Origin of the sequence: Variovorax beijingensis (assembly GCF_003951285.1) — a bacterium.
Lineage (GTDB): Bacteria > Pseudomonadota > Gammaproteobacteria > Burkholderiales > Burkholderiaceae_C > Variovorax > Variovorax beijingensis.
Window position 1 is genome coordinate 1 of the sequence record NZ_RXFQ01000009.1, and the last position, 55,023, is coordinate 55,023.

At 66.2% G+C, this 55,023-nt stretch carries 56 protein-coding genes, 1 tRNA gene, 1 pseudogene and 1 riboswitch (1 of these 59 only partly in view); of the genes and pseudogenes, 26 read left to right on the forward strand and 32 right to left on the reverse strand.

Features of this window, described 5'->3' with window-relative positions:
• On the reverse strand, nt 1–1,301 hold a 1,301-nt coding region (locus EJO66_RS16835; RefSeq protein ID WP_125965661.1), incomplete at its 3' end, for an aspartate aminotransferase family protein.
• A gap of 117 nt (nt 1,302–1,418) precedes the next feature.
• A riboswitch (TPP riboswitch) is annotated at nt 1,419–1,526 on the forward strand.
• 76 nt (nt 1,527–1,602) lie between these two features.
• On the opposite strand from EJO66_RS16835, the gene EJO66_RS16840 reads away from it, so the two are divergent.
• Nucleotides 1,603–2,949 (forward strand): purine-cytosine permease family protein, encoded by a 1,347-nt coding sequence (locus EJO66_RS16840; protein ID WP_124957796.1) that lies wholly within the window; start codon nt 1,603–1,605, stop codon nt 2,947–2,949.
• On the opposite strand, the gene thiD is transcribed toward EJO66_RS16840, so the two are convergent.
• Nucleotides 2,897–3,760 (reverse strand): bifunctional hydroxymethylpyrimidine kinase/phosphomethylpyrimidine kinase, encoded by an 864-nt coding sequence (gene thiD, locus EJO66_RS16845; protein WP_124957795.1) that lies wholly within the window; start codon nt 3,758–3,760, stop codon nt 2,897–2,899. The two genes, EJO66_RS16840 and thiD, sit on opposite strands and share 53 nt — an antisense overlap.
• 35 nt (nt 3,761–3,795) lie before the next feature.
• Here thiD and EJO66_RS16850 point away from each other — a divergent pair, with 35 nt between their 5' ends.
• The 6 genes from EJO66_RS16850 (at nt 3,796) to EJO66_RS16875 (ending at nt 9,230) form a co-directional block, all read left to right on the forward strand.
• Nucleotides 3,796–4,899, forward strand: a complete 1,104-nt coding sequence (locus tag EJO66_RS16850; protein WP_223262210.1) for an FAD-dependent oxidoreductase — start codon at nt 3,796–3,798, stop codon at nt 4,897–4,899.
• A complete protein-coding gene (gene thiS, locus EJO66_RS16855) occupies nt 4,896–5,099 on the forward strand; it encodes a sulfur carrier protein ThiS (RefSeq protein WP_012747507.1) in 204 nt (67 codons plus the stop codon). Before EJO66_RS16850 ends, thiS begins: the two co-directional genes overlap by 4 nt.
• Before the next feature lie 34 nt (nt 5,100–5,133).
• Nucleotides 5,134–5,955 carry a thiazole synthase gene (locus EJO66_RS16860; RefSeq protein WP_124957794.1) on the forward strand — a complete coding sequence of 274 codons (822 nt, stop codon included), beginning with the start codon at nt 5,134–5,136 and terminating at the stop codon, nt 5,953–5,955.
• Nucleotides 5,952–6,884, forward strand: coding sequence for a thiamine phosphate synthase (locus tag EJO66_RS16865; protein WP_125965662.1), 933 nt, complete (start codon nt 5,952–5,954; stop codon nt 6,882–6,884). Before EJO66_RS16860 ends, EJO66_RS16865 begins: the two co-directional genes overlap by 4 nt.
• Nucleotides 6,881–9,064, forward strand: a complete 2,184-nt coding sequence (locus EJO66_RS16870; RefSeq protein ID WP_125965663.1) for a TonB-dependent siderophore receptor — start codon at nt 6,881–6,883, stop codon at nt 9,062–9,064. Before EJO66_RS16865 ends, EJO66_RS16870 begins: the two co-directional genes overlap by 4 nt.
• A gap of 90 nt (nt 9,065–9,154) precedes the next feature.
• Nucleotides 9,155–9,230: transfer RNA gene (locus EJO66_RS16875), tRNA-Asn, on the forward strand.
• Between the two features lie 363 nt (nt 9,231–9,593).
• Here EJO66_RS16875 and EJO66_RS33360 read toward each other — a convergent pair.
• Nucleotides 9,594–10,087 (reverse strand): annotated as a pseudogene (locus EJO66_RS33360) (SOS response-associated peptidase family protein); the annotation flags it as partial.
• A 282-nt stretch (nt 10,088–10,369) separates the two neighbouring features.
• Between EJO66_RS33360 and EJO66_RS16885 the strand changes: the two are divergent.
• The 4 genes from EJO66_RS16885 (at nt 10,370) to EJO66_RS16900 (ending at nt 12,887) form a co-directional block, all read left to right on the forward strand.
• On the forward strand, nt 10,370–10,645 hold the full coding sequence (locus EJO66_RS16885; protein WP_124957791.1) for a hypothetical protein: 276 nt from the start codon (nt 10,370–10,372) through the stop codon (nt 10,643–10,645).
• A gap of 1,111 nt (nt 10,646–11,756) precedes the next feature.
• Nucleotides 11,757–12,164, forward strand: coding sequence for a hypothetical protein (locus tag EJO66_RS16890; protein WP_124957790.1), 408 nt, complete (start codon nt 11,757–11,759; stop codon nt 12,162–12,164).
• Between the two features lie 113 nt (nt 12,165–12,277).
• On the forward strand, nt 12,278–12,511 hold the full coding sequence (locus EJO66_RS16895; protein ID WP_125965664.1) for a hypothetical protein: 234 nt from the start codon (nt 12,278–12,280) through the stop codon (nt 12,509–12,511).
• A 166-nt stretch (nt 12,512–12,677) separates the two neighbouring features.
• Nucleotides 12,678–12,887, forward strand: coding sequence for a hypothetical protein (locus EJO66_RS16900; RefSeq protein WP_124957788.1), 210 nt, complete (start codon nt 12,678–12,680; stop codon nt 12,885–12,887).
• Between the two features lie 15 nt (nt 12,888–12,902).
• Here EJO66_RS16900 and EJO66_RS16905 read toward each other — a convergent pair whose 3' ends face one another.
• From EJO66_RS16905 to EJO66_RS16925, 5 genes are all read right to left on the reverse strand, one after another.
• On the reverse strand, nt 12,903–13,205 hold the full coding sequence (locus tag EJO66_RS16905) for a hypothetical protein (protein WP_012747497.1): 303 nt from the start codon (nt 13,203–13,205) through the stop codon (nt 12,903–12,905).
• A gap of 20 nt (nt 13,206–13,225) precedes the next feature.
• Nucleotides 13,226–14,701 (reverse strand): DegQ family serine endoprotease, encoded by a 1,476-nt coding sequence (locus EJO66_RS16910; protein ID WP_125965665.1) that lies wholly within the window; start codon nt 14,699–14,701, stop codon nt 13,226–13,228.
• A gap of 94 nt (nt 14,702–14,795) precedes the next feature.
• Nucleotides 14,796–16,124: an ATP-binding protein gene (locus EJO66_RS16915; protein WP_125965666.1), complete on the reverse strand. Its 1,329-nt coding sequence runs from the start codon at nt 16,122–16,124 to the stop codon at nt 14,796–14,798.
• Nucleotides 16,121–16,780 carry a response regulator gene (locus tag EJO66_RS16920; protein WP_012747494.1) on the reverse strand — a complete coding sequence of 220 codons (660 nt, stop codon included), beginning with the start codon at nt 16,778–16,780 and terminating at the stop codon, nt 16,121–16,123. Before EJO66_RS16920 ends, EJO66_RS16915 begins: the two co-directional genes overlap by 4 nt.
• Before the next feature lie 54 nt (nt 16,781–16,834).
• A complete protein-coding gene (locus tag EJO66_RS16925; RefSeq protein ID WP_012747493.1) occupies nt 16,835–17,605 on the reverse strand; it encodes an IclR family transcriptional regulator domain-containing protein in 771 nt (256 codons plus the stop codon).
• A gap of 131 nt (nt 17,606–17,736) precedes the next feature.
• Here EJO66_RS16925 and pobA point away from each other — a divergent pair, with 131 nt between their 5' ends.
• Entirely contained in the window at nt 17,737–18,918 is a 1,182-nt protein-coding gene (gene pobA, locus EJO66_RS16930; RefSeq protein WP_125965667.1) for a 4-hydroxybenzoate 3-monooxygenase, read from the forward strand.
• Here pobA and EJO66_RS16935 read toward each other — a convergent pair.
• Genes EJO66_RS16935 through EJO66_RS16950 form a run of 4 tightly spaced genes read right to left on the reverse strand, consistent with a single transcriptional unit; the run spans nt 18,915 to nt 22,946 of the window.
• A complete protein-coding gene (locus EJO66_RS16935; RefSeq protein ID WP_124957784.1) occupies nt 18,915–19,316 on the reverse strand; it encodes an SRPBCC family protein in 402 nt (133 codons plus the stop codon). The genes pobA and EJO66_RS16935 overlap by 4 nt on opposite strands.
• 12 nt (nt 19,317–19,328) lie before the next feature.
• A complete protein-coding gene (locus tag EJO66_RS16940; protein WP_125965668.1) occupies nt 19,329–19,688 on the reverse strand; it encodes a VOC family protein in 360 nt (119 codons plus the stop codon).
• Nucleotides 19,667–20,578 (reverse strand): helix-turn-helix domain-containing protein, encoded by a 912-nt coding sequence (locus EJO66_RS16945; RefSeq protein ID WP_124957782.1) that lies wholly within the window; start codon nt 20,576–20,578, stop codon nt 19,667–19,669. Before EJO66_RS16945 ends, EJO66_RS16940 begins: the two co-directional genes overlap by 22 nt.
• Nucleotides 20,579–20,615: 37 nt before the next feature.
• Nucleotides 20,616–22,946, reverse strand: a complete 2,331-nt coding sequence (locus EJO66_RS16950; protein ID WP_125965669.1) for a xanthine dehydrogenase family protein molybdopterin-binding subunit — start codon at nt 22,944–22,946, stop codon at nt 20,616–20,618.
• A gap of 219 nt (nt 22,947–23,165) precedes the next feature.
• Between EJO66_RS16950 and aat the strand changes: the two genes are divergently transcribed.
• From aat to EJO66_RS16965, 3 genes are read left to right on the forward strand one after another with little or no spacing between them, the layout of a single operon-like run.
• Nucleotides 23,166–23,921 carry a leucyl/phenylalanyl-tRNA--protein transferase gene (gene aat, locus EJO66_RS16955; RefSeq protein WP_124957780.1) on the forward strand — a complete coding sequence of 252 codons (756 nt, stop codon included), beginning with the start codon at nt 23,166–23,168 and terminating at the stop codon, nt 23,919–23,921.
• Nucleotides 23,918–24,667, forward strand: a complete 750-nt coding sequence (locus EJO66_RS16960; protein WP_125965670.1) for an arginyltransferase — start codon at nt 23,918–23,920, stop codon at nt 24,665–24,667. The genes aat and EJO66_RS16960 overlap by 4 nt, the downstream gene beginning before the upstream one ends.
• Before the next feature lie 30 nt (nt 24,668–24,697).
• Nucleotides 24,698–25,543: an IclR family transcriptional regulator gene (locus EJO66_RS16965; RefSeq protein WP_125965671.1), complete on the forward strand. Its 846-nt coding sequence runs from the start codon at nt 24,698–24,700 to the stop codon at nt 25,541–25,543.
• Between the two features lie 58 nt (nt 25,544–25,601).
• Here the strand turns inward: EJO66_RS16965 and EJO66_RS16970 are convergent, their stop codons facing one another.
• The 8 genes from EJO66_RS16970 to EJO66_RS17005 form a co-directional block, all read right to left on the reverse strand.
• Complete coding sequence (locus EJO66_RS16970) at nt 25,602–26,783, reverse strand: serine hydrolase (RefSeq protein ID WP_124957777.1); 1,182 nt, start codon at nt 26,781–26,783, stop codon at nt 25,602–25,604.
• A 115-nt stretch (nt 26,784–26,898) separates the two neighbouring features.
• Nucleotides 26,899–28,437: a 2-isopropylmalate synthase gene (locus EJO66_RS16975; RefSeq protein WP_125965672.1), complete on the reverse strand. Its 1,539-nt coding sequence runs from the start codon at nt 28,435–28,437 to the stop codon at nt 26,899–26,901.
• Between the two features lie 52 nt (nt 28,438–28,489).
• A complete protein-coding gene (gene leuA / locus EJO66_RS16980) occupies nt 28,490–30,193 on the reverse strand; it encodes a 2-isopropylmalate synthase (RefSeq protein WP_125965673.1) in 1,704 nt (567 codons plus the stop codon).
• A gap of 184 nt (nt 30,194–30,377) precedes the next feature.
• Nucleotides 30,378–31,202, reverse strand: a complete 825-nt coding sequence (gene pssA / locus EJO66_RS16985) for a CDP-diacylglycerol--serine O-phosphatidyltransferase (protein ID WP_021007106.1) — start codon at nt 31,200–31,202, stop codon at nt 30,378–30,380.
• Nucleotides 31,203–31,386: 184 nt separating this feature from the next.
• A complete protein-coding gene (gene ilvC / locus EJO66_RS16990) occupies nt 31,387–32,403 on the reverse strand; it encodes a ketol-acid reductoisomerase (protein ID WP_093019123.1) in 1,017 nt (338 codons plus the stop codon).
• A 53-nt stretch (nt 32,404–32,456) separates the two neighbouring features.
• Complete coding sequence (locus tag EJO66_RS16995; RefSeq protein ID WP_021007105.1) at nt 32,457–32,729, reverse strand: DUF4282 domain-containing protein; 273 nt, start codon at nt 32,727–32,729, stop codon at nt 32,457–32,459.
• A gap of 55 nt (nt 32,730–32,784) precedes the next feature.
• A complete protein-coding gene (gene ilvN, locus EJO66_RS17000; RefSeq protein ID WP_012747479.1) occupies nt 32,785–33,276 on the reverse strand; it encodes an acetolactate synthase small subunit in 492 nt (163 codons plus the stop codon).
• A 135-nt stretch (nt 33,277–33,411) separates the two neighbouring features.
• On the reverse strand, nt 33,412–35,196 hold the full coding sequence (locus EJO66_RS17005) for an acetolactate synthase 3 catalytic subunit (RefSeq protein ID WP_124957774.1): 1,785 nt from the start codon (nt 35,194–35,196) through the stop codon (nt 33,412–33,414).
• Nucleotides 35,197–35,480: 284 nt separating this feature from the next.
• Here EJO66_RS17005 and EJO66_RS17010 point away from each other — a divergent pair, with 284 nt between their 5' ends.
• The 6 genes from EJO66_RS17010 to EJO66_RS17035 are packed head-to-tail and all read left to right on the forward strand — an operon-like array spanning nt 35,481 to nt 38,975.
• Nucleotides 35,481–36,047, forward strand: coding sequence for an RNA polymerase sigma factor (locus EJO66_RS17010; protein ID WP_047783529.1), 567 nt, complete (start codon nt 35,481–35,483; stop codon nt 36,045–36,047).
• Complete coding sequence (locus EJO66_RS17015; protein ID WP_124957773.1) at nt 36,044–36,466, forward strand: DUF3619 family protein; 423 nt, start codon at nt 36,044–36,046, stop codon at nt 36,464–36,466. The genes EJO66_RS17010 and EJO66_RS17015 overlap by 4 nt, the downstream gene beginning before the upstream one ends.
• Before the next feature lie 50 nt (nt 36,467–36,516).
• Nucleotides 36,517–37,368 (forward strand): DUF3106 domain-containing protein, encoded by an 852-nt coding sequence (locus EJO66_RS17020; RefSeq protein WP_240648594.1) that lies wholly within the window; start codon nt 36,517–36,519, stop codon nt 37,366–37,368.
• A 14-nt stretch (nt 37,369–37,382) separates the two neighbouring features.
• Nucleotides 37,383–37,949, forward strand: a complete 567-nt coding sequence (locus EJO66_RS17025) for an RDD family protein (RefSeq protein WP_124957771.1) — start codon at nt 37,383–37,385, stop codon at nt 37,947–37,949.
• Nucleotides 37,946–38,353 carry a diacylglycerol kinase gene (locus EJO66_RS17030; protein ID WP_124957770.1) on the forward strand — a complete coding sequence of 136 codons (408 nt, stop codon included), beginning with the start codon at nt 37,946–37,948 and terminating at the stop codon, nt 38,351–38,353. Before EJO66_RS17025 ends, EJO66_RS17030 begins: the two co-directional genes overlap by 4 nt.
• A 31-nt stretch (nt 38,354–38,384) precedes the next feature.
• Nucleotides 38,385–38,975 carry an LOG family protein gene (locus tag EJO66_RS17035; protein WP_125965675.1) on the forward strand — a complete coding sequence of 197 codons (591 nt, stop codon included), beginning with the start codon at nt 38,385–38,387 and terminating at the stop codon, nt 38,973–38,975.
• Between the two features lie 26 nt (nt 38,976–39,001).
• Here EJO66_RS17035 and EJO66_RS17040 read toward each other — a convergent pair whose 3' ends face one another.
• Both EJO66_RS17040 and EJO66_RS17045 read right to left on the reverse strand, forming a co-directional pair.
• Entirely contained in the window at nt 39,002–39,340 is a 339-nt protein-coding gene (locus EJO66_RS17040) for a P-II family nitrogen regulator (protein ID WP_012747471.1), read from the reverse strand.
• On the reverse strand, nt 39,337–41,031 hold the full coding sequence (locus tag EJO66_RS17045; RefSeq protein ID WP_124957768.1) for an NAD+ synthase: 1,695 nt from the start codon (nt 41,029–41,031) through the stop codon (nt 39,337–39,339). Before EJO66_RS17045 ends, EJO66_RS17040 begins: the two co-directional genes overlap by 4 nt.
• Nucleotides 41,032–41,050: 19 nt before the next feature.
• Between EJO66_RS17045 and EJO66_RS17050 the strand changes: the two genes are divergently transcribed.
• Both EJO66_RS17050 and EJO66_RS17055 read left to right on the forward strand, forming a co-directional pair.
• Nucleotides 41,051–42,232, forward strand: coding sequence for a GNAT family N-acetyltransferase (locus EJO66_RS17050; RefSeq protein ID WP_124957767.1), 1,182 nt, complete (start codon nt 41,051–41,053; stop codon nt 42,230–42,232).
• Between the two features lie 78 nt (nt 42,233–42,310).
• Entirely contained in the window at nt 42,311–43,063 is a 753-nt protein-coding gene (locus tag EJO66_RS17055) for a hypothetical protein (protein ID WP_125965676.1), read from the forward strand.
• A 9-nt stretch (nt 43,064–43,072) separates the two neighbouring features.
• Here the strand turns inward: EJO66_RS17055 and ppa are convergent, their stop codons facing one another.
• On the reverse strand, nt 43,073–43,600 hold the full coding sequence (ppa, locus tag EJO66_RS17060) for an inorganic diphosphatase (RefSeq protein ID WP_124957765.1): 528 nt from the start codon (nt 43,598–43,600) through the stop codon (nt 43,073–43,075).
• A gap of 254 nt (nt 43,601–43,854) precedes the next feature.
• Here ppa and EJO66_RS17065 point away from each other — a divergent pair, with 254 nt between their 5' ends.
• Both EJO66_RS17065 and EJO66_RS17070 read left to right on the forward strand, forming a co-directional pair.
• On the forward strand, nt 43,855–46,401 hold the full coding sequence (locus tag EJO66_RS17065) for a sodium-translocating pyrophosphatase (RefSeq protein WP_124957764.1): 2,547 nt from the start codon (nt 43,855–43,857) through the stop codon (nt 46,399–46,401).
• Entirely contained in the window at nt 46,401–46,769 is a 369-nt protein-coding gene (locus EJO66_RS17070; RefSeq protein WP_124957763.1) for a nuclear transport factor 2 family protein, read from the forward strand. Before EJO66_RS17065 ends, EJO66_RS17070 begins: the two co-directional genes overlap by 1 nt.
• Before the next feature lie 8 nt (nt 46,770–46,777).
• Here the strand turns inward: EJO66_RS17070 and EJO66_RS17075 are convergent, their stop codons facing one another.
• On the reverse strand, nt 46,778–47,410 hold the full coding sequence (locus EJO66_RS17075) for a TetR/AcrR family transcriptional regulator (protein WP_124957762.1): 633 nt from the start codon (nt 47,408–47,410) through the stop codon (nt 46,778–46,780).
• 113 nt (nt 47,411–47,523) lie between these two features.
• Here EJO66_RS17075 and EJO66_RS17080 point away from each other — a divergent pair, with 113 nt between their 5' ends.
• Nucleotides 47,524–48,360, forward strand: a complete 837-nt coding sequence (locus EJO66_RS17080; RefSeq protein WP_124957761.1) for a metal-dependent hydrolase — start codon at nt 47,524–47,526, stop codon at nt 48,358–48,360.
• On the opposite strand, the gene EJO66_RS17085 is transcribed toward EJO66_RS17080, so the two are convergent.
• The 8 genes from EJO66_RS17085 to EJO66_RS17120 all read right to left on the reverse strand — a co-directional run.
• Nucleotides 48,354–48,935, reverse strand: a complete 582-nt coding sequence (locus EJO66_RS17085; RefSeq protein ID WP_125965677.1) for a hypothetical protein — start codon at nt 48,933–48,935, stop codon at nt 48,354–48,356. The genes EJO66_RS17080 and EJO66_RS17085 overlap by 7 nt on opposite strands.
• Before the next feature lie 222 nt (nt 48,936–49,157).
• The gene (locus EJO66_RS17090) at nt 49,158–49,388 is read right to left on the reverse strand and encodes a hypothetical protein (protein WP_012747462.1); all 231 of its coding nucleotides are present in this window, start codon (nt 49,386–49,388) and stop codon (nt 49,158–49,160) included.
• Nucleotides 49,375–49,743 (reverse strand): hypothetical protein, encoded by a 369-nt coding sequence (locus tag EJO66_RS17095; protein WP_124957759.1) that lies wholly within the window; start codon nt 49,741–49,743, stop codon nt 49,375–49,377. Before EJO66_RS17095 ends, EJO66_RS17090 begins: the two co-directional genes overlap by 14 nt.
• Before the next feature lie 17 nt (nt 49,744–49,760).
• Nucleotides 49,761–50,657, reverse strand: coding sequence for a DUF6999 family protein (locus EJO66_RS17100; RefSeq protein WP_124957758.1), 897 nt, complete (start codon nt 50,655–50,657; stop codon nt 49,761–49,763).
• Nucleotides 50,644–52,584: a 3-oxoacyl-[acyl-carrier-protein] synthase III C-terminal domain-containing protein gene (locus EJO66_RS17105; RefSeq protein ID WP_124957757.1), complete on the reverse strand. Its 1,941-nt coding sequence runs from the start codon at nt 52,582–52,584 to the stop codon at nt 50,644–50,646. The genes EJO66_RS17100 and EJO66_RS17105 overlap by 14 nt, the downstream gene beginning before the upstream one ends.
• Before the next feature lie 3 nt (nt 52,585–52,587).
• Nucleotides 52,588–53,544 carry a fatty acid desaturase gene (locus EJO66_RS17110; RefSeq protein ID WP_124957756.1) on the reverse strand — a complete coding sequence of 319 codons (957 nt, stop codon included), beginning with the start codon at nt 53,542–53,544 and terminating at the stop codon, nt 52,588–52,590.
• Complete coding sequence (locus EJO66_RS17115) at nt 53,528–54,316, reverse strand: sterol desaturase family protein (RefSeq protein WP_124957755.1); 789 nt, start codon at nt 54,314–54,316, stop codon at nt 53,528–53,530. The genes EJO66_RS17110 and EJO66_RS17115 overlap by 17 nt, the downstream gene beginning before the upstream one ends.
• 9 nt (nt 54,317–54,325) lie before the next feature.
• Nucleotides 54,326–55,023 carry the final stretch of a phospholipase D family protein gene (locus EJO66_RS17120; protein ID WP_124957754.1) on the reverse strand. It continues 880 nt past the right edge of the window, so 698 of the gene's 1,578 nt are visible here — the last part of the coding sequence; its start codon lies beyond the right edge, outside the window; the stop codon is at nt 54,326–54,328.

Below are 55,023 nucleotides of genomic sequence, written 5' to 3' on the forward strand. Positions count from 1 at the left end.
TTCGCGCTAGGCAGCAGCGCGCGGTATTCGCCGATGAAGCGGCCGATGGCGGCGGCGAATCGGTCGATGTCCGCATCGGTCAGCGGCAAAGACAGCACGATGAAGCCGCGCGGCGAGGCGTAGATGCCTTCGCTCAGCAGGTGGAAGAACAGCAGCTGCCGCAGCCGCCCGTCGACCATTGCCAGGTCGTCCACGCACCGCACCTCCCCGCGCACGAAATGCGCGTTCATCAGCGAGCCGACGCCGGTGAACTGCATGGCCACATCCTCTTTCGCGCACAGTGCATCGAGCCGCGCGCGCATCGCCTCGCCGCGCTCGGCCAGCACGCCGGCCGCCTCGGGCGTGAACAGCTTCGTGAGGCCCGCACATCCGGCCGCCATGGTCATCACGTTGTTGTTGAAGGTGCCCGAATGGGAGAGCGACCCGGTGCGCGGATCGAACTGCGCCATCACATCCGAACGCCCGCCGAAAGCGCCGAACGACATGCCGCCGCCGATGTACTTGCCGAGCGTGGTCAGGTCCGACCGGATGGCCAGCTTGTTGGCAAGGCCGTTCGGTGCGAGGCGCGAGGTCATGACCTCGTCGAAGATCAGCAGCGCGCCGACCTTGGTTGCGCCATTGCGAAGTGCCTGCAGAAAGTCGAGACGCCCCGGAATGCAGCCGCTCGCCCCCTGCATCGGTTCGACGAGGATCGCGGCGATCTCCGGTCCATGCTTGGCGATCTGCTCGCTCGCAGCCTGCGCGTCGTTGTAGGGCAGCACCAGGAAGTCGAAGGGCACGGTCGTCGGCAGCGGCTTGGCACCGAAGCCGAGCACGCCGCCGTGGTAGCCGCCCGAGAACACCACGATCTTCCGCCGCCCCGAGAAGTGCAGCGCGGCCGTGAGCGCCATCAGGTTGGCCTCGGTGCCCGAGTTGGTGAAGCGCAACTGCTCGATCTGCGGAAAGCGCTCGCAGATGGTCCTGGCGAGCCGTCCTTCGAGCAGGTTGTGGCCCGTGAGGTTGATGCCGCCCTGCATCGCCTCGACGACCGCATCGCGGATCTCGGGTGCCGAATGGCCGTAGACGCCGGCCGTGTACTCGGCGATGAAGTCGGCATAGCGATGGCCATCGGCGTCCCAGAGCGCGGCGCCCTCGCCCTTGGCGATGGTGAGCGGAAATGGCGCGTAGAACAGCACCGAGCGGCTGTTGGCACCCGGCATGTAGCGCGTCTGCGCCTCGAACTGCCGCCGGCTGGCCGGGTTGGCCTCGGTGAAGCGCTGGAAGGCCTGGGCAAGGGACTGGTCGATTGCGGAATCGCTCATGGAACACATCCTCGAAGTGGCGGCATGCGGATTGCCATATCCGGACCATCATCCATGGTTTGGAGGCTGGGCGCACAGGCTCGTACAATAGTTTCCGCTTTGCGCCACGGCGTGGAGCACCACCGCTAGGGGTGTCGAACCGGAATCCGTTCCGGGGCTGACTGAGAGAGTCCCTTTGAACCTGACTGAGGTAATCCTCGCGCAGGGAAGCTGGTCCGGCGGCCTGTCGCGTTGTCTCGCGCGATGGCCCCACCGCCGGAGCCTCGCCCACCTGCCAAACCTTTTGCACTGGAGCAACTGGATGGCACACGACGACGACAACGAACCTTCTTCCGCCAACGAGGCGCTGGCGCCCCTGCCCGCGTCGCAGCGCGTGTTCGGCTGGCACGACCACGCATCGCTCTGGTTCAGCCTGGGTGTCGGGCTGCTGGTGATGCAGATCGGTGCCTACCTGGTGCCGGCGGTGGGCACGCGCGACGCGGCCATCGCGATCGTGCTGGGCTCGCTGCTGGGTGCGGGCCTCCTGGCCTGGACCGCGCGGCTCGGCTGCGAGAGCGGCCTGGCGAGCGCCGGGCTGATGCACGCCACCTACGGCAGCGCGTTCGCGCGGCTGCCGGTGCTGCTCAACATCGTGCAGCTGGTGGGCTGGACCACCTTCGAGCTCGTCATCATGCGCGAGGGCACGCAGGCCATCGGCCAGCAGGCCTTCGGCCTGGCACTCGGCGGGCCGTTGGGCGGCGCCCTCACCACGCTGCTCTGGGGCGCGGTGCTGCTGGCGCTTTTGGCGGGCTCCATGGTGAAGCTGGTGCGGCGCTTCGTGAGCCGCTTCGGCCTGCCGCTGGTGGTGCTTTCGTTGCTCTGGCTGACATGGCAGTTCGCGACCCGCCTGCAAGCCAAGGGACTCGACGCCTTCTGGGCGCGCCCCGGTGACGGCGGCATGGGCATGTTCGGCGCGCTCGACCTGGTGATTGCCATGCCGGTCTCGTGGCTGCCGCTGGTGGCCGACTACGCGCGCCATGGCAAGCGCAGCGCGGGCGGCCTCGGCAGCGCCTTCAGCGGCACCTGGATCGGCTATGCGCTGGCCAACGTCTGGTGCTATGCGCTCGGCGTGATGGTGGTGAGCGTGGCGGAACCGGGCACCGGCCTGGTCACCGCCCTGCTGCTCGCCCAAGGCGGCCTGGTGGCGCTGGGCCTGATCCTGATCGACGAGCTCGACAACGCGTACGGCGATGTGTATTCGGGCTCGGTGTCCACCCACAGCCTGCTGCCGCGCTGGAGCGTGCGGCGCTGGGGCCTCCTGCTCGCGGCGCTGTGCACGGCGCTCGCGCTGGTGCTGCCGATGCACACGCTCGAGCCGTTCCTGCTGATGCTGAGTTCGGTGTTCGTGCCGCTCTACGGCGTGATCCTGGGGCGGCTGGGCACGGGCCGGGCGGTTTCGTCGGTGGGCCCGCGCCGGGTCGACCTGGGCGCGGCGCTGATCTGGATTGCGGGCATCGCGGCCTACCATGCGCTCGCCAAGTGGGCGCCGCAGTTCGGCTCGGCACTGCCGACCCTGGCCGCGACCTTCCTGCTGGCCTGGGCCAGCCGGCCCAAGGCTACGCCGACGACGGCAGGCGGTGCGTCGGCACTGGCGCAAAGCCGTGGTTGAGCGGACCGTGTCCCCCGCCGGTCTTCACGTGCGCACCGGCGGCCATCGCGCCGAGGATGTAGGCACGCGCGCGCTCGACGGCCTCGGGCAACGCGAGCCCCAGCGCCAGGTGCGCAGCAATGGCGGACGACAGCGTGCAGCCCGTGCCATGCAGGTTGCGGCTCGCAATGCGCTGCGAGGCCAGCCGCTTGCGAGTGCCGCCCGCCTGCAGCAGCACGTCGACCACCTCATCGCCCGGCAAGTGCCCGCCCTTGAGCAGCACGGCCTGCGCGCCGAGCGCCAGCAACTCGTTGGCCGCATCGTCGAGCGCATCGATGCCGTCGATCGCATGGCCGATGAGCAGGGCCGCTTCGTCGAGATTGGGCGTCACCACCACGGCGCGCGGGAACAGCTCACGCACCAGCACCTGCACGGTTTCGGCTGCTATGAGCCGGTCGCCGCTGGTGGCGACCATCACCGGGTCGAGCACCACGTTGGGCAGCCGGTAGTGATCGATGGCCCAGGCCACCACCTCGACCACCTCGGGCGCATGCAGCATGCCGAGCTTGACCGCGTCCACGCCGATGTCCTCGACCACCGCCTGGATCTGCGCCTTGAGAAAGGCCGGTGGCACGCCATGGATGCCCGACACGCCGAGCGTGTTCTGTGCGGTAAGCGCCGTGATGGCCGTCATGCCATAGCAGCCGAGCGCCGCGAAGGTCTTCAGGTCGGCCTGGATGCCGGCACCGCCGCCGCTGTCGGAGCCGGCGATCGAGAGCACGCGTGCGTAGCGCAGGGGCGCTTGGGGCGCATCGGAAAGTGCTTGGGTCATGCGGAAAATTATCGGCGACATGGAGGGCTCCGGCCGTGAACGCACCAACGAAGCTGTCGTTTCGATCCGCCGCCATCCTCGGCGCGGGCCTCATGGGCCGGCTGCTCGCTGTCACGCTGGCGCGGGCCGGCTGCAAGGTCGAGCTGTTCGAGGCGGGCAGCCCCGAGGCCGAAGGCGCCGCCGCGCGCGTGGCGGCCGCCATGCTCGCGCCGCTGGCCGAATCGGCCGTGGCGCCGGTGCCGCTCGTGCGCATGGGGCAGTACGCACTGGGCCGCTGGCCCGAGCTGCTGGCACCGCTGGCGCAGCCCGTGTTCTTCCAGCGCGAAGGCACGCTGGTGCTGTGGCACCGTCAGGACGCCGCCGAGGCCGCGCGGCTCGCGCGCGTGCTGGCGCGCACCGGCACGCAGGTGCCCGAGCTCGCGCCGATGCGCACGCTCGACGGCGCCGGCATTGCCATGCTCGAGCCTTCGCTCGGCCAGCGCTTCGCACAGGGCTTGTTCCTTCCGGGTGAAGGCCAGCTCGACAACCGCGCACTGCTCGCTTCGCTGCTTGCCACGCTGCAAGCCGGCCCCGGCGTGAAGCTGCATTGGCAGTCGCCACGCACGCCTGGCGATTTTTCTCCGGGCATGCCAGGCCAGCCCGACTGGGTGATCGACTGCCGCGGCCTCGGCGCCAAGCCGCAGTGGAACGCGCTGCGCGGGGTGCGCGGCGAAGTCATCCGCGTGCATGCGCCCGAGGTGGCGCTGCAGCGGCCCACGCGGCTGGTGCATCCGCGCTATCCGCTCTACATCGCACCCAAGCCCGGCAGCGTGTTCGTGATCGGCGCGACCGAGATCGAATCGGACGACATGTCGCCCGCCAGCGTGCGCTCCACGCTCGAGCTGCTGAGCGCGGCCTACGCCGTGCACAGCGGCTTCGCCGAAGCCCGCATCCTCGAGATCGCGACCCAATGCCGCCCCACGCTGCCCGACAACCTGCCCGCCATCCGGCGGCCGCAGCCGCGCGTGCTGCAGATCAACGGCCTGTACCGCCACGGTTTCATGATCGCGCCCGCCGTGCTCGACGCCGCCATGGAGCTGCTCGAGCACGGCCGCTCTGCGCTCGCGCAGAAGCTCGGCCTGGAGACATCCGAAGCATGACGATGAATGTCCTGATCAACGACAAGCCTTACACGCTGCCGGACGGCGCCACCGTAGTCGACGCGCTGGCCGCACTGGACGCCGTGCCGCCGTTCGCGGTGGCCGTGAACCGCGAGTTCGTGCCACGCTCGGCCCATGCGGCGCGCGCGCTGCAGCCCGAAGACCGCATCGAAGTGATCCGCCCCGTGACCGGCGGCTGAACAGGTACCCACAGAGATGGAGACAACACGCACCATGACGACCGCATCTGCAATCCCCGACAACGATCCCCTGGTTCTCTACGGCCAGACCTTCCAGAGCCGCCTGCTGCTGGGCACCGCGCGCTATCCCTCGCCGGACCTGCTCGAAGCGGCGGTGAAGCGCGCCAAACCCGCCATGCTGACGGCCTCGCTGCGCCGCCAGTCTGCAAGCCCCGGCGCGAGCGACAGCGGCAACGGGTTCTGGGAGCTGCTGCGCCGGCTCGCGGTGCCGGTGCTGCCCAACACCGCCGGCTGCCACAGCGTGCAGGAAGTGATCGCCACCGCGCAGATGGCGCGCGAGCTCTTCGACACGCCGTGGATCAAGCTCGAACTCATCGGCGACGACTACACGCTGCAGCCCGACACGCTGAACCTCGTCGATGCCGCATCGCAGCTGATCCGCGACGGCTTCCAGGTGCTGCCCTACTGCACCGAGGACCTCGTGCTGTGCCAGCGGCTGGTCGACGTCGGCTGCCAGGCCGTGATGCCCTGGGCGGCGCCCATCGGCACGGGCCGCGGGCCGGTCAATCCCTATGCGCTGCAGCTGCTGCGCGAGCGGCTGAGCGTGCCGATGCTGGTCGATGCGGGACTGGGACTGCCCTCGCATGCCTGCCAGGTGATGGAATGGGGCTACGACGGCGTGCTGCTCAACACCGCCGTGGCGCTGGCGCAAGACCCGGTGTCGATGGCCGGCGCCTTTGCCGACGCCGTGCAGGCCGGCCGCGCCGCCCACCGCGCCGGTGCCATGGCCGCGCAAGACTCCGCACAGCCCAGCACGCCGGTGCTCGGCACGCCCTTCTGGCATCACGCAACATGAACACTTCGATCGACGCCCGCGCCATCTCGCAGGCGATCGTCGCTGCGCACGGGCTGCGCTTCGGCACCAACACGCCCGCGGCCATTTCGGCGGGCCGCTTTTCCTCGGACGAGCCCGTGTACCGCGGCGCGAAGCAGGCCTGCACGGCACTCGGCTTCATCGAGATCGATGCCGAATGCCTGGCGCGGGCCTGGCGGGCACAGACCGTGCGCACCGGCGCGTTCGATGCCAACCAGTGGCCCGAGACACCCGCCGATTTCGGCATGCGCGCGTTCCCGCCCACCGAACGCGCCGACGCCTTTGCGCCCTGCCCCCAACGGCTCGGTCTCTACGCCGTGCTGCCCGATGCGCAATGGGTCGGCCGCATGGCGCGCGCCGGCGTTCCCACGGTGCAGCTGCGCTTCAAGTCGGACGACGCGGCAGCCACCGAGCGCGAGGTGCATGCGGCCGTCGACGCGGTGCGCGGCACGGCCGCGCTGCTCTTCATCAACGACCATTGGCAGGTGGCCATCGCCGCGGGTGCCTACGGCGTGCACCTGGGCCAGGAAGACCTCGACGCGCTCGCGCCCGCGCAGGTGCAGCAGATCCGCGATGCGGGCCTGCGGCTCGGCGTCAGCACCCACGGCTATGCCGAGATGGTGCGCGCCGATGCAGTGAGCCCGAGCTACATCGCGATGGGTGCGGTGTATCCGACCACCCTCAAGAAGATGGCCACGGCCCCGCAGGGCGTGGCGCGGCTTGCGGCCTATGCGCGCCTGCTGCGCGGCTACTCGCAAGTGGGCATCGGCGGCATCGATGCCGTGCGCCTGCCCGAGGTGCGGGCCACGGGCGTCGGCTCCGTGGCCGTGGTGCGAGCGCTTGTCGCTGCTGAAGATCCCGAGGCCGCGGCCGCGCAATGGATGGCGGCCATGGGCGCCGCCTCCGCATGAACGAACAAATGACTAAAAAGCAAATCCGATCCTGGCCGCTGTCGCCGGTCTCTCGTGCGGTGGCCACCGCCTTTCTTCTGGCGGCCGGCGGCGCGCAGGCCCAGCAGCCAACCGATCTGCCCGCTATCACGGTGAACGAAAGCAGCGCAGCCCCGCAAGCCGACGTGAGCGGCTTCGGCGACGTGCCGCTGCGCGAACTGCCGCTCTCGGCCACGGTGATCGACAGCATGCAGCTGCGCACGAGCGGTGCGCGCCGCCTCGCCGACCTCACGCAGTTCGATTCCTCGGTGACCGACGCCTACAACTCGGCCGGCTACTGGGACTACCTCACGGTGCGCGGCTTCGTGCTGGACAACCGCTTCAACTACCGGCGCGAGGGCCTGCCGATCAGTGCAGAAACATCGATCCCGCTCGACAACAAGGAGCGCATCGAGATCCTGCGCGGCACCAGCGGCATCCAGGCCGGCACCAGCGCGCCGGGCGGCCTGGTCAACTATGTGGTCAAGCGGCCCACCGAGCAGGACCTGCGCACGCTGCGCATCGAAACCACCAGCCGCGGCAGCGTGCTCGGCGCACTCGACCTGGGCGGGCGCTTCGGCGCGAACCGCGAGTTCGGCTACCGGCTCAACATCGCAAGCGAAAACCTCAAGCCGCTCGTGCACGACCTCGACGGCAACCGCAACATGTTCTCGCTGGCGGGCGACTGGCGCATCACGCGCGATTCAGTGCTCGAGTTCGAAATCGAGCGCAGCCACAAGACGCAGCCGAGCCAGAACGGCTTCAGCCTGCTGGGCAGCACGCTGCCCGCGCCGGTCGATCCCAGGATCAACCTGAACAACCAGCCGTGGTCGCAGCCTTCGGAATTCAACGCGCTCACCGGCAGCGTGCGCTTCAGCCAGGCGCTCGATGCTGACTGGCGCTGGAGCGCGCAGATCGGCCAGCAAAGGCTCAAGACCGATGACCGCCTGGCCTACGCCTTCGGCTTCGATTGCCATCCCGAAAGCAACTTCTCTTACTGCGATCGCTACGGCCCCGACGGCACCTTCGACTTCTACGACTTCCGCAGCGAGAACGAGCGGCGCACGCAAACCGCCGGCAGCCTCGGCCTCAAGGGCAACGTGATGACCGGCAGCGTGAGGCATGAATTGGGCTTCGGCCTGCTCGCGAGCCGCGTGCGCAACCGCTTCCAGGACCAGGCCTACAACTACGTCGGCACCGGCAACGTGTGGGCCACGGCCATCGTACCGCCCGACCCCACGCTGACCGACGCCAACACCAACCGCGACGAGCGTTCCACCGAGCTCTCGGTGCAGGACGCGATCCGCTGGAACAGCCGCTTCACCACCTGGCTGGGCGTGCGCCACACGCGGCTGGACCGCGACAGCATCCGCACCGACGGCACGCGTCCCACCGGCTACAAGGACGGCATCACCACGCCATGGATGGCCGCCAGCTTCGCCATCCAGCCGGGCCTCCTGGCCTACGCGAGCTGGGGCAAGGGCGTCGAGTCGCAGGTGGTGCCGAACAAGAGCTCGCAATACACCAATGCCGGCGAGGCGCTGCCCGCGCTGACCTCGCGCCAGTGGGAGCTGGGCCTCAAGGGCGGCAGCGACGTCTTCGCCTGGCAACTCGCGTGGTTCGACATCAAGCGCCCGATGACGAATCTCGATGCCTGCAACCGCCTCGGCACCACGCCCTGCGACGGGCGTTACGACGGCAGCGCCGTGCACCGCGGGCTCGAAGCGGGCGCGCAGTGGAACACGGGGCCCTGGCGCCTTGCGGGCAGCCTGACATTGATCGACGCCAAGCGCCGCGGAAGCACCGCCGAGCCCGCCACCAACGGCCAGTCGCCCACCAACGTGCCCAAGCAGGTATTGCGCGCACAGGCCGGCTACCGCGTGGCTTCGGTGCCGGGCCTCGAGCTGCTCGGACAGCTCTCGCATGAAGGCCGCCGCAACGTGCTGCCCGATGGTTCGATCGCCCTGCCCTCGTGGACGCGCGTCGACGCGGTGCTGCGCTACGACACCCGGCTGCGCGGCGTGAACACGAGCTGGAGCATCGCCATCGACAACCTGTTCGACCGGCGCTACTGGAAGGAATCGCCTTACCAATTCGGCCACGTCTATCTCTTTCCAGGTGCGCCGCGCACGTTGCGCCTGGGCTTGAGCGTGTCGCTCTGAGCGCGGGCCCGAATTTTTTTCAGAAATTTATTGCGGCCACATTGGTGTGCTCGAAAGGCCCAAAAAATCACGCTATAATCTGAGGCTTGTTCCTCGATAGCTCAGTCGGTAGAGCGCCGGACTGTTAATCCGTAGGTCCCTGGTTCGAGCCCAGGTCGAGGAGCCACTACAAGCCGCAAGGCCTCTGGAAAGCCCGCTACATTTTTTTTGTAGCGGGCTTTTTCCTTTTGGGGCGCCTTGTTTGGCAATCGCCAAATATCCAGTAGTCCGCAGTAGCATGCGGTCCATGTGGAGCCTGACAAGCCCATTGTGATTGCCGGTCAAGCATTGACCGATCAGGAAGCGTGGTGGCACGAATTCACTCACAAGTTCCATGAGCTGTGCGGTGGAGAGGTCGACCATGAGTGGCTTTCCGGCCTGGCCGCAACGCTCTACCCGCGCAACATGGACCGCGAGCCACGCGAAGCCGCGGAAGTGGCATTCATGACGCTTGGTTACGAGTTGCCCGGCTACGAATTGGAGGAGCCCTTCACACCTCCGGCACCTCGGCGTCGACCGGGTCCGCATTGAAGAGCTCGACGGGCGGCACCTTCAGCATCTCTCTCGCCTCCTTGACCGTGCAGGTCAGCCAGCGATCGAAGTCGTGCGCCTCGAACGGAATCACGCTGCGCTTGGTCCTGCTGATCGGGCGGCAGCTTCGGATCTGGCTTGGGCATCCGCCCCATCAGCGGGTGAGCGTCGGCGTTCAGCGTCAGCATCGTGCAGTTGTCCCAGACCTCGCCCGTCTCTTTGTCGATCCAGGTGCTCCACAGGCCGGCCAGGCCCCCACGGCGCCCGATCGGCGCGGCGGAAGCGCCACCAGAGATTCTTTCCTGTTTCCCAGTTCGGCTCGTCGAAGCTGGCGGCCGGGATGATGCAGCGCTTGCCGCGGGCCCAGGCGTCCTTATAGGTCGGCGACTTCTCCATGCCCTCGGTGCGCGCGTTCACCGTGCTCAGGCGCGTGCCGCGCGCAGTCGTCGGCACATGCGTCTTCGACCACAGCGGGCCTGTCGAGCTTTCGACGATGGAGCCGAATTGCTCGGCAGAGGCGCAAGCCTGCGCTCTTGGGGTTGGTCTGTGTGACGGCACTGGGCTCCGCGCCCTGAGACGCGGGCAGGCAACTTGTGCTGTTTTTGGCAGTATCGGGCAGTATTTGGCTCCTGCACCGGATGGCCAGGCGCAACACTATCGTACTTAAGACTACATTTGGTAGCCCAAAATGGCCGGCATCTTGGGCTCAGTCAGCGCCGGCAACCGGAGGGTCGAATGCCGCTCTTGCTCTTGATGAGGCTTCTTCACACCCCGCTGCCCGTGCGGGTTGTCGAACCAGAGGAAATCCGGGACGTCTCGGTACTCATTGCCACAGGATTGATCGAGGCTGAGATCGCCGCCCTCAAGCCGACCCGCTCGTATGCTGCTTCGAGCACGGCGACGGTAACTGGCATCACCGATGACGGCCTCGCCGAGATCGCCAAGATGGACGACGTGCCCAGGTTCGTGAAAACCTCCATGCGATTCGCTAGGGGATTCCGATTGATGTGACCGTATCGATAAGCCCGTCAACGCGGGGATTACTGCTCGCAGACACGGCGGCGCGCTCCTCACTGATACAATGCGAGCTGCCCAACCCAGTTTGGGCGTTGACTGGCCAGTCAAGCCGAATCTCACACCGGCGCGTCGAAGTCACTACGACGAGAAAAACAACAGGTGGCTTCCGCAAGTGAAAATTTGCCGTAACCGTGGACCGCGTGAGAGTTCACGACCAAATTCCAAAGCCCGCCTCGCGCGGGCTTTTTCGCGCTCGCTTGGTCAACGATGGGAGTCGGTCCCGTTGATCGAATGGACACGAAGATCCTCGGCTTGCTTCCCTGACTCAGGGCAAAGCACAGATCTTTCGTAAAAGGCTGATCTTCCGACGCTGTTCATTCCGGCCTCTGGGAGGGCATTTGTCTCCCCGGAAAAGGTGCGTACCGCTCACGCGCGCGTGCGGCGCTTTTTCTACAGTGACTTCACGGCGAAACGCCTTGCGCCAGGACAGGCAAACAAGCGGCGCCGGTTGTCCACCTCACTGGAGAACGCACATGGAACGCAGCCAGCTACCCGGAAATTGCTTCTTGGTTCTTGTCTATTTGCTCGCGCTGCTTGCTTTGTGGCTCAGCAACTGAACGTGAAGCTGCCGACCCGGGCTGAAGAACGAGCTGCCGCTGGCGCCGGGCGACTACAAGGCGACGCCCGGCAACCGTTGGACGGGCATTTCCTTTTGGGGCGCCTTACTCCATCTTCGGCAGCCCGAAGCCGAAGCACGTCGGACAACCTCGACTGTCCGGTCGCCATCAGACAAAAAAACGCCCAGCACGCGGCTGGGCGGAATCCCTGGCGATGCCGCCAAGGGCCCCGCAAAACCAAGATTCGGGGGCAACTGCAAAGGGGTTCGAGCACCGGCTCGAGATGTGTCAGGCGTGGCCGTCTTGCAAACCGGCGGCCACGGTGATCGGCCGCAGCACCGTCGCCTCTTCAGGCGGAAATCCAGGACATTTCGGACACATTTCCATGTCTCGATATTACTGTATATTCATACAGTCTTGTTGAGGGGGTCGAGATACCCGTTCGAAGGTCAGGCGCTTTCCAGCAAGAAGGCAGAGGAGAAATGAACATGAACCAGGCCGAACTTTTTTATCCCCAGGCTGCGGCTCCGGTGCAAGAGGCCACGATCCCGCAGACCGATGTTTCGGAAGAGCCGCCTTTCAGGTTCGAAGACATCGAGCCCGAACCCCGAGTCGCCTACACCGTGCGGCTTGCCGACTACCCGCACCCGGCAGCGGATGCCGTCAAGGCCTCGGAGCAGCGCTTCCGGCGCGAACTCGACCGGCAGCTCGGCGGCGACGTCATGCGCGCGTTGCGCGCGTTCCACAATGCCAGCGAATCCAGCGAAACCGACCTCACGAGAGAAGAGATGGCGCTCGCCAGGCGATGGATGAAGGCCTACGACGCAGCCCGAACCGCCGGCTTTCGCGACCTTGGGGACACCGATGAAGCGTTCTTCGACGTGCGGCCGGTCTGAGCACCGATCCTGTTGGCCATGCACCCAGTCCGACGCCTGTAGGGTGATCCGCACGAATCTCGTCGACGCAGACTGAAGACAAGCCGCCACGGTTGGGCCATGATGTTCCCATCGTGCCAGCTACACCCATTGAGTACCTGCTCGAACTCGAACATGCCAGCTTCCCGGTTCATGTCCGGGATCCGGAGTTGATCCAGGCCATCGCGACCCTCAAGGCGCTGGGCTGCGTCGAAGCTGACATCTCACCGCCGCTCGATCTTCGCAGCTCGTTCAGGAACTACGAATCCGCGGTGGTCGTGAAGATCACCTCGGAAGGAATCACCGAACTCGCACTGGCGTACGGGTAAGCGCCCCCTCCCTCTCTTGGGGTTCCTCCGGTCTGGGGCGAAGACCCATCGATGGAGTGCTACGCCCCTGCGGCAAGGCAAAAAAGAGGGTATATCCCAGAATACAAATTGGGCGCCGAACGGTAACGACGCGTACATTAGCGCCAACGTACTATCGCCTCGCGCCATGCACTTGAAATCTCTACTCATCACCGCGCTCCTGCTCGTTGCGGGCGGTCTGTTCTGGTGGTGGGCCTTCGGCGGTGGATTCATTGCCGTGATCGTTGCCATTGGCCTCGGTGCCGTGCTCTTTCTGGCCCTTCGGGGCAACAGGTCCATCAAGGACGAACTCGACGCGCAGGTTCCCGACAAGGATCCGGGCAACAAGGAATCCTGAACCGGGGCGCCAGCCTCAGCGCAGCGCAAACGCCAGCGTCACCGCGCCCAGGGCCAGCAGCGCGAGGCCCGCGATAAAGACCATCTCGCCCCAGGCCTCCAGCCGCACGCCCGAGCTGCGCGAGCGCATCGAGATGAAGGACAGCAGCGCGCTGGCCAGGAAGACCAGCGCGTCAATGGCCAGCAGGCGGTCGATCAAGAGCCGCAGATCGTCGCGCGGGCCCAGGTGGCCGATCGACATCACGGTCATGCACACACCGATCATGGTGGCCGACGTGGGCAGGATGTGCGCCGAAAGGCCGCCCGCGGACGAAGCCATCTTTTGTCCTGGCGCGGGCTTCACCCGATCCGCACCGGCACGAAGATCTTGTCTTCGCCGCGCTGGATCAAGAGCGCCACCGACTTGTCGGCCTTTGCCACCACCTCGCGCACCTGCTCCAGGCTCCTGGCGGGCGTGCCGTTGATGGCCAGCAGCACGTCGCCCGCCTGCACGCCGGCCATGGCGGACGGGCCCGCCACATCCTCGACGAGCAGCCCGTTCTCGATGGCGGCTTCGCGCTTTTCCTGCGGCTGCAGCGGCCGCAGCGCAAGGCCGAGCTTGCCCTGCCCCACCGCGCTGTCGTTCCCGGCGACCTGCGCGGGCTTGTCGCTCGCATCGCCGAGCCTGGCGGAAAGCTCCTGGCGCTCGCCCTGGCGCCAGACCTCGAGCGTGACCTTCTTGCCCGGCGCCTGCTGCCCGATCACCGCGGGCAGGTCACCCGACGAGACGATGGGCTGGCTGTCCACCTTGCGGATCACGTCGCCCGCCTTCAGGCCGGCCTTGTCGCCGGGGCCGCCTTTCTCGATGTTGGAAACCAGCGCGCCTTCGGGCTTGTCGAGCTTGAAGGAATCGGCAAAGGCCTGATTCACTTCCTGCACCGCCACGCCAAGGCGCGCATGCGTGGCCTTGCCGGTCGCAACGATCTGGTCCTTCACCTGCACCGCCACGTCGATCGGAATGGCGAACGACACGCCCTGGTAGCCGCCGCTGCGGCTGTAGATCTGCGAGTTGATGCCGACCACCTCGCCACGCGTGTTGAGCAGCGGGCCGCCGGAATTGCCGGGGTTCACCGCCACGTCGGTCTGGATGAACGGCACATAGCTGTCGTCGGGCAGCGAGCGCCCCTTGGCGCTCACGACGCCGGCCGTCACCGTGCTCTCGAAGCCGAAGGGCGAGCCGATGGCCAGCACCCATTCGCCGACCTTCAGGTCCTTGGTGTTGCCGAGCGCAAGCGTGGGCAGGTTCTTCGCATCGATCTTGAGCACCGCGATGTCGGTCTTGGCGTCGGCGCCGAGGACCTTCGCGCGGTACTCGCGCCGGTCGGTCAGCTTGACGGTGACCTCCTTGGCGTCTTTGACGACGTGTGCGTTGGTCATGATGATGCCGTCGGGGCTCACGATGAAGCCCGAGCCCTGCGCACGCACCGGCACTTCGCGCTGCTGGGCGCGCGGGCCGATCTGGCCCTGGAAGCGGCGGAAGAACTGGAACATCGGATCGTCCGGATCGATGCCCTGCATCTCGGCCGCGGCCTGGTCCTCTGACGCCTTGGCGGTGCCGGTCACGCTGATGTTGACCACGGCGGGACCGTCGCGCGAGGTGATGGTGGAGAAGTCGGGCAGCGTCACCATGGCCGCGGGCGCCACGCTCGTGGCGTTGGTGGTCGGTGCATTCACGGCGCGGGCACTGGTGTAGGCGCCGGCACCGACGGCACCGATCACCCCGGCGGTCGCCAGGGCCAGAACCAGGGCATGGGGGGAAGTCAGTCGGGTGTTCATTTCTAGCTTTCCTTTCAATGCGTCTGCACGCAAACACGATGAAAGGAATGTCGGTCCGCTGGCTTAAGCGCGGCTTAAACCGCGCCCGGCGATTTCAGGCCTTGGCGGCAAAGCGCACCAGCACCCGCAGGCCGCCCAGCGTCGGCGATGCCGCGAGCGCGACCGTGGCGCCATGCATCTGGGCAATCGACTTCACGATGGCCAGGCCGAGCCCGCTGCCCGGCGCCTGCGGCTCGCCCGAGCGGTAGAAGCGGTCGAGCACGCGCTCGCGCTCGTCCTCCGGCAGGCCAGGGCCGCTGTCGTCCACGCTCAACTCGACCGCCGCGCCCAGGCTTGCAATGCCGACGTCGACACGCCCCTCTTCGGGCGTGTACTTGACGGCGTTGTCGATGAGGTTGCGCAGCAGCATGCGCAGCGCCTCGGGCTGCCCGTTCACCACGGCCGGGTCGGCATGCGAGATCCCGATGTCGATGCGCCGGGCCTGCGCCTCCGCGACCGCGTCCGAGATGGCCAGGCGCGCCACTTCACTCAGGTCGACCGGTTCGGACTTTGCCCCCGCCGCCATGCTGGCCTCATGCCGGGCCAGCGCGAGCATCTGCTCGACCAGGCGCGTCGCGCGGTCGATGCCGGCGACCAGCCGGCTCACGGCCAGCTCGCGCGACGCGGCATCGGACGCGCGCTGCAGGCCCTGCACCTGCAGCTTCAGCGCCGCCAGCGGTGAGCGCAATTCGTGCGCCGCATCGGCGACGAAATGCTTCTGGGCATCGAAGGCATGCCGCACCCGGTCGAACAGGAGGTTGAGCTCCTGCACCAGCGGGCGCACCTCGTCGGGCAGGTTCTCCTCGCTCACGGGGGAAAGATCGTCGGCCTGCCTTGAGGCGACCTGCCGGCGCACGCGCGACACCGGCGCGAGCGATCGGCTCACCACCCACCACACCACCAGCATGAGCAGCGGCGCCATCAACGCCACCGGCGCGATGGTGCGCAGCGCCAGCGCGCCGGCCATGTTGCGGCGCGCCGCCATGTCCTGCGCCACCTGGATCACGAGCCCGCTCGTCTGCATCGAGAACACGCGGTAGGTGGTGCCGCGCGCACGCACGTCGGCAAAGCCCAGCACCGCCAGTTGCGGCAGCGCGGCCTGCTCGGCGGATTCGAAGATGCGCACGCCGTCGGCGGTCCACACCTGCACCACGAAATCGAAGTTCTGCTCGCCGCTGCCCAGGCCGCCCACGGCCGCGCTCGGCGGCAGGCCTGCGCGCAGCGACAGCGCCATCTGCTGCATGTGGTAGTCGAAGATGTCGTCGGCTTCCTTCAGCACCGTGCGGTAGGCCACCAGCGCCTGCGCGCCGGCGGCCAGCACGATGGCCGCAAGCAGGAACCACAGCAGGCGCGCGCGCAGCGATCCGGTCAGCACGCGGATCATGCCTTCGGCACCATGTAGCCCACGCCGCGCACATTGCGGATCAACTCTGCGCCCAGCTTCTTGCGCAGGCCGTGCACATAGACCTCGACCGCATTGCTGCTGATCTCGTCCTTCCAGCTGTAGAGCTTTTCCTCGAGCTGGGCGCGCGACAGCACCATGCCGGGCCGTGCGATCAGCGGTTCGAGCACGGCCCACTCGCGTGCCGAAAGCACCACCGGCTGGCCCTCCACCGCGACCTCGCGCGTGGCCGGGTTGATGCTCACGCCCATGTGCTCGTACACCGGCTCGGCGCGACCCGCGGCGCGACGCAGCAAGGCGCGGATGCGGGCCAGAAGCTCGTCGAGGTCGTAGGGCTTGAGCACGTAGTCGTCGGCCCCCGCATCGAGCCCTTCGATGCGCTGCTGCACCGAGTCGCGCGCAGTGGCAATCAGCACCGGCATGCGCTGCTTGCGGGCGCGCAGGCTGCGCAGCACCTCGAGCCCGTCGCGGCGCGGCACGCCCAGATCGAGCAGCACGAGGTCGTATTGCTGGGTGCGCAATGCGGACTCGGCCGCCTCGCCGTCCTTCACCCAGTCCACCGCGTACTGCTCGGCGCGCAGCAGGTCGAGCACGGCCTCGCCGATCATCACGTCGTCTTCGAGAAGCAGGAGTCGCATGGTGTTGTTTCTTGCGTTTCGGAATTCGAGGCGGCGGCCGTGCGGAAGTTCACCTCACAGCAGCGACCGCACTTCGCGCGCCGCCTCGAAGAGCAGCGGCAGCATCTCGCGCTGGAGCGTCTCTTCCTGGTAGCGCGTGCCAGACAGCACCACGTTGAGCGCGGCCACCGTACGGCCCTGCATGTCGCGCAGCGGCACCGCGAGCGCCTGCACGCCGAGCTCGTGCTCCTCGCTGGCAAAGCAGTAGTCGTCCTTGCGCACCCGGGAGATCAGCTGGCGCAGGCCGCGCGCCTGGGTGGTGGTGTGCGGCGTGAGCCGCGCAAGGTGGCGCCCCTTGAGCCACTGCGTGAACTGGGCCGGGGCCATGGCCGCGAGCAGCACCCGCCCGGTCGAGGTGGCATGCGCCGGCAAGCGGGCGCCAAGGTGCAGGCCATAAGCCAGCACGCGGGTCGGCGTGCCGTAGGCGCCGCTTCGCGCGATGATGACCGCCTCTTCGCCATCGAGCACCACGGCCGAGAACGATTCGCCGGTCTGCGCCGCCAGCCGGTTCAGCGTGGGCTGCAGCGCGCGCGGCAGGCGCGACGACGCCAGGTAGCTGCCCGAGAAGCGCAGCACCTTGGGCGCCATCCAGAAATAACTGCCGTCGGTCTCCAGGTAGCCCAGGTGGGCCAGCGTGAGCAGGTGCCGGCGCGCGGCGGCGCGCGTGAGGCCGGCGCGCTCGGCGGCCAGCGTGGCGTTCAGGCGCTGGCGCTCGGTGTCAAAGCTTTCGAGCACCGCCATTCCCTTGGCGATGCCCTCGATGAAGTCGGCCTTGGCGATGGTCATTTCGGTCAATCTGCGAAGTGTTGCGCGATGATCGCGCAGCCATTCGCATGATCGCACAGTGCCTTGCCGCACGCTGCGCCAGCCTGCCGCGTTCGCCCTACGCTCCCGGAAAACCCATTGGAGACACGAACATGCGCACACAGGTCGCGATCATCGGCGCAGGCCCGGCAGGCCTGCTTCTCGGACAGTTGCTTTTCAAGGCCGGCATCGACAACGTCATCGTCGAGCGCCAGAGCGGCGACTACGTGCTCGGACGCATCCGCGCCGGCGTGCTCGAGCAGGTCACCATGGACCTGCTGGCACGCGCGGGTGTCGATGCGCGCGCCAGGGCCGAAGGGCTGCCGCACGAGGGCATCGAACTGCTGTTCAAGGGTGCGCGGCACCGCATCGACATGCACGGCCTGACAAACGGCAAGCAGGTCACGGTCTACGGCCAGACCGAGGTGACGCGCGACCTGATGGAAGCGCGTTCGGCCGAAGGCCTTGCCACCATCTACAGCGCTGCCAACGTCAGCCTGCATGACTTCGATTCGCAGTGCCCGCGCGTGCGCTACCAAACGGACGGCCAGACGCACGAGATCGAGTGCGACTTCATCGCCGGCTGCGACGGCTATCACGGCGTGAGCCGCGCCAGCGTGCCGGCCGACGCCATCCAGACCTATGAAAAGATCTACCCCTTCGGCTGGCTCGGCGTGCTGGCCGACGTGCCGCCGGTGTCGCACGAACTGATCTACGCCAACACCGAACGCGGCTTTGCGCTGTGCAGCATGCGCAGCGCGCACCGCAGCCGCTACTACGTGCAGGTGCCGGCCGACGAGAAGGTCCAAAACTGGAGCGACGAAGCCTTCTGGAACGAGCTGCGCGCGCGGCTCGACCCCGAGGCCCGCGAGCGGCTGGTGACCGGTCCTTCGCTCGAAAAAAGCATTGCGCCGCTGCGCAGCTTCGTGGCCGAACCGATGCGCTTCGGCACGCTGCTCCTGGCCGGCGACGCCGCGCACATCGTGCCGCCGACCGGCGCCAAGGGGCTCAACCTGGCGACGGCCGACGTGGGCTACCTCTCGCGGGCGCTCGAGATCTTCTACGGCGAGAAATCGGCTTCCGCGCTCGACCGGTATTCCGACCTCTGCCTGCGCCGCGTTTGGAAGGCGGAGCGCTTTTCGTGGTGGTTCACCTCGCTGATGCACCGCTTCCCCGAGACTGGCGCCTTCGGCCAGAAGATCCAGGAAGCCGAACTCGACTACCTCGTGCATTCGCACGCGGCCTCCACCGCACTGGCGGAGAACTACGTGGGCCTGCCGCTCGAAGACTTCTAGCCGGCCGCTTCGAGCGTCTTCTTCATCGCCACGCCCCCCTGCGCCATCATCGGTTCGATGTAGGCGGCCAACTCGTCGGGCAACACGTCGGTGACCCAGACGAAGCGCGAGCGCCCTTCGCCCAGCGCGAACACCTGGGCCGAGGCGTGGTGATGGCTGGCCTTGCCGCCGGTCACGGTGTAGGCCAGCCGGCGGTTGGCCTCGTCTATGCCCACGAGCAGTTCGCGCGCCACCAGGCCGTTGGCAAAGCTGACGATGCGCGCGCCCTTGCCGTCCAGTTCGCAGCCGGCGAGAAAGCCGGGCGCAAGGCGCGTGTGCACGGCGCCGAAGTCGCGCAGCGCGTCCCAGACGCGCGAGGCATCGGCTTCGACGATGAATTCCTTGTAGATCGTTGCCATGGTTGTGCGCCTTCAGGGGCAGACGGCCTCCACGTTGTTGCCGTCCGGGTCGATCAGGAAGGCCGCGTAGTAGGTCGGGCTGTAGTCGGTGCGCGGGCCGGCACCGCCGTTGTCGGTGCCGCCCGCCTTCAGGCCCGCCTTGTGGAAGGCCGCGACAGCCTTGTGATCGGGCGCGCGGAAGGCGATGTGCGTTCCCGGCCCCTTCGCGCCCTGGGTCGCATAGAGCCAGAGAGCGGGCTCGCCAGCGGGGCCGATGCCGGCATAGGTGTTGTCATGGGAGCCCAGCACATGGCCGAGCGGCGCAAGCGCTGCCTCGTAGAAGCGCCGACTCGCGGCAAGGTCTCTGACTTTCAGTCCGATGTGGTCGTACATGGCGATGACTTTCTGCTCGATGGGTGAATCAGGCGGTCATCATTGAACAGTGCGGCCAAGCGGTCTTGGAAAATCTTGCGGTCGCCTTTGGCGGCCTGGCGAAAGCCGCGCGGCGACACGCCGGCCGCGCGGTGGAAGGTGCGAACGAAGTTGCTCAGGTCGGCAAAGCCGACGTCGAAGGCCACGTCCGTCACGGCCCGGTCGTCGTCCGCCAGCAGCCGCGCCGCGTGGCGCAGGCGCGAGCGGACCAGGTACTGGTGCGGCGTGACGCCAAGCACCTGCGAGAACAGGCGCAGGAAATGGAAGGCGCTCAGGCCCGCTTCGGACGCCGCAGTTTCGAGGCCGATGTCGTCGTGCGAGTTCGCGTCGATCCACATCGCCGCATCCACCGCACGGCGCCTGTCGCGCGCTGCAACGGATTGCGGCATGGGTTTGCTGCGCCCTTCCACCACCTCGACGAAACGGCTCGCGAACCACATGCCCAGCTCGTCGAGGCCCGCATCGCTCTGCCCCTCGACCGCGGCCTGCACAAGTTCGCCGAGCACCATCAGCTCGGGCAGCGGCGGAAGCCCTGCCGTGCGCCAGGTCCGCTGGTCGCCGCCGATCAGGTCGACGAAGCCCGGCGACAGATGAAACGCCAGGCATTCGTCGCCGCAGACATGGTGGTCGTGGGTGCAGACGTATTCATCGCCTGGACAGCCCACCAGCACCGAGCCGGCCACCAGCTCATAAGCATTGCCGCGCGTGCGGTAGCCGAAGCTGCCCTTGCGCACGTACGAGACCGAATAGTCGGCGTGCATCTCGGTGAACGGCCGCGCGCCGGGCTGGGCGTCGCAGCGGTAGCTCGACACGCGGATCGCATCTGTCTGCAGTTCGGTGGTGACGAGCATGGTGTGTGCGCCCTTCGGTCACCCGGCCTGGAGATGCTCAGTCGACGGTGTGCATCGCCTGCCACACGCGCGCCGGGCTCAGCGGCATGTGCAGGCGCGGAGCGCTCGCCGCAAGGCCGTTGCGCGCGAAGGCATCGGCCACCGCGTTCACGATGGCGGGGGTGGCGCCGATGGTGCCCAGCTCGCCCACGCCCTTCACGCCCAGCGGGTTGTTGGCGCACGGCGTCGACTCGTCCATTTCCATGTGGAACATGGCCTGGACGATGTCCGCGCGCGGCGCCGCGTAGTCCATGAGGCTGCCGGTGAGCGGCTGGCCGGTTTCGTTGTCGTACACCACCTGCTCGTACAGCGCCTGGCCGATGCCCTGCACCGCGCCGCCTTCGAGCTGGCCGCGAACGATCATCGGGTTGATCACGCGGCCCACGTCGTTGACCGAGCTGTAGGCCACGACGCTGATCTCGCCCGTCGGTGGATCGATTTCGATCTCGCAGACGTGGCAGCCGTTGGGCCAGGTCGGCCCGGCCACGGTGCTGGTGGAGTCGACGAAGATCTCGCGCTCGGGCTGCTTGCCGGCCAGGGCGAACAGATCGAGTTCGAGATCGGTGCCGGCCACCGTGAAGACGCCGCGGGTGTAGGTGATGTCGTCGATGGCGGCCTCGAACTCCTGGGCCGCGAGCGCGCGCGCCTTGTCGATGGTGCGTTCGGCGCCGATGCGAACCGCCGAGCCGCCGGTGAAGAGGGAGCGCGATCCGGCGCTGCCGAAGCCGTCGCCGCGGTCGGTGTCGCCGAGCACGACACGCACCTTCTCGATCGGCACGCCGAAGGCATCGACCGCCAGCTGCGCAAGCGACGTGGCAATGCCCTGCCCCATGGCATTGACGGCGGAGAACACCTCGATCACGCCATCGGCCTGCACCGAGACCGTGACGCGCTCCTCGAACACATTGCCGCCGGTCCATTCGAGAAAGGTGGCAATGCCCAGGCCGCGGTGCTTGCCGCTGTTCGCCGACTCAGCGGCCCGGGCCTCGAAGCCCTGCCAGTCGGCCAGCGTCAGCGCCTGGTCCATCACCGACTCGAACTTGCCGGTGTCGTAGGTCTGCGCCATCGGGTTCTTGTAGGGCATCTGCTCGGGGCGGATGAAATTGCGGCGGCGCAGCGCGATGCGGTCGATGCCGGTCTGGCGGGCGGCCTCGTCCATCAGGCGCTCGATGGTGAAGATCGCCTCGGGACGGCCCGCACCGCGGTAGGCGCCGGTGGGCGCGGTGTTGGTGAGCACCGCCTTGAAATGGAAGTCGATGGTCTGGATGTCGTAGACGCTGGTCTGCACCCAGGGGCCGATCAGGAGCTGGATCGCGACGCCGGTGCCGGTGGCGTAGGCGCCGACGTTGGCCAGCGTCCTGATGCGCAGGGCGAGGATCTTTCCGTCTGCATCGAGCGCGAGTTCGGCCTTGGCCTCGATGTCGCGGCCGTGCGCGCTCGAAAGAAACTCCTCGCTGCGGTCGGCCACCCACTTCACGGGGCGCCCGACCTGCAGCGCCGCAAACGCAACGGCAATGTCTTCCGGATAGGCGCCGGTCTTCATGCCGAAGCCGCCGCCCACGTCCCCCACCACCACGCGCACCTTTTCCTTGGCAAGGCCGATGGCCGCGCAGATCGAATCGCGCACGCCCGAAGGCATCTGGGTGCTCATGCGGATGGTGAGGCGGCCGGATTCGGCGTCGGGCGCCGCAAGCACCGAGCGCGGCTCGATGGTCAGCGCCACCACGCGCTGGTTGACCACGTCGAGCGCCACCACGTGCTTTGCCTTGGCAAAGGCGGCCGTTGCGGCGTCGCTGCTGCCATGGCGCATTTCCGCGGCGACGTTGCCGTTGGCTTCCTCGCACAGCAGCGGCGCGCCGTCGGCGGTGGCGCTTGCGAGGTCGACCACCATGGGAAGCGCTTCATAGTCGACCATCACCGCCTCGGCGGCATCGCGTGCCTGCTGGACGGTTTCAGCCACCACCGCGGCCACGGCCTCGCCCACGAAGCGGGCTCTGCCATGCGCCATGGCCAGGCGCGGGGGGCTGGCGCAGTCGCTGCCGTCGGCCCGCTTGAAGCCTACGGCGCCCGGCATCGGCTTGACGCCGGCTTCGGCCAGCTCGGCGCCGGTGATCACTCGCAGCACGCCGGGCATGGCGGCGGCGGCGGCCGTGTCGATCGACACGATGCGCGCGTGCGGATAGGGGGACCGAAGGAAGACGAGATGCGTCTGGCCGGGAAGCGCGACGTCGTCGGTATAGCGGCCTGCGCCGGACAGCAGGCTCTCGTCCTCGAGGCGGCGCACTGCCTGGCCGCTGCCGAAACGCGTGGGGGTGGAATCAGTGGTCAACGTGGTCCTCTTGGGCAGGCCTCGGCCAGGCAACGCTGGCCTGGCAGGTCCGCATGGAGTGCAAATGGGAAGCAGCACTATATGGGCATCGGATAGTCTTGTGCGCCTCGTGGGCGGCGCCTGTGGCGCGCGGGCCGCAATCGTTTGCCTTCCCGCTGCGGGACGGGCATTTTTCCGGCCCCGGCCGAAGCGCGGGCGAAGCCGTGTATACCTACGGCCATGCAACAACTGCCCTGGCTCGAACCCGGCGACGCACTGCCCGACCCCGCCTCCGCCTGGGGCGAGCACGATCCCGTACCCGGCCTGCTCGCCGCCGGCGGCGCGCTCGACGTCGATACCCTGGTGCACGCTTACAGCCATTGCGTGTTCCCCTGGTTCAGCGAAGACCAGCCGATCCTCTGGTGGAGCCCCGACCCGCGCATGGTGCTGCAGGTGGCCGAATTCAAGCTCCACAGGTCACTGCGCAAGACGCTGGCCCGCTTCACGCAGACCGCCGGCTGCGAGGTGCGCATCGACCACGATTTCGCCTCCGTCATCACGGCCTGCTCGCAATCGCCGCGCACCGGCCAATCGGGCACGTGGATCGTGCCGGACATGGTGGAAGCCTACATGGCGCTGCATCGGGCCGGCCACGCGCACAGCGTGGAAACCTGGATCGACGGCAAGCTCGCGGGCGGCCTCTACTGCGTGGGGCTGGGGCGCGCGGTGTTCGGCGAGTCGATGTTCACCCGCCGTCCGGACGCCTCCAAGATCGCACTGGCCGCACTGGTGTGCCTGTGCCGCCGCTTCCAGGTGAAGATGATCGACTGCCAGCAAAACACCTCCCACCTGGCCAGCCTGGGAGCCCGCGAAATGTCGCGCAGCCGCTTCGTGGCGCACGTCGCCAGGGCCCGGGAACAACAGGGGCCACGATGGCATTTCGAGCCCGTATACTGGGCAGAACTCCTTTCCGCGCGACCTTCCGGACCGACGTGACGCACCTCAAGGATCTTCCGCTTCACACGCTGCAGTTCTACGCGACGGCGCCCTACCCCTGCAGCTACCTGCCGGACCGCCAGGCCCGCTCGCAGGTGGCCACGCCCAGCCATCTGATCCACAACGACGCCTACTCCGACCTGGTGCTCAGCGGCTTCCGGCGCAGCGGCATGTTCACCTACCGGCCCTATTGCGACGGTTGCCGTGCCTGCATACCGCTGCGCGTGCTGGTCAACAGCTTCCAGCCCAGCCGCAGCCAGCGCCGCGCCGTGAAGCAGCACAAGAACCTGCTGGCGCGCGTGCTCAAGCTGTGCTTCGTGCCCGAGCACTACAAGCTCTACCTGCGCTACCAGACCGGCCGCCACGCCGGCGGCGGCATGGACCACGACAGCATCGACCAGTACACCCAGTTCCTGCTGCAGAGCCGCGTCAATTCCAGGCTCGTCGAATTCCGCGAGACGCTGCCGGACGGCACGGCGGGCGCGCTCAAGATGGTGTCGATACTCGATGTGCTGAACGACGGCATTTCTGCGGTCTATACCTTCTACGAACCCGACAGCAGCGCTGGCTATGGCACCTACAGCGTGATGTGGCAGATCGAGCAGGCCCGCAAACTCGGCCTGCCGCACGTCTACCTCGGCTACTGGATCGAAGGCAGCGCCAAGATGAACTACAAGGCGCGCTTTGCGCCGCACGAACTGCTCATCGACGGACGCTGGCAAGCACCATCCGATTTCACAAGGTAAAATGGCGCCCGGTCCACACCGCATCGCGCCATGAGAAAAAACCAATCCGACGTTCCTGCCGTTCCAGTCATCCAGGTGATCGAGCGCATGTTCGCGCTGATCGACGTGCTCGCCTCTCGCGAGGAGGCCATTTCGCTGAAGGAAATCAGCGAAAAGACGGGCCTGCACCCCTCCACCACCCACCGCATCCTCAACGACTTGGCAGTCGGCCGCTTTGTCGACCGGCCCGAAGCTGGCAGTTACCGGCTCGGCATGCGCTTGCTGGAACTCGGCAACCTGGTCAAGGGCCGGCTCAATGTGCGCGACGCCGCCCTGGGGCCGATGCGCGAGCTGCACAAGCTCACCCAGCAGCCCGTCAACCTCAGCATGCGCCAGGGCGACGAGATCGTCTACATCGAGCGTTCCTATAGCGAGCGTTCGGGCATGCAGGTGGTGCGCGCGATCGGCGGGCGGGCTGCCCTGCACCTGACTTCCACCGGCAAGCTGTTCCTGGCGGCCGACGATCCGCAGCGCGTGCGCAGCTACGCCACGCGAACCGGCCTGGCCGGCCATACGCGCAACAGCATCACGCAACTGCCCGCGCTCGAGCGCGAGTTGTCGAAGGCGCGCCAGTACGGCATTGCACGCGACAACGAGGAACTCGAACTGGGCGTGCGCTGCATGGCCGCCGGCATCTACGACGACCAGGGCAAGCTGGTGGCGGGATTGTCGATTTCCGCACCCGCAGACCGGCTGGACGAAGGATGGCTGCCCAAGCTGCAGGCCACGGCCAACGAAATCTCGGGGGCGCTTGGCTACAAGGATGCCACAGCCGCAGCGGCCGCGGGCCCTGCAGCGATCGGCACCAGCGGCGTTTCGGGCCCCACCGCAGGCTGATCGGACGGCCCCGCCGCGGTTCTCGACATGCCGCCCTTTTTCAGGGCGGCGGGTTCGATCAGCCGGCGACCTGGTAGGCCGCAGTGCTGCGCGATGCAGCCGGCGAGCCCGTCGAGGCGTGCGTGGCCTCGACCCAGCGGCGGACACGTTCCGCATCGGCAATTCGGCTGAACTTGCCGGCCGAATCCAGGAACACCATGATCAGCTTGCGCCCCGCCACCTTGGCCTGCATCACGAGGCATTGGCCGGCTTCGGAGATGTAGCCCGTCTTCTGCACGCCGATTTCCCAATCCGGGCTCTTCACAAGACGGTTGGTTGTGTTGAACTGCAGCACGCGGTTGCCCACCTCGACCTGGTATTCAGGCGAGGTCGACAGCGAGCGCACCGTGGCGTCGGAATAGGCGGCGTTGACGAGCAGCGCCAGGTCCTGCGCGCTCGACTGGTTGCGGCTCGACAGGCCGGTGGGCTCCACGTAGCGCGTGTCCTTCATGCCCAGCATCTTCGCCTTGGCGTTCATGATGCTCACGAAGGTTGCAAGGCCACCGGGATAGGTGCGGCCCAGCGCATGCGCCGCGCGGTTTTCGCTCGACATCAGGGCAAGGTGCAGGAGCTCGCCGCGCGACAGCGTGGTGCCGACCGTCAGGCGCGAACGGCTGCCCTTTTCGGTGTCGACATCATCCTGGGTGATGGTGATCAGCTCGTCATTCGGAAGATGCGCTTCGCTGATCAGCAGGCCAGTCATCAGCTTGGTGAGCGATGCAATCGGGAGCACCGCATGATCGTTCTTGCTGAACAGCACTTCGTGCGTGTCCTGGTCGATCACGAGCGCGACGCTCGACTTCAGGTCGAGCAGGTCGTCGGTTCCGTGCAGGCCGGCCAGTTGCCCGAAGGACTGGCGCGCAGGGGTTTCGACGCGAACCACCGAACGGCGTTGCACGGCAACCACGGTCTTGCCGTTCTTCTTGCGAATGGAGGCCACCACGTTGCGGCCGCCACGAACGGCCTTCTCGCTTCGATCGGCCTTGCCGCCACGCGGCGCCTTGGCGGAACGTTTGACTTCCACCGGCACCGGCCCTCCGGCCTTCTTGGCCACGGAGGTCTTGGCTGCAGTTGTTTTTTCCTTCTTGGCGGCCTGTGCACCGGACAGCAAAAACGCCGTGGCGCAGAGCGCGACGGCGACGAATTTGACTGCGGGCAAGAACCGCTGGCTGGAAACTCGGCGGGAGCGGGTTTCAGGCATTAATAAATCTCCAGCGGCGAAAATGAGAACCGCAGTGTATCCAAATCAAAAAAGGCACGCAATATCAGTTACTTGCGTCCTGTTCTTCAATCGAATAACAAGAATCGCCTGCCACTTAACCTTGTGCCGCCACTTTCTCAGCTTGGCTCTGTAACTTGTTGAGCGCACTCAAATAAGCCTTTGCCGACGCAACCACGATGTCTGGATCTGCCCCGACACCATTGACCACCCGCCCCGCATTTTGTAACCGAACTGTAACTTCTCCTTGGCTTTCTGTCGAGCCACTTATCGCGTTGACAGAGTAAAGCACCATCTCCGCACCGCTCCTGACGTGCGCTTCGATGGCCTTGAGGGAAGCATCAACCGGGCCATTGCCATCGGATTCACCGGTGACTTCCTTGCCCTGGACGGTGAAAACGACCTTGGCCTGGGGACGTTCGCCGGTTTCACTGTGCTGCGAGAGTGAGACAAAAGCAAACTGCTCGTCAACGTTCGAATGTTCTTCAGCGCTGACGAGCGCGAGGATGTCCTCGTCGAAAATTTCGGACTTGCGGTCAGCCAGTTCCTTGAAGTGCATGAAAGCCGTGTTGATGTCGGCCTCGCTGCCCATGGTCACGCCCAGTTCCTGCAGCCGCTGCTTGAATGCATTGCGGCCGCTGAGCTTGCCCAGCACGATCTTGTTGGCGGCCCAGCCCACGTCCTCGGCCCGCATGATCTCGTAGGTGTCGCGGGCCTTGAGCACGCCGTCCTGGTGAATGCCCGAGGCATGCGCGAAGGCGTTGGCACCCACCACCGCCTTGTTGGGCTGCACCACGAAGCCGGTGGTCTGGCTCACCATGCGGCTCGCGGCCACGATGTGCCGTGTGTCGATGTTGAGGTCGAGGCCGAAGTAGTCCCTGCGCGTCTTGACCGCCATCACCACTTCCTCGAGCGAGCAGTTGCCCGCACGCTCGCCCAGGCCGTTGATCGTGCACTCCACCTGGCGCGCGCCGCCGATCTTCACGCCAGCCAGCGAGTTGGCCACCGCCATGCCGAGGTCGTTGTGGCAATGCACCGACCAGATCGCCTTGTCGCTGTTGGGCACGCGCTCGCGCAGCATCTTGATGAAGTTGCCGTAGAGCTCGGGAATGGCGTAGCCGACGGTGTCGGGCACGTTGATGGTGGTGGCGCCCTCGTTGATGACCGTTTCCAGCACGCGGCAGAGAAAGTCCGGGTCGCTGCGGTAGCCATCCTCGGGGCTGAACTCCACGTCGGACACGAGGTTGCGCGCAAAGCGCACGGCGAGCTTCGCCTGCTCGTGCACTTCGTCGGGCGACATGCGCAGCTTCTTTTCCATGTGAAGCGGCGAGGTCGCGATGAAGGTGTGGATACGCCCGCGCGCCGCGCCCTTGAGCGCCTCGGCCGCACGCGAGATGTCGCGGTCGTTGGCGCGCGACAGGCCGCACACCGTCGACTCCTTGATGATGTCGGCAATGGCCTTGACGGCTTCGAAGTCGCCGTTCGAACTGGCTGGAAAGCCCGCTTCGATGACATCGACCTTGAGCCGCTCGAGCTGCTTGGCGATGCGCATCTTCTCGTCGCGCGTCATCGAGGCGCCGGGCGACTGCTCGCCGTCGCGCAAGGTGGTGTCGAAAATAATGAGTTGGTCGGTCATCGTGGATCTCCTTGGGTTCGTTGGCACCTTGCGCGTACGGCGGGGGACGGCGTCAGGCGAGCTCAGCCACCGATTGTGCGCTGTGCGCGCCGCGGGTCCGCGCGCGCTGCACACCCGAGACAATGGCCTTCAGCGAAGCTGAGATCACGTTCGCGTCGATGCCCACGCCGAACAGCGTCTGGGCCTCGTCCACGCGCAGTTCGAGGTACGCCACCGACTTGGCATCGGCGCCCGCGCCGATGGCGTGCTGGTGGTAGTCCATCACGCGCACGGTATGGCCGGTGGCCTTGCTCAGTGCTTGTGTGAAGGCGTCGATCGGCCCGTTGCCGCGGCCTTCGATGGCGCGGATCTCGCCGTCCCAGGGCAGGTCGCCGCGCAGCACCACCGAGGCGCTGGCGCCCTCGCCTTCTTCCTCGATCACGCGGTGCTGCAAAGAATGCGCGGCCTCGAGGCCGTATTCGCGCACGAACAGCTCCCAGAGGTCAGCGGCGGTGAGTTCCTTGCCGGCGACATCCATCACGCGCTGCACGGCCTGCATGAATTCCATCTGCAGGCGGCGCGGCATCTCGAGGCCGTATTCGCTCTCGAGCAGGTAGGCCATGCCGCCCTTGCCCGACTGGCTGTTGACGCGGATCACGGCCTCGTAGCTACGGCCCACGTCCTTCGGGTCGATCGGCAGGTAGGGCATGTCCCAGATATCGCCATCCTTGCGTGCCGCGAAGGCCTTCTTGATCGCATCCTGGTGCGAGCCCGAGAACGAGGTGTAGACGAGATCGCCCACATACGGGTGGCGCGGATGCACCGGAATCTGATTGCAGTGCTCGACCGTCGCGCGGATCTCGTCGATGTTCGAGAAATCGAGTTCGGGCGAAACGCCCTGGGTGTAGAGGTTGAGCGCGACGTTCACGAGGTCGAGATTGCCGGTGCGCTCGCCGTTGCCGAACAGGCAGCCCTCGATGCGCTCGGCGCCCGCCATGAGCGCCAGTTCGCCGGCCGCCGTGCCGGTGCCACGGTCGTTGTGCGGGTGCACGCACAGCACGATCGAATCGCGGCGCGCGAGGTTGCGGTGCATCCACTCGATCATGTCGGCAAAGATGTTCGGCGTGGAATGCTCGACCGTGGTGGGCAGGTTGACGATGCACTTGCGCTGTGGCGTCGGCGCCCAGACTTCCGTCACCGCGTCGACCACGCGCTTGGAGAACACGACGTCGGTGCCGGAGAACATTTCGGGCGAATACTGGAAGGTCCACTTCGTGCCCGGCTGCGTGGCTGCGAATTCGTTGAACATGCGTGCATGGCTGCTCGCAAGCTCGACGATCTGGTCTTCGTCCATGCCGAGCACCACGCGACGCATCACTGGGGCTACCGCGTTGTAGAGGTGGACGATGGCGCGCGGCGCGCCCTGCAGCGATTCGAAGGTGCGGGCAATGAGGTGGTCGCGCGCCTGCGTCAGCACCTGGATCGTCACGTCGTCGGGAATGCGGTCTTCCTCGATCAGCTTGCGCACGAAGTCGAATTCGATCTGCGAGGCGGAAGGAAAGCCGACTTCGATTTCCTTGAAGCCGATGGCCACGAGCGTCTCGAACATGCGCATCTTGCGCGCAATGTCCATCGGCTCGACCAGCGCCTGGTTGCCATCGCGCAGGTCGGTCGACAGCCAGATCGGGGCCTTGGTCAGCACGGCATCGGGCCAGGTGCGGTCCTTGAGGCCGATCGGGGCGAATGCACGGTATTTGGCTTGAGGTTGCTTCAGCATGTCGATTTCTCTGTGATGGTTGGAATCAACCAGCAACCCCAAAGACAAACGGCCCGTTGCTGGTGCGAACGGGCCGTGGTGAGGGATTTGCGCGTGCGCTACCGTCTCCGCCCGTGAGGGAGGGCTAGTAGGGCCAGCAGCGAAATCTTGGTCATGAGGGTTGCGAATGTAGCACAAGCCGGCTTCAGTTATGCAAGCCCCGCTCGTCGGGCTCTTCGGTCGAGGTGCTGATCACACTCGCCTGTTGCCCCTTGGCCTTGCGCCACGCATAGACCACATAGCCGCTCAGGCCATAGGCCACGAAGAGACCGAAAAGCACCGTGGGCGGATGGATGTTGATGACCGCGATGCCGAGCGCAATGAGCACGATCACCACGAAAGGCACGCTCTTCTTCATCTGGACGTCCTTGAAGCTGTAGAACGGCGCATTGGTGACCATCGAAAGTCCGGCATAGAGCGTGAACGCGAAGGTGATCCACGTGATCTGCGTCCACGAGAGATACAGCACCTCGCCACCCCGCTTGCCCCACTCGGTCATAAGCCAGATGAAGCCGGCCACGAGCGCCGCCGCCGCCGGAGACGGCAGCCCCTGGAACCAGCGCTTGTCGACCACGCCGGTATTGACGTTGAAGCGCGCCAGGCGCAGCGCTGCGCAGGCGCAGTAGACGAAGGCCGCGATCCAGCCCCAGCGGCCCAGGCCCTTGAGCGACCATTCGTAGGCGATGAGCGCAGGAGCGGCACCGAACGACACCATGTCCGACAGCGAATCCATCTGCTCGCCGAACGCGCTCTGCGTGTTGGTCATGCGGGCCACGCGGCCGTCCAGGCTGTCGAGGATCATTGCGGCAAAGACGCCGAGCGCCGCCAGATCGAAGCGCGCGTTCATCGCCATCACGACCGAATAGAAGCCGCCGAACAGCGCAGCGAGCGTGAACAGGTTCGGCAGTATGTAGATGCCTTTGCGGCGCTTGCGCGGCGGCACCTCGTCGGGAACCGTGTCGTCATGCATTGAATTTGCCTCCGTCCCTCGTGGGCACTGCGCGAACAGCTATCCATTCGATAGCTTCCTGATCTGTAAATCGCATGGGTTCGCAGTGTAGTTCAGGGGGCCGGTTCGCCCCCTCATGAAAAAAGGCCACCCCGGCGGGTGGCCCTCGGAAAGCGGGTGCCGCGGCACCCGCCTCATTGGCGGATCAGTTGCGGGTCTGGTCGACCAGCTTGTTCTTCTTGATCCACGGCATCATCGCGCGCAGCTTCTCGCCGACGACTTCGATCTGGTGCTCGGAGTTCAGGCGGCGGCGGCTGATCAGCGTGGGAGCGCCGGCAGCGTTTTCCAGCACGAAGCTCTTGGCGTATTCGCCGGTCTGGATGTCCTTGAGCACTTGCTTCATGACCTTCTTGGTCTCTTCGGTCACGATGCGCGGGCCGGTGACGTACTCGCCGTATTCGGCGTTGTTCGAGATCGAGTAGTTCATGTTGGCGATGCCGCCTTCATAGATCAGGTCGACGATCAGCTTGAGTTCGTGCAGGCATTCGAAGTACGCCATTTCGGGCGCGTAGCCAGCTTCCACCAGCGTTTCGAAACCGGCCTTGATCAGTTCGACCGTGCCGCCGCACAGAACCGCTTGTTCGCCGAACAGGTCGGTTTCGGTTTCTTCGCGGAAGTTGGTCTCGATGATGCCGGCCTTGCCGCCGCCGTTGGCGGTGGCGTAGCTCAGCGCGAGATCACGCGCCTTGCCGGTCTTGTCCTGGTGCACGGCCACGAGGTGGGGCACGCCGCCGCCTTGCGTGTAGGTGCTGCGCACGGTGTGGCCGGGGGCCTTGGGAGCGACCATCCACACGTCGAGGTCGGCTCGCGGCTGCACGAAGCCGTAGTGCACGTTGAAGCCGTGCGCGAAGACCAGCGAAGCGCCCTCCTTGATGTTCGGCGCCACGTCGTTCTTGTAGACATTGGCGATCTGCTCGTCGGGCAGCAGGATCATGACCACGTCGGCGGCCTTCACGGCGTCGGCCACTTCGGCGACCTTGAGGCCGGCCTTCTCGACCTTGGGCCAGGAGGCACCGCCCTTGCGCAGGCCGACCACGACCTTGACGCCGCTGTCGTTCAGGTTCTGCGCATGCGCATGGCCTTGCGAGCCGTAACCGATGATTGCGACCGTCTTGCCCTTGATGAGGCTGAGGTCGGCGTCCTTGTCGTAGTAAACCTTCATGATGCGTCTTTCCTATTTAATCTCTGGCACCCCCTGTGCGGGGATGCGTTCACTCACAGTTGGCCGGAGGGATTCCGGTCCTTCATTTGCTGGTTGATGGACACGAGGTTGTCGTGAATGCGGAACAGCAGGATCAGCAATTCGCTGTAGACGCGAACCATGATCGCGCCAAAAATCAAGATGGCGATGCCGGTAAGAATGCCTCTGAAGCCGCCGCTGAAAAGCGCGCTCACACCGGAAATCAATACCACCAGCAACCCCAGGAAATACAGTATCCGGATGACGATCGGAGTGACCATCTTCTCGAAGCCCAGCAAGTCTTGCATTACCTTCTCCTCGTGTGTTGGTTTAGAACAGTGGAACTGAGGGGATCTTCACCCCCTACACGCGCAGGATGCGCTCGCCGCGCCCGATGCCGCTGGCACCGGTGCGGACAGTCTCGAGGATAGCGCTACGGTCGATCGCTTCCAGGAAAGCGTCGTTCTTGCCGTGGTCGCCGGTGAGTTCGATGGTGTAGCTCTTGTCCGTGACGTCGATGATGCGGCCGCGGAATATCTCGGCCATGCGCATCATTTCCTCGCGCTCCTTGCCGACCGCGCGCACCTTCACCATCATGAGTTCGCGCTCCGTGTACGCGCCTTCGGTCAGGTCGACGACCTTCACCACTTCGATCAGCCGGTTGAGGTGCTTGGTGATCTGTTCGATCACGTCGTCCGAGCCGGCGGTGACGATGGTCATGCGCGAGAGGCTCGCGTCCTCGGTTGGAGCGACGGTCAGCGATTCGATGTTGTAGCCGCGGGCCGAGAACAGGCCCACCACGCGGGAAAGAGCTCCCGGCTCGTTTTCCAGCAGCACTGCAATGATGTGTTTCATGTTTGCGTGACTCCTCTTTTCGCCTGCGCGGAAGCTTTCGCTTTCGCCGCCCTCCCCCGTGCACGGTAATGCGCGGGCTCGGCGGGCAATAGATTCGTCAGTAAGAGTGATTGAAGCGAATGTGCCGGGGATCGATCAGAGATCCTCGGAGCCCAGCAGCATCTCGGTGATGCCCATGCCGGCCTTGACCATCGGGAACACGTTCTCGGTGGGGTCGGTGCGGAAATCCATGAACACCGTGCGGTCCTTGAGCTTGCGTGCTTCGCGCAGCGCCGGCTCCACGTCCTGTGGACGCTCGATCAGCATGCCGACGTGCCCGTAGGCCTCGGCCAGCTTCACGAAGTTGGGCAGCGCATCCATGTAGCTGTGGCTGTAGCGGCCGGAGTACTCGATCTCCTGCCACTGGCGCACCATGCCCAGGTAGCGATTGTTGAGCGAGCAGATCTTGATCGGCGTGTTGTACTGCAGACAGGTCGACAGTTCCTGGATGCACATCTGCACCGAGCCTTCGCCGGTGATGGTGAACACTTCCGAATCGGGCTTCGCGAGCTTGATGCCCATTGCGTACGGAATGCCCACGCCCATGGTGCCCAGGCCGCCCGAGTTGATCCAGCGGCGCGGCTCGTCGAAGCGGTAGTACTGCGCGGCCCACATCTGGTGCTGGCCCACGTCCGACGTGATGTACGCGTCGGCGTCCTTGGTCATGTTCCAGAGGGTTTCGACCACGTACTGCGGCTTGATCACGTCCTTGTTGCCGCGGTCGTACTTGAGGCAGTCGCGCGAGCGCCAGGCCTCGATGGTCTTCCACCAATCGGCCAGTGCGCCGGCGTCGGGCTTGGTGGTGCTCTCGCGGATCATCGAGATCAACTCGGTGAGCACGTCCTTCACGTCGCCGACGATCGGGATGTCGACCTTCACGCGCTTGGAGATGCTCGACGGATCGATGTCGACGTGGATGATCTTGCGTTCGTTCGTCGCGAAGTGCTTGGGATTGCCGATCACGCGGTCGTCGAAGCGCGCGCCCACGGCCAGCAGCACGTCGCAGTTCTGCATCGCGTTGTTGGCTTCGATGGTGCCGTGCATGCCCAGCATGCCCAGGAACTTGCGGTCGCTCGCCGGATAGGCGCCCAGGCCCATCAGCGTGTTGGTGACCGGGTAGCCGAGCATGTCGACCAACGTGCGCAGTTCGTTGCAGGCGTTGCCCAGCAGCACGCCGCCGCCCGTATAGATGTAGGGGCGCTTGGCGTTCAGCAGCAGTTGCAGCGCCTTGCGGATCTGCCCGCCGTGGCCCTTGCGCACCGGGTTGTACGAGCGCATCTCGACCTTGTCGGGATAGCCGGTGTACTGGACCTTCTTGAAGGAGACGTCCTTGGGCACGTCCACCACCACCGGGCCGGGGCGGCCGCTGCGTGCGATGTGGAAGGCCTTTTTCATCGTCATGGCCAGGTCCTTCGGATCCTTGACGAGGAAGTTGTGCTTCACGATGGGGCGGGTGATGCCCACGGTGTCGCATTCCTGGAAGGCGTCCAGGCCGATGGCGGCGGTGGGTACCTGGCCCGAGATGATCACCATCGGGATCGAGTCCATGTACGCCGTGGCGATGCCGGTGACCGCATTGGTCAGGCCGGGGCCCGAGGTGACCAGCGCCACGCCGACCTCGCCGGTGGCGCGCGCATAGCCGTCGGCCGCGTGGACGGCTGCCTGCTCGTGGCGTACCAGCACGTGCTGGATGGTGTCCTGCTTGTAGAACGCGTCGTAGATGTACAGAACCGCGCCGCCGGGGTAGCCCCAGATGTATTGGACGCCTTCGGCCTGCAGTGCCTTGACCAGCACTTCAGCGCCCATGAGTTCTTGCGTTGGGTTGCCGGCGCCAGAGGACGCGGCTGCTGCGGAAGCGAGTTCCGCCTTCGAGATTTCCATGATCAACCTTTGGAGTTTTTTCGGGAACGAAAAACCTTGGGTGCCCCTTGCCAACCCTTGTGGGGCCGCGCCAGGACTTGAGGCCAAAGCCATGGGCGGACTGATGTTCCGCCGGACCGTGACCCGTTTGCCTTTTGACTTGCAGCGCGGATTATGACATTGATGCGCCTGCCGCCGCGCAAAAATCCCCGTGAAAAGGCACCCGGGCATAATCCGCGGCAGAAAAACATAAGCGCTTCCGATACCCCCATTCCCCATGCGGCGCCCCCGGCGCCCCCTCTCGCTTGGCCACTGAACAAGAACTTTCCGACTTTCTGAAGAGCGTCGAACGGCGCGCTTTCAAGCGCTCGGTCTACCACGTGCGGGACGAGGAAGCGGCGCTCGACATCGTGCAGGACAGCATGATGAAGCTGGCGCAGCACTACGGCGACAAGCCACCGGAAGAGTTGCCGATGCTGTTCCAGCGCATTCTTTCGAATTGCACGCTCGACTGGTTCCGGCGGCAGAAAACCCGCCGCGCCCTGTTCTCCAACCTCGGCGACTTCGAATCGGCCGGCGACGACGGAGACTTCGATCTGCTGGAGAACTTCGTCTCGCCAACCGACTCCAGAGAAACGGAGAGTGCCGAGGACACGACCCGCCGCGCCCAGGTCTTCCACGAGATCGAAGAACAGATCGCGGCTTTGCCTGGTCGTCAACGCGAGGCTTTCCTGATGCGTTACTGGGAAGAAATGGATGTGGCGGAGACGGCCGCTGCAATGGGCTGCTCCGAAGGCAGCGTCAAAACCCATTGTTCGCGGGCCGTGCACGCCCTGAGCAAGGCGCTCAAAGCCAAGGGAATTTCGCTATGAACACTAAGGTTCCAACCTCTTCTTTTGCTGCCGAGGATCAATTCGGCCGGCGCGTGGCTGCGCGGCTGTCCGACGGCAGCCAGGAGTTGCCGCACGACATCGGCGAGCGGCTGCGGGTGGCGCGCGCGCAAGCCGTTGCCATGCGCAAGCAGGCGCCCCAGCTGCGTTCGGCTTCGGTGGTCATGCAGTCCGGGCATGTGGCAACGATGGGTGGCGGCTGGTGGACCCGCATCGGTTCGGTGGTGCCGCTGATCGCACTGGTTGCCGGGCTGATCACCATCAGCGTACTGCAGGACGAGGACCGGGCCAGTGAACTGGCGGAAGTCGATTCCGCCCTGTTGACGGACGATCTTCCCCCTGCCGCCTACACCGACCCTGGTTTTGCCCAGTTTCTCAAGGCTGATGGCGCCTCCGACTGAGTCATTTCGCTGTTAAACGAATGCGACGCCCTTCCGTTTCCCGCACCGATATGCCCCGCCTGCTGCGCCCGCCAACGTCGGGCGCAGTCATTTGGGCGGGCGCGCTTGCCGCTGCGTTGTTCGGCCTGACGCTCGCCGGCGCGCAGCCCCGGTCCGAGCCGCCGCTCAAATCCGCCGGGGGTGCCGCGCAAGCGGCAACGGCCTCGGCCTCGGCGTCTTCGGCTTCGGCTTCGAAGACCGCTCCAGCGACCAAGCCGTACTGGAGCGAACTCACCGCGGAGCAGCAGCAGGCGCTGCGGCCGCTCGCGTCGCATTGGCACGCCCTGAACCCGGGGCACAAGCGCAAATGGCTGGCACTGTCACGCAACTACGCGAACATGTCGGCCGATGACCAAACCACCCTGCACAGCCGAATGATCGAATGGACAGCCCTGAGCAATCAGCAGCGGGCCCAGGCGCGCCTCAACTTTGCCGAGGTGAAGCGCGTCCCTGCCGACGAACGCAAGGCCAAGTGGGAGCAGTACCAGGCCTTGAGCGAGGAAGAAAAGCGCCGGCTGGCGGAGCGCGCCCCCGCCAAGCCGCGCGGTGCTGCCATTCCGGTGCGCCCTGTTCCCGCCCAGAAGCTGGTGGCGGTGCCGGCCGTGACGCCGGCAGGGCAGCACACGCCCCGCATCATGCTGGCCCCGCCTGCAACGCCCCTGCCAGCCATGGCGCCTGCCGCCGCCATCGTGGTGACGTCGCCGCCGGAGCGTGCCCCGTCCGCCACGTCCACCCCCTCCCTGCCCGACACGCCCGCCGCCGCGTTGCAGCCAGTTCCGGCCGAGGCCCAGGTACCCATGCCATCATCGGCGGCCGCCTCCAATCCTGCAGGCCGTGGCGCCGAGCAGTCCTCGCCCCCCTGACTCCCAAGGTTTCGATGGCTTCAAATTCTTCCGAATTCTCGGAATCGAATCCCTCCTCATCGCCCGCAGACACTCCCTCCAGCGCTCCTCTTCTGATAGTGCCCGGCCTGTGGCGACGAATGGCATGCTGGCTGTATGAAGGCATGCTGCTGTTCGCGGTGGTGTTCGTCGCGGGCTGGCTGTTCAGCACGCTCGGCCAGATGCGGGACGCCATGGATTCACGCCGGCACCTGCTCCAGGCCTTCCTGTTCGTGGTGTTCGGCGTCTATTTCGTCTGGTTCTGGACCCGGGGTCAGACACTGGCCATGAAGACCTGGAACATCCGCATCGTCGATGCGCACGGGCGCCCGATCACCCAGACCCGCGCGCTCGCGCGCTACCTGCTCAGCTGGATCTGGTTCCTGCCGCCGCTGGCCGCCATCGCGCCTTTCAAGCTTTCGGGCGGAGAATCCACGGTGCTGATCTTCGGATGGGTCGCCGTCTGGGCATTGCTGGCGCGCTTTCACCCCGAGCGCCAGTTCTGGCACGACGCCTGGGCCGGTACGCGGCTCATAACCTCCAAGCCGATGAGCCGCCGATGAGTGCCTTGCCCAAGCTTCCCGACCCCGCCGTGAACCCGCAAAAGGCCCGCAAGGGCCTGGAGCGCGTGTGGCATGCCACCTTGATCTCGCTGCACGGCCTTCGGGCGGGTTGGAGCGAGCCGGCGTTCCGCCAGGAAGCCATCATGGCCATCGTGATGATCCCGGCGGCCTTCTGGCTCGGCCGCGGCTGGGTCGAGGTGGCCCTGCTCGCCGGCAGCGCCATCCTCGTGATGATCGTCGAGCTGCTCAACACCGCGGTCGAAGCCGCCATCGACCGCATCGGCCCCGAATGGCACGACCTCTCCAAGCGCGCCAAGGACATGGGAAGCGCCGCCGTGCTGCTGTCGCTCACGCTGTGCGGGGGCATCTGGCTGGCGGCGCTGTGGCAGCACTTCGCGTCATGAAGACGCCCGCCGCAAGAGGCATGATGGCGGCATGAATCCTGAATTTTCGATCTGTGTGTATTGCGGCTCGCGACCCGGCGAGCGAGTGGAATTTTCCAAGGCCGCAGAAGCTGTCGGCCAGTGGATCGGCCGGCACCATGGCCAACTGGTCTACGGCGGTGGACGCACCGGCCTGATGGGCACGGTGGCCGAAGCCACCCGCAACGCCGGCGGCCGGGTGGTCGGCATCATTCCCAAGGCGCTGGTCGACCGGGAACTGGCCAACCCCCTGTGCGACGAGCTCCACGTGGTCGACACCATGCACGAGCGCAAGGCCATGATGGGCGAGCGCGCCGATGCCTTCGTCGCGCTGCCGGGCGGCATCGGCACCTTCGAGGAATTGTTCGAGATCTGGACCTGGCGCCAGCTCGGCTACCACGACAAGCCCACCGGCATTCTCAATACCGCCGGCTACTACGACGGCCTGCTGGGCTTCCTGGCGCACAGCGTGCGCGAGGGCTTCATGGGCGATTGGCAGATGGAGTTGATCCGCACCGGCACCAACCCCACCGAACTGCTCAGCGCGCTGCGCGCCGAAGTGCCCCTGCACCCCCGCGGCGACCGGCTGGCCGAAAACCTGTAGCGCGCCTTTCCGGAGGACGGGCTTTTTTAGACGGCATTCTCGTTTTCCTCACCGGTGCGGATGCGCACGATGCGCTCCACGCCGGTGACGAAGATCTTTCCGTCGCCGATCTTGCCGGTGCGTGCGGAATTGACGATGGCTTCGATGCAGCGCTCCACGTCGCCTTCGTTGACGACCACTTCGACCTTCATCTTCGGCAGGAAGTCGACCACGTATTCCGCACCACGATAGAGCTCGGTATGCCCCTTCTGGCGCCCGAAGCCCTTGACCTCGGTCACTGTGAGGCCGGTAACGCCCACCTCAGCCAGGGCTTCGCGTACGTCCTCGAGCTTGAAGGGTTTGACGATGGCGGTGATCTGCTTCATGGTTTTTGCGCTCCGGCGGTTTCGTTGAACTTGCTGGTGATAGGGTAACGCCAATCCTTGCCGAAGCTTCGATGGGTCACCCGAATGCCCACAGGCGCCTGGCGCCGCTTGTATTCGTTGATCTTGATGAGTCGCGCAACCCGCTCGACCACCGCGCGCTCGTAGCCGGCGGCGATGATCTCGTCGATGCCCTCGTCGTCCTGCATGTAGCGTGCCAGGATGCCGTCGAGGATGTCGTAGGGCGGCAGGCTGTCCTGGTCGGTTTGGTCGGGCCGCAACTCGGCGCTCGGGGGCCGCGTGATGATGCGGTCGGGAATCGGCGAGGCGCCGGTGCCGTACGGGTCGTGGGCGTTGCGCCAGCGGGCCAGCGCGAACACGGTGGTCTTCAGCAGGTCCTTGATGACCGCGAAGCCGCCCGCCATGTCGCCATAGAGCGTGCAGTAGCCAGTGGCCATCTCGCTCTTGTTGCCGGTGGTGAGAACGATCGAGCCGAACTTGTTCGACAGCGCCATCAGCAGCGTGCCGCGGATGCGGGCCTGGATGTTCTCCTCGGCCGTGTCCTCGGGCAGGCCCTTGAACTCGTCAGCGAGTGCGCCCTTGAACGACTCGAAGGTGTGCTTGATCGAGATTTCGTCGTAACGCACGCCCAGGCGGGTAGCCATTTCGCGCGCGTCGATCCAGCTGATGTCGGCGGTGTAGGGCGAAGGCATCATGACGGCGCGCACCTTGTCCTTGCCGAGTGCATCGACCGCGATGGCCAGCACCAATGCGGAGTCGATGCCGCCCGAGAGCCCCAGGATGGCGCCTGGAAAGCCGTTCTTGCCGATGTAGTCCTGCACGCCCAGTACCAGTGCATCCCACAGCTGGGCTTCGGCTTCGCGCGGCGCAGCGATGGCCGAAGGTGCCGCCACAACATCCATGCCCTGGGGCGAGCGCTCCAGCTGCATGAAGACCAGGCTCTCCTTGAAACTCTCGGCCTGCATGGCCAGCTCGCCGTCGGCCTGCAGCGCAAAGGAGGCGCCGTCGAAGACCACTTCGTCCTGCCCGCCCACCAGGTGCGCGTAGACCAGCGGCAGGCCCACGGTGCGGGCGCGGTCGGCCATCCGCGCCACGCGCTCGCCTTCCTTGCCGACGTGATACGGCGAGGCGTTGATGACGGCCAGCACTTCGGCGCCCGCCGCGCGGGCCAGTTCGGCCGGCTCGTCGAACCAGGCGTCTTCGCAGATCAGCACGCCCACCGAGACACCGCCGGCCTCGAACACGCAGCTGCCCTGCCCCGGCGTGAAATAGCGGCGCTCGTCGAACACCTGGTAGTTCGGCAGCTCGCGCTTGGCGTAGGTTTCGAGGATACGGCCTTCCTTGATGACGCTGGCGGCGTTGTAGCGCATCTGCACCGCCACGGAGCGGCTGCGCAGGCTGCCGCCCGTCGGATGCCCCACCACCACGACCATGTCTTTGAGATCGGCCAGCGCGGCGGCAATGCCTTTCACGGCATCATCGCAAGCTTCGGTGAAGGCGGGACGCAGGAAAAGATCCTCTGCCGCATAGCCGGCGATCGAGAGTTCGGGCGTCAGCAGAACACGCGCACCTTGGGCGTGGGCCTGGCGCGCGGCATCGACGATTTTTTTCGCGTTGCCGGCGAGGTCGCCCACCACAAAATTGAGTTGAGCGATGGCGAGCTTGAGCGTCATACGGAAGGAAGAAAAAGGCTTGAACGATTATGTCATTCGGGTGATGGCGTCGCTGTCGGACCTGGACCCGAAAGCATGGAACGCCCTCCTCGCGGCCGAGGCGCAGCCCTCGCCCTTCATGCGCCATGAATATCTTTCGGCGCTGCACGACAGCGGCAGTGCTTCGCCCGAAAGCGGCTGGATGCCGCAGTTCATTACCCTGTGGCGGGGCGAGGAGCTGCGGGCGGCCTGCCCGGCCTACATCAAGACCCATTCCTATGGCGAGTATGTCTTCGACTGGGCCTGGGCCAATGCCTACGAACAGCACGGGCTTGCCTACTATCCCAAGGCGGTGGTGGCCGTGCCGTTCACGCCGGTGCCCGGCGCACGCCTGCTGGCCCGCGATCCGCAAGACCGCACGCTGCTGGTGCAGGCATTGGTGGCCTGGTGCGAGAAGGAAGAACTCTCGTCGATGCATCTGCTGTTCGGCGCGGACGCCGACATTGCCGCCTGCACCGAAGCGGGCCTGATGCTGCGCAACACGGTGCAGTTCCACTGGACGAATGCCGCTCCGGGGGAATCGGGCGAAGCAACCGGCTACGCGGACTTCGAATCCTTTCTCGCCAGCCTGTCCCACGACAAGCGCAAGAAGATCCGCCAGGAGCGCCGCAAGGTGGCCGAGGCCGGCGTGACCTTTCGCTGGTCGCGCGGCGCAGGCATCGCCCGATCGGACTGGGATTTCTTCTACCGCTGCTATGCACGCACCTATCGCGAGCATGGCAACCCACCCTACCTTTCGCGCGACTTCTTCCAGCGCATGGCCGACACCATGCCCGAAGCCTGGCTGCTGTTCGTCGCCGAACGCGAGGGTCAGCCGATTGCCACGAGCCTGATCGCGCTGTCCACCCATGGGGACGGCGCACTGGTGGCTTACGGCCGCTACTGGGGTGCCGTGGAGCGCGTCGACTGCCTGCATTTCGAGGCCTGCTACTACCAGCCCCTGGCCTGGTGCATTGCGCACGGCGCCAGCCGCTTCGAAGGCGGCGCCCAGGGCGAGCACAAGATGGCGCGCGCACTGATGCCGGTAAAGACCACCAGCGCCCACTGGCTCGCGCACCCCGGCTTCGCCGACGCGGTCGAGCGCTTCCTCGAGCGCGAGGGCGAAGGCATCGAGAACTACATGGACCACCTGGGTGAACGCAGTCCGTTCAAGGCCGGCTGAGGCGCGGCGGATTGCGGTCGGTTCGCTGCAATCCGGGGCTGCTATAAACGCGCCCGGTACAACAACAGAAAGAAACCGATGCCGTTCGTCGGACTGGGGCTGCACATCCTCATTGCGCTGTTCTTCGCCGTGCATGCAATGCGCCATGGCAAGCAGATGTACTGGCTCATCATTCTCTTCAGCTTCCCTCTGCTGGGCAGCATCGTGTACTTTGTGGTCGAGTACCTGCCTGCCTCCCGCATGCAACGTACCGCAGGCAAGGTGGCGAGCGCAGCCATCGACCTCATCGACCCCGAACGCGAGTACCGCGCGGCCACGCAGGCCTACGATCTGGCCCCCACCGCCCAGAACAAGCTGCGCCTCGCCAAGGCTGCGCTGGGCAAGGGCCAGGCTGCCGATGCGGTCGGACACTATCGCGACGCCCTGAAGGGCCCGCTCGCATCCGATCCTGAATTGCAATTTGGCTTGGCCAGCGCGCTGCTGGCTGCGGGCGGCGCGGCTTCAGGCCGCGAAGCGCTGCAGGCGCTCCAGGCCCTGCGCGCCTCGCGCGACGACTACCGCAGGGACGAAGTCGCCGTGCTCACCGCTCGCGCGCTCACCGCCGATGGGCGCCATGCAGAGGCCCGCGAGGCCTTCGAGGCCGCGTTGAGCCAGCACAACACGGTCGAGGCCCGTGCCCGCTACATTGCCTGGCTGGCTGAACAAGGCGACGCCGCCGGCGCGCAGCGCCAATGGAGCGAACTCCAGCAGGCCGCGCGCCACTGGAACTCGCACGCCCGCTCCGTCAATCGCGAGTGGATGCGGCTGGCCGGCGACGCGGCCCAGGGCTGAGGCAGCCGATTACTTCCTGTAGGCAGCGATGCCGTCGACGACTTCCTTCTTGGCCGCGTCGATGCCTTCCCAGCCCAGTACCTTGACCCACTTGCCGGCTTCCAGGTCCTTGTAGTGCTCGAAGAAGTGGCTGATGGCCTTCAGGCGCATCGGGTTCACGTCGTCGACCGACTTCCAGTGGCTGTAGATCGGCAGCACCTTGTCGGTGGGCACGGCCAGCACCTTGCCGTCGACGCCGGCTTCGTCTTCCATCATCAGGATGCCAAGCGGGCGGCACGGCACCACCACGCCGGGCAAGAGCGGATACGGCGCGATCACCAGCACGTCGACCGGGTCGCCGTCGCCCGACAACGTTTGCGGCACGTAGCCATAGTTGGCCGGGTAGTACATCGCGGTCGTCATGAAGCGGTCCACGAAGATCGCGCCCGATTCCTTGTCGACTTCGTACTTGATCGGGTCGGCGTTCATCGGGATTTCGATCACGACATTGAAGGCGTCGGGGATGTTCTTGCCGGGGGAGACTTTGTCGAAGGACATGACGTTTTCGAGTAGTTGAAAAGTATGAGGAGAGATGGGGACAAACCCGGAGTTTACTTTCCGTGTCGCGGCCCGGTCGCACGCGTTCCTGTTTTTGCCTGTAAATTGCACCCGTTGGCCAATCGGCTCCGCACCTCGGTGCTGCGAGCTTCGAGGAAGCAACGCGACGGAAAACCTGGGTCCCGTACGCGTTGCGCGCAGGACCCATGCTGTCCGTCTCCACTAGTCACAACGAACGAATGGAGAAGCAAAGCATGATCGGCAACACCCCCCTGATACTCGCCATCGTCTGCGGCCTTGTGGCCGTGGGCTACGGTTTCTGGGCTCGAAGTTGGATTCTCGCCAAGGACCCCGGCAACGCGCGGATGCAGGAGATCGCGGCAGCCATCCAGGCCGGCGCATCGGCCTACCTCGCCAAGCAGTACACCACCATCGCGGTGGTCGGCGTGGTCCTGGCCATTCTCATCGGCATCTTTCTGGACGCGACCACGGCCATCGGCTTCGTGGTGGGCGCGGTGCTTTCGGGCGCCTGCGGCTTCATCGGCATGAACGTATCGGTGCGCGCCAATGTGCGCACCGCGCAGGCGGCCACGCAAGGCATCGGCCCGGCGCTCGACGTCGCGTTCCGCGGCGGCGCCATCACGGGAATGCTGGTGGTGGGGCTGGGCCTCCTGGGCGTTTCGGTCTTCTACTGGTTCCTGGCGGGCAACGGCAATCTCACGCCGGACCGCAGCCTCTCGGCCATCCTCAACCCGCTGATCGGCTTTGCCTTCGGCTCCTCGCTGATCTCGATCTTCGCGCGGCTGGGCGGCGGCATCTTCACCAAGGGCGCCGACGTGGGCGCCGACCTGGTGGGCAAGGTCGAAGCGGGCATTCCGGAAGACGATCCGCGCAACCCGGCCGTCATTGCGGACAACGTGGGCGACAACGTGGGCGACTGCGCCGGCATGGCGGCCGACCTGTTCGAGACCTATGCCGTCACGCTGATCGCCACCATGGTGCTGGGCGCGCTGATGGTCACGGCGGCGCCGCTCAACGCGGTGCTCTATCCGCTGGCACTGGGCGGCGTGTCGATCATCGCCTCGATCATCGGCTGCTTCTTCGTCAAGGCCTCTCCGGGCATGACCAATGTGATGCCGGCGCTGTACAAGGGCCTGGCGGTCGCGGGCATCCTGTCGCTGATCGCGTTCTGGTTCGTCACGGGCTGGATCATCCCCGACAACGCCATTGCCCCGAGCGGCAGCCAGCTCAAGCTGTTCGGCGCCTGCTTCGTGGGCCTGGCGCTCACGGCTGCGCTGGTGTGGATCACCGAGTACTACACCGGCACGCAGTACAAGCCGGTGCAGCACATCGCACAGGCCTCCACCACGGGCCACGGCACCAACATCATCGCGGGCCTCGGCGTCTCGATGCGCTCGACGGCATGGCCGGTGATCTTCGTCTGCATCGCCATCATGGCCTCGTATGCGCTCGCGGGGCTGTTCGGCATCGCGGTGGCCGCCACGGCCATGCTCAGCATGGCGGGCATCGTGGTGGCGCTCGACGCCTACGGCCCCATCACCGACAACGCCGGCGGCATCGCCGAAATGAGCGAGATGCCCGCAAGCGTGCGCGACATCACCGACCCGCTCGACGCCGTGGGCAACACGACCAAGGCCGTGACCAAGGGCTACGCCATCGGCTCGGCCGGCCTCGCCTCGCTGGTGCTCTTTGCCGACTACACCCACAAGCTGGAGAGCTTCGGGCTGAACATCAGCTTCAACCTGAGCGACCCGATGGTGATCGTCGGCCTGTTCATCGGCGGGCTGATCCCCTACCTGTTCGGCGCCATGGCCATGGAAGCCGTGGGCCGGGCGGCCGGCGCGGTGGTCGAGGAGGTGCGCAGGCAGTTCCGCGAGATCCCCGGGATCATGGAAGGCACCGGCAAGCCCGAGTACGGCAAGGCCGTGGGCATGCTGACCGGCGCTGCCATCAAGGAAATGATGATTCCCTCGCTGCTGCCGGTGGTGGTGCCGATCCTGGTGGGGCTGGTGCTCGGGCCGAAGGCGCTGGGCGGCCTGCTGATGGGCACCATCGTGACCGGCCTGTTCGTTGCCATCTCGATGTGCACGGGCGGCGGTGCATGGGACAACGCCAAGAAGTACATCGAGGACGGCCACCACGGCGGCAAGGGTTCCGAGGCGCACAAGGCGGCCGTCACCGGCGACACCGTGGGCGACCCCTACAAGGACACGGCCGGCCCGGCGGTGAATCCGCTGATCAAGATCATCAACATCGTGGCGCTGCTGATCGTGCCGCTGGTGGTCAAGTTCCACGGTGGCGACGCGGCTGCAGCCGTGCCGCACAGGGTCGAGACACCCCCGGCCGCAACCGCGCCGGCTGCTTCTTCGGCGCCCGCAGCGCCGGTGCAGGCACCTGCGCCCGCAACACCGGCGGCAGCGGTTGCCTCCGGCGCCGTGGCAGCCGCCGAAGCCGCGGCCGTGAAGGTCGAGAACGGCGTGGTGAAGTTCTATTTCGAGAGCGGCAAGGCCGAGGTCGCGCCCAATGCCAAAGAAGCGCTGGCCGACGTCATCAAGGCCGTGCAGAGCGGCAGCACCCTGCTCGTGAGCGGCTACCACGATGCGAGCGGCGATCCGGCCAAGAACGCCGAACTCGCCAAGCAGCGCGCCATGGCCGTGGGCGATGCGCTCAAGGCTGCCGGCGCACCCGCGGACAAGATCGAGCTTGCCAAGCCCGAGCAGACCCAGGCGGATGGGCCCCCGAGCGAAGCCCGCCGCGTCGAAGTGAAGGTCAAGGCCTGATGCCCTCCGCAGAAAGACTCGAAGCTTTCATCGCCGCCGTGGAGAGCGGCGCGCACGCCCAGGCCATCGAGAACTACTACACCGAGGACGCGACCATGCGGGAGAACCAGGCCGAGCCCCGGCGCGGCCGCAGCACGCTGGTTGCCCGCGAGCAGGCCACGCTGGCCCGCACGGCCTCTGTGGTTTCGACCTGCGTGCGCCCGGTGTTCGTGAACGGCGATCACGTGGTGATCCGCTGGATCTTCGATTTCCGCTTCAAGGATGGCAAGGCCATGCGCATGGAAGAGCTCGCCTGGCAGCGCTGGGAGGGCGACCGCATCGCCCAGGAAGAGTTCTTCTACGATCCGTCGCAGGCCAGGCCCGCCTGACGCTCTCGCTACCTGGCGCTCTCTGCCGCCACCGCGCGCACCAGGCGCGTGGCCGGCGGCACCAATTGGCCCAGATCACCCACCCGGTCCTGTTCGATGGCCTGGAGCACCAGTTCGTTGATGCCGCCCACCACCGTCATCGCCATTTCACTCGTCAGGTGCGCCACGGGGCCGCTGTGCGCGCCACCGCCGCTGTTGATGGCCGCCTGAATGAAGCCGGCGATTTCGCCGTTCACCCGGCGCCGCGCCGCCAGCCCCGGCATGCCTAGGCCGAGGATCTCGACGAACAGCGTGCGCAGCAGCGCCGGGTCCTGCGCAAGGTAGTCGAAATATGCGGTGATCGCCCGCTCCACCTGCGCATGCCAGGGCTGGGCCGGATCGAAGGCCTCGCTCACGGCGCGCAGCGCCAGCTTGCTGGCCGCCTCGTACAGCGCGATCAGGCACTCCGACTTGGTCGCGAAGTGCTCGTAGAAGGTGCGGCGCGAAACAGCGGCCTCGCGCACGATGTCGGCAATGGTGGTGTCCGCGTAGCCCTTGGTGGCCACGGCGCGCGCCATGCCTTCCAGCAGCCGGACGTAGTGCTCGTGGGCGGGCTCTGCGGAGGGGTCGGCAAGGGCCGGTTTTTCGGTCGCGAAGCTCATGGAGAAGACATTTTCCTACGCATTGGTACTTGACGGTACCAGTTCCGGCGCGCACCATTCCGGAAAATTGGTACGGACGTGTACCGCATTGCCTTTTCCAAGGAACATCCGCCATGACCGACCTTGTCGTGCGCCGCCTTCTGATCGACCTGCAAACGCCATTCGGCCACAACTGGTGCGGCGGCGACGCATTCTCCACCGCCTTTTTCAATGCGCTGTCGATGAGCTTTCCGTTCGGCGAACAGTTCTTCATCGATGCCGTGCGCGACGCCGCGGCCACGCTGCCGGCGCAAGCGCAGGAAGAGCTTCGCGCCGATGTGCGGGGCTTCATCGGCCAGGAGGCCACGCATCGGCGCATTCATTCGCTTTTCAATGCCCACCTGCAGAACCAGGGCCTGGTGGACGGCTGGACACCCCGCGCCGCCGGGCGCATGCAGTTGATGGAAGGGGCCGATCCCCGCCATGCGCTGGCGGTCACCGCGGCCACGGAACACTTCACCGCCATGTTCGCCGAATGGCTGCTCGCCCATCCCGAAGTGCTCGACGGCGCCGAGCCGCGGCTGCGCACCATGTGGCTCTGGCACAGCGCCGAAGAGCTGGAGCACAAAGCCGTGGCCTTCGACATCTACAAGGCCGCGCAAGGATCCGACGCCTGGCGCAAGCGCTGGTTCCGCCGCGTGACCCTGATGTTCCTGGGCGACCTGATGCGCCAGACCGTCGACAACCTGCGCCGCGAAGGCCAGCTGTGGAAATGGGCGACATGGAAGAGCGCCGCGTGCATCCTGCTGCGCAGGGGCGGCCTGCTCAGCGGCAACTGGCAGGCCTGGCGCAACTACTTTCGCGCCGATTTCCATCCAGCGCAGCAGGACAGCAGCCTGTCGGCACGCTGGCTCGAGAACAATCGCGCGCAGTACACGCCGGTAGGCGCGGCGGCCGAGGCTCTTCAGTAGAAACCGGCCCTGTGGGTGGGAGGGGCGACGGCCGCCCGCTGCTCGGGGCGCATCGCCAGGTCGTGCAGGGTATCGAAGTCCGAAGGGGCATCCGGAATGCGCATCACGGTTTCCTGTTCGGTCAGCGACGCCACCCACAGGCCCGCGGCCGACTCGGCCGGCTCGTCATTGGCAAAGGTGCCGTCGCGGATGTAGAGGGTTTCGCCGTCGGGGCGTTCGGCGTGCAATTCGATCAGGCGCGAAATCGAAAAGTTGTAGGTCACCAGCTTTTCGCGCGTATTGCGGTCTTTGCCGCCGCAATTGAACGAGCCTTCTGCCGCAATGACGATGCAGGAGCCCTCCACGCCCTCGTCGACGTGGCTTCCGGTACGCCAGATGGCGTTCGGAAGACGTGCTCGCACCTTGTCGATCACCAGGTCGCGCTGCTTGTTGAGGCTGCCCAGCGGCGGGACCAGCGAACGCAGTTGGCGCAGGCGCTCGGCAAAGATGTTGTCCATGAGGAATTCCACATGGTGCGTCGCGCTCCCGGAGGAACGCTTGACCACCTGCATGACCACATGACGCGACTTGTTCATTGCAGGATCCTTCCGCAAATCGCCCGGCACTGGGCGTCATTGCATATGTACGAAATCATTTGCCGTCGGCTACAAATTAGAACTTTTGACTGATGCAATAAATGCATCAATTGTGTCTAACTGTATATCGATTGCAGCGGATTTGGAAAGAAAATCTGCAATGCGCGCGCTCGGGCATGTCGCCAGGGCGTCGCCCGGCCCTGCTAGGCCGGCGAATCCGGTTTATTCAAGGGATTCGTCGAGCGCCTTGCACGACGGTGCGCAAACGGTCTGCGACTTGCCCAGCACCTGGCGGGTGCGCAATTGCGACCGTACGCGGTGCTTTCCGCACATGAAGCAGGACATGGTCGCCCCGCTGAACGACGCCGAGGCACGGAACGGAGAACCCGGTGCCTTCGACTTGTAACGCAGGCCATCGGCCACAACGGCGGTCTTGACCTCAGCTTTGGCCATCGGCTTTGTCCTTTTTCGGTTCGGTGTTGCGCATGGCGCGTGCAATGGCTTCTCTCGCGCCGACTTCGGCTGCAAGCGCCGTGTCGAGCGCCGACCGGCAGAGGCCGGCATGTTGGTAATTGAGGTTTTCGTAGACCTCGGCGGCGGCAGGATAGGCGTCGAGCAGACGCCCCAGGTCGGCGCCCGGTTCAACGTCGTTGAATTCGTGCACCAGGTGTTCTACCACCGAGCGGTATTGCTCGGCGCCTACGGGGACGGCGCTGTGCTCAAGCCGCTCCAGCAGTTGAGCCAGCACGTGGGTCACTGCCAGATCGGTCTTGGGAGACGGATTATGGGTCGTGTTCATGGTTTGCATCTGGGGGCAGCATACGCTTATGCAAGTGGCCGCTCCGGCGTGGGGGTCGCCCCGTGCGCGGCCTGCATGCGCCGCAGCAGGCTGTGCAGCATCTCCGTCGACAGCCCGTGAATGACCAGCCGGTGCCCCGCCCGCAGGGTCGACAGCGGCACCAGCGGATGCTTGTTGTTCACCAGGATGAGGTGCTCGGGAGCGCCCAGCAAGGTGGCCGCGTAGATGCCGATGGTTTCATCCAGCTGCAGCGAATTGGCGGCGCGCCAGAAGTCGTTGTCGGTCAGCATCAGCTGGTACAGCGGGGTGAAAAGCTCGATGGCGCTTTGCAGGTCGAGGAAGTTGAGCCTGCCGCGCGGCATGTCCGAAAGCCGCAGCCCCGGGTCCCTGATCATCGAAAAATCGACCTGGAGCGCCTTGCCCAGCACCAGCCCCTGGTCGCGCAGCGCCTGGTTCAGCCGGATCACGAAGTTGAAGAGATTCAGGTCGTGCTTCAGGAAGGTCTCGTCCTTCAGGGCATCGATGTCGGCCGGCTCCAGCGGCGAGGTGCCCACGGGCGCCGGCGAATTTCGGCCGATGAAGCCCAGCACCTGCGAGCCCAGGTGGAAATGCCGCAGGATCAGCCAGTTCGCTTCCGGCGAGACGAAGCGCTTCAGCCCCCAGGCCAGCAGCCGGTGCAGCAGCTTTGAATGCGACCAGTTGCGCGGCACGAACACTTTCACCACCTGGATCAGGATGATCGTGAGCCGCGCCACGGGCCGCAGGAACGGCAGCAGGTACTGGCGCGAGCCCGAACTCGAGTCGGCCAGCCACGCCGCCTTGACCTCGTCGGGCAGCGGCGTGCTCTGGTCCAGGTAGAGCGCAAGCCATGGACTGGGGTCGCGCTCGTCGTGCTCCTTCGCAAGAAAGTCAGGCGTTCTCATGGGGCATCCGCTCCGTAATGTGCTGAAACTGCATCAGGTACAGCGCGGCCGTGTGGCGCGCCGTGTCGATGATCTGGCGGGCCGCCCGGCCCCGGCCTTCGGCGCCCTCGCCGCCTTCCACGGCCATCACCATCTCGACCGCGGCGAGCCAGCGGTTCAGATGGTTCTCGTCGTTGTGGCCGTGGTATTCGAGAAAGCGGAAGGCGTCGGGCGGCAGCTTCAGCCCGGCCTTGATCAGCGGCAGCAGCGCAGGAACGATGCGCTGGCCCGTCCCCTCGATGATGTAGATCGCGCCCAGCAGGCCGATCGGGTTGCGCGTGGCGGCCAGGCCGTGCAGGTAGGCGTTGAGCGCCTCTCCGCCGGGGTTGCGGCGCAGATCGTCGATCCGCGCCACGGTGCCGCCGGCCTTGCGGTAGTCGCTGAAGAGGATGTTGAAGTCGTCCTGCTCCTCGCCTGCGTGCACGTCGATCAGCGCGGCCAGCGCCTGGTACGGCCCGGTCAGCGAAGCGGCGCCTTCGCGCATCCAGCGGCTGCCTTCGCGCACCTGCGGTATCCACTGCTCCATCCAGTTCAGGTAGTCGTGCAGGGCAAGGCGGCGCTCGCGGATCTGGCGGATCAGCGGCGTGCGCCAGGCGCGCGAGCGGTAGTCGTGCCAGATGCCGGCCAGGTCGGTCAGCAATGCCCCAAGGCCTTCGGGCGCGGCAGCCGGATCATGCGGCGGCGCGATTGCGGCTTCGTCATCGGGGGCCGCGTCGGCCGTCGTGCGCGGAACGGCCAGCGCGCGGACGGGCGCCTCGACAGCCTCGACCTCCAGCAGCATGTAGGCGGCCATGAAGCGCCCCGATTCCGGCACGTAGCAGAAGATCTGTTCGCCCGGCTTCAGCGCCTTGGTGTGCAGGAATTCCGACAGCATGACCAGGATCGACGCCGCCCCCGTATTGCCGCGCCAGGCCAGGTTGCTCCACCAGCGCTCGCGCGGAATGGCCAGGTCGGCCTTGGCCATCAGGTCCTCGACCACGGGAATGAATTTCTCCGACGAGTAATGGCACAGGAAATGATCGATCCGCTTCGGATCGAGCCAACCGCCCTGCACCAGCGTTGCGTATTCATGAATGCCGATGTCGAACAGATGCGGCAGCAGGCGGATGTCCTGCCGCAGCGACAAGGCACCCGCCGCCTCCGCTTCGGCCCACGAGCCGAAGTCGAGATGGCCGCGCGCGCGGTCCTCGGTCAGGCCCAGCTGCATGCAGACCGGGTAGTCCCCCGAGAACGCGCGCTGGTGCACCCACTTGAGCCGCAGGCGCAGCCCCGGGTTGCCGGCCAGCGCGGGCGTGCCGCCCGACAGCAGCAGCGCGCCCGCACCGTCGGAGAGCATCCAGCGCAGGAAGTGCGAATCGAAGTCGGTTTCGTAGCCGCGCGCAGCGAAGCGCGAGCGCTTGAAAAGCCGCGACGGCATTTCGCTGGCCACCGCCAGCGCGCTGCGGTGCGCCCCCAGTTCGATGCCCTGCGCGGCCGACTGGATGGCCGACACGCCCGCGGCGCAGATGCCGTGTACCGACAGCGTCTCCATGGGCGGTGCTGCCAGTTCGCCCTGGATCATGTTGGCAAAGCCGGGCATCAGCGTGTCGCCGCCCGAAGAGCCGCTGGCCAGCAGCGACACGCGCGACAGCTCGGCGCCGCCGCGCTGCAGGCAGTCGCGGATCGCGCCTGCCGCCAGCTGCGCATTGGTGTGGCGCGTCACGCCCTCCTCGTCGATCGCATAGTGCCGCGTCAGGATGCCGTTCTCGGCCAGGATGCGCCGCTTGATGCGCTGCGACATCCGGTTGAGCGGCGCGATGTAGGCGTCCATGCGCTCGTTGGGAATGGGCTCGCCGGGCATGAAGTAGCCGGCGCTCTCGATGTAGACGCGTTGGAATGGGACGGGCATGTTTCAGTGGGTTGAAGACTCGGACGGCACGGGCACGGAAGGCATCATCGAGCGGCTGCGAAAACGCGGCCACAGCGCTCCGAGCACGAACACGCGAACCATGTAGGGCACCAGTCCCTGCTCGTTGAGCGCGGGGTCGACCCGCGCGCGGTAGCGCGTGCGGTGCAGTTGCGTGAGCTCGGACCAGTGGACATGCGGGTTCTCGTGATGTGCGGTGTGCAGGCCGATGTTGAACAGCAAGGGGTTCACCAGCCCCTCGAAATTGCGCGCGTAGTTCAGGCGGGTACCCGCGGTATCGCACCGCGCCTCCGTATCTGGCCCGGGCCGGCGCCCGTCAGCGTGTGCGTGCTGCAGATAGTTGGTGGCCAGCAGCCAATGCAGCCCGTGCAGCTGCGGCACGATCACCAGCAGCAGGGCCTTGCGCCAGTCGAGCAGCAGCAGCGCGCTCCAGCTGCCGAGCCACAGGGCGTACTGCGCCATGCAGTAGCGCCAGGGTCCCGGCCGGTGCCTGCGAAGGCGCGCGAGCCAGCCGAAGAACACCGGCACCAGCACCCACACGGCCTGGAACGGATGCAGCAGATAACCCCGCAGATGGTTGGTGTCGCCGCCGAAGCGGTAGGTGCGCGCCACGTCCCGCGGCCCATGCCGGTGGCGATGGTGGTTGGCCACGTGCGCGGGCCAGAAGACGAAGGTCGGATGCCCCTGCAGCAGCGTGATCCAGAAGTCGGTGAACCGGTTCATGCGCCGCCCGCGCCACATGCGCAGATGCACATGGTTGTGGTGGATCACGCCCACGCCAAGCGTCAGGAACAGCATCGGCGCATAGAGCAGCACGGCAAAGCCATGCACCCACTGCCATGCCGCCAGCGCCGGGAGCGCCGCCAGGTACGCCAGGCTCTGCCAGTCGCGCCAATGGCGAAGGCGCGCCGGCCGGCGCGGCGCCTCAGGCCGGCGTGCCATGCTGCCGTTGGCGTTGCTGCTTCTCGCGGAAGGCCAGGAACTGCGGCTCGGCCGCATCGGCGGCAATGCGCGTGCCGAACAACCGGTCCATGAAAGTGAACTGGAAGCCGTAGTTGCCGCTGTGGCAGGCGTGATGCAAATGGTGGCGGCGGCTCGCGGCAAACCAATGGCTGTACGACGCCCGGGGAAAGAAGTCGTAATTCGAGTGCCCGATGCTGTTGAAGAACAGGCTGAACAGCGGCACCGACGCGAGCGACCAGAAGCTGAAGTCGTGCAGCAGCATCGGCAGCAGGATCACGTTGCCGAGCATGGCCGCCTCGATCGGATGAAAGCTGTAGGTGGCCCACGGCGTGGTCACGACCGAGCGGTGATGCGGCCCGTGAAAGCGCCGCAGCCAGCGCGTGTGCAGCAGCCGATGGTTGAACCAGAAATGAACGTCGTTCCAGATTGCGAGCAGGAGGACTTCGGCCGCGACCTGGCGCCAGCCCGCGTCGGCATCGAGCCGCGCCCAGCCCAGCTGGAGCAAGCCCCACGGAAACACCATGCCCAGCCCGAACACGAGCACCGACACGCCCGACTGCGCCAGTTCGCGGCGCAGCTGCCCCGGCTGCAGCGGCCGCGGGTCGAGCACGCGCCCGATGCCGAGCGCGGGCAGCACCCGCCGGGTCAGCAGCCAGTTGAGGGCACCGAACCCCAGGTAGATGCCGCCGAAAAAGAAGAGCCCCCAACACATCACCTGGAGGGCCGACAACGAAGTGAAGCTTTGCGCCATCCCCCGAGGCTACAGCAGCATTTCGGGAACCAGGGGCGCAATGATCAGGTTGTGCAGCCGCTGGAGGAAGCTCGACTCCGGCTCCGACGTGAGGATGACCTCCTTTTCGCCATCGGTCGTGAGCCACTGCAGCGTGCCGGTGTCCTTGGCAATGCGCAGCCGGTACGAGTTCTGCAGCTTGCTGATGTTGATGACGCGCAGCATCTCGCGCGCCAGCTGGGGGCTGTCGACCACCACGCCCATCTCGGTGTTCTGGCTCGCCGAGCGCGGATCGAGATTCATCGAGCCGATGAAAATGCGCGTCTTGTCGATGGCGGCGGTCTTGGAGTGCAGCCGCCCCAGCGATTTGCCGAACATGCCGAAGCGCTCGCCCGCGGTGGTGCGCTGCGGGCTCAGCTCGTACAGGTCGGCACCGCTCCTGAGCAGCCGCTCGCGGTAGCGCGCATAGCCGGTGTGCACCAGCGGCTCGTCGTTGGCGGCCAGCGAATTGGTCAGCAGCGTGAGCTTGACCTTGCGCCTGGCCAGGTCCTCGAAGGCCGCCATGCCGCGCTCGCCGGGCACCAGGTAGGGCGAGGTCAGGTCGACCTCGACCTTGGCCTCCATCAGCAGCGTCCAGACCTTCATCGTCACGCTGGTGGCAATGGCTTCGTCCTCGGTCATCGTGGTGGGCTTGGTGGGCGGATCGGCAATGGCGCGGGCCTCGCCCC

Bases quoted from the DNA above. Each gene is read 5' to 3' on its own strand.
- EJO66_RS17095 (WP_124957759.1), bottom strand. From the start codon at position 49,743: ATGCAAACCATGAACACGACCCATAATCCGTCTCCCAAGACCGATCTG.
- EJO66_RS17090 (WP_012747462.1), bottom strand. From the start codon at position 49,388: ATGGCCAAAGCTGAGGTCAAGACCGCCGTTGTGGCCGATGGCCTGCGT.
- EJO66_RS17085 (WP_125965677.1), bottom strand. From the start codon at position 48,935: ATGAACAAGTCGCGTCATGTGGTCATGCAGGTGGTCAAGCGTTCCTCC.
- EJO66_RS16840 (WP_124957796.1), top strand. From the start codon at position 1,603: ATGGCACACGACGACGACAACGAACCTTCTTCCGCCAACGAGGCGCTG.
- EJO66_RS16865 (WP_125965662.1), top strand. From the start codon at position 5,952: ATGAACACTTCGATCGACGCCCGCGCCATCTCGCAGGCGATCGTCGCT.
- ilvN (WP_012747479.1), bottom strand. From the start codon at position 33,276: ATGAAACACATCATTGCAGTGCTGCTGGAAAACGAGCCGGGAGCTCTT.
- EJO66_RS17005 (WP_124957774.1), bottom strand. From the start codon at position 35,196: ATGGAAATCTCGAAGGCGGAACTCGCTTCCGCAGCAGCCGCGTCCTCT.
- EJO66_RS17100 (WP_124957758.1), bottom strand. From the start codon at position 50,657: ATGAGAACGCCTGACTTTCTTGCGAAGGAGCACGACGAGCGCGACCCC.
- EJO66_RS16995 (WP_021007105.1), bottom strand. From the start codon at position 32,729: ATGCAAGACTTGCTGGGCTTCGAGAAGATGGTCACTCCGATCGTCATC.
- EJO66_RS17025 (WP_124957771.1), top strand. From the start codon at position 37,383: ATGGCTTCAAATTCTTCCGAATTCTCGGAATCGAATCCCTCCTCATCG.
- EJO66_RS16900 (WP_124957788.1), top strand. From the start codon at position 12,678: ATGCACTTGAAATCTCTACTCATCACCGCGCTCCTGCTCGTTGCGGGC.
- thiS (WP_012747507.1), top strand. From the start codon at position 4,896: ATGACGATGAATGTCCTGATCAACGACAAGCCTTACACGCTGCCGGAC.
- EJO66_RS17035 (WP_125965675.1), top strand. From the start codon at position 38,385: ATGAATCCTGAATTTTCGATCTGTGTGTATTGCGGCTCGCGACCCGGC.
- EJO66_RS16870 (WP_125965663.1), top strand. From the start codon at position 6,881: ATGAACGAACAAATGACTAAAAAGCAAATCCGATCCTGGCCGCTGTCG.
- EJO66_RS16935 (WP_124957784.1), bottom strand. From the start codon at position 19,316: ATGGCAACGATCTACAAGGAATTCATCGTCGAAGCCGATGCCTCGCGC.
- EJO66_RS17070 (WP_124957763.1), top strand. From the start codon at position 46,401: ATGCCCTCCGCAGAAAGACTCGAAGCTTTCATCGCCGCCGTGGAGAGC.
- EJO66_RS17065 (WP_124957764.1), top strand. From the start codon at position 43,855: ATGATCGGCAACACCCCCCTGATACTCGCCATCGTCTGCGGCCTTGTG.
- EJO66_RS17020 (WP_240648594.1), top strand. From the start codon at position 36,517: ATGCCCCGCCTGCTGCGCCCGCCAACGTCGGGCGCAGTCATTTGGGCG.
- EJO66_RS17055 (WP_125965676.1), top strand. From the start codon at position 42,311: ATGCCGTTCGTCGGACTGGGGCTGCACATCCTCATTGCGCTGTTCTTC.
- ilvC (WP_093019123.1), bottom strand. From the start codon at position 32,403: ATGAAGGTTTACTACGACAAGGACGCCGACCTCAGCCTCATCAAGGGC.
- EJO66_RS16925 (WP_012747493.1), bottom strand. From the start codon at position 17,605: ATGACCATCGCCAAGGCCGACTTCATCGAGGGCATCGCCAAGGGAATG.
- EJO66_RS16975 (WP_125965672.1), bottom strand. From the start codon at position 28,437: ATGACCGACCAACTCATTATTTTCGACACCACCTTGCGCGACGGCGAG.
- EJO66_RS16905 (WP_012747497.1), bottom strand. From the start codon at position 13,205: ATGGCTTCGTCCGCGGGCGGCCTTTCGGCGCACATCCTGCCCACGTCG.
- EJO66_RS16910 (WP_125965665.1), bottom strand. From the start codon at position 14,701: ATGAACACCCGACTGACTTCCCCCCATGCCCTGGTTCTGGCCCTGGCG.
- pobA (WP_125965667.1), top strand. From the start codon at position 17,737: ATGCGCACACAGGTCGCGATCATCGGCGCAGGCCCGGCAGGCCTGCTT.
- EJO66_RS17105 (WP_124957757.1), bottom strand. From the start codon at position 52,584: ATGCCCGTCCCATTCCAACGCGTCTACATCGAGAGCGCCGGCTACTTC.
- EJO66_RS17075 (WP_124957762.1), bottom strand. From the start codon at position 47,410: ATGAGCTTCGCGACCGAAAAACCGGCCCTTGCCGACCCCTCCGCAGAG.
- EJO66_RS17045 (WP_124957768.1), bottom strand. From the start codon at position 41,031: ATGACGCTCAAGCTCGCCATCGCTCAACTCAATTTTGTGGTGGGCGAC.
- EJO66_RS16885 (WP_124957791.1), top strand. From the start codon at position 10,370: ATGCCGCTCTTGCTCTTGATGAGGCTTCTTCACACCCCGCTGCCCGTG.
- EJO66_RS16915 (WP_125965666.1), bottom strand. From the start codon at position 16,124: ATGATCCGCGTGCTGACCGGATCGCTGCGCGCGCGCCTGCTGTGGTTC.
- EJO66_RS16860 (WP_124957794.1), top strand. From the start codon at position 5,134: ATGACGACCGCATCTGCAATCCCCGACAACGATCCCCTGGTTCTCTAC.
- EJO66_RS16945 (WP_124957782.1), bottom strand. From the start codon at position 20,578: ATGCTCGTCACCACCGAACTGCAGACAGATGCGATCCGCGTGTCGAGC.
- EJO66_RS16890 (WP_124957790.1), top strand. From the start codon at position 11,757: ATGAACCAGGCCGAACTTTTTTATCCCCAGGCTGCGGCTCCGGTGCAA.
- EJO66_RS17080 (WP_124957761.1), top strand. From the start codon at position 47,524: ATGACCGACCTTGTCGTGCGCCGCCTTCTGATCGACCTGCAAACGCCA.
- EJO66_RS16965 (WP_125965671.1), top strand. From the start codon at position 24,698: ATGAGAAAAAACCAATCCGACGTTCCTGCCGTTCCAGTCATCCAGGTG.
- EJO66_RS17110 (WP_124957756.1), bottom strand. From the start codon at position 53,544: ATGGCACGCCGGCCTGAGGCGCCGCGCCGGCCGGCGCGCCTTCGCCAT.
- EJO66_RS16940 (WP_125965668.1), bottom strand. From the start codon at position 19,688: ATGTACGACCACATCGGACTGAAAGTCAGAGACCTTGCCGCGAGTCGG.
- EJO66_RS17015 (WP_124957773.1), top strand. From the start codon at position 36,044: ATGAACACTAAGGTTCCAACCTCTTCTTTTGCTGCCGAGGATCAATTC.
- leuA (WP_125965673.1), bottom strand. From the start codon at position 30,193: ATGCTGAAGCAACCTCAAGCCAAATACCGTGCATTCGCCCCGATCGGC.
- pssA (WP_021007106.1), bottom strand. From the start codon at position 31,202: ATGCATGACGACACGGTTCCCGACGAGGTGCCGCCGCGCAAGCGCCGC.
- EJO66_RS17030 (WP_124957770.1), top strand. From the start codon at position 37,946: ATGAGTGCCTTGCCCAAGCTTCCCGACCCCGCCGTGAACCCGCAAAAG.
- aat (WP_124957780.1), top strand. From the start codon at position 23,166: ATGCAACAACTGCCCTGGCTCGAACCCGGCGACGCACTGCCCGACCCC.
- EJO66_RS16920 (WP_012747494.1), bottom strand. From the start codon at position 16,780: ATGCGACTCCTGCTTCTCGAAGACGACGTGATGATCGGCGAGGCCGTG.
- EJO66_RS17115 (WP_124957755.1), bottom strand. From the start codon at position 54,316: ATGGCGCAAAGCTTCACTTCGTTGTCGGCCCTCCAGGTGATGTGTTGG.
- EJO66_RS17040 (WP_012747471.1), bottom strand. From the start codon at position 39,340: ATGAAGCAGATCACCGCCATCGTCAAACCCTTCAAGCTCGAGGACGTA.
- ppa (WP_124957765.1), bottom strand. From the start codon at position 43,600: ATGTCCTTCGACAAAGTCTCCCCCGGCAAGAACATCCCCGACGCCTTC.
- thiD (WP_124957795.1), bottom strand. From the start codon at position 3,760: ATGACCCAAGCACTTTCCGATGCGCCCCAAGCGCCCCTGCGCTACGCA.
- EJO66_RS16970 (WP_124957777.1), bottom strand. From the start codon at position 26,783: ATGCCTGAAACCCGCTCCCGCCGAGTTTCCAGCCAGCGGTTCTTGCCC.